The following is a 53,504-nucleotide window of genomic DNA, read 5'->3' on the forward strand; positions in this document are numbered from 1 at the left end:
TGGTAGCTGAAGTCCATTCTCGCGACTGAAGGAATCGGGTTGTGAGTTGAAGGAATCATTGCAGACACTGAAGGAATTCACAACTAAGTTGATAGAAATACAGGTGACGCTATGGCTGCTGATGGAATCATCATGCATTTTGACGCAATCATTTTCATATTGAAGTAATCCACACTCAATATGAAGCAATAAATGCTGAAATGAAGGAATAGCGATCCTGACGCTCGCATCCACAATCTGCTTTACAAACTACTACATAAGAGGTGAACTATGTTTAAAATAGAGCATCCAACTGACCTGGAGCCTTCTATGGTCAGCTCTGGTCTAAAAGGGGATCTAAAAACTGTTTCCAGCCTGATCAATCAAAAAGCGTATCATCATTTATGCACAGCAACTCTCAAACAAACGATTGTTGGGTTTGCACTAAGCTGGGGAAAAGAGTTTCATCCGCATGGAGAAAGGATTTCCATTCTAACTGATCAGCATGTTCTGGAACAGGAGATACTTGTTGAAGCACTTTTGTCAGACCTGAAGGACCACTTCGATACTGAGCGGTATGATCACGCCATGTGGTCGTTTGATGACAATCAACACATATTCAAGAAAATTGCTTTAAACAATGGCTTCGAACTGGTCCGGCAAACGTTTATGCCGACACTTGAAATTGAGACTATGCTGGAAGATTTGAAAGGCATTCAACCAGCAGATAGTCTGCTTACTTTAAAAGAAATCACACAGGATCCCATCCTGAAAAAAAGCTTTTTTCAACTGTTGAAAGCCAACTATACTGCCACTCATCTCATCAGTCCTGTCGCAGAAAAACCGCTCCAAGTATGGGAAAGCCTGCTGCTTGATGACAACCCTGATCTGCAGCACAGCTACGCTACATTCACTGATCAGCTCACAGGCTATATTATGCTACATCCTGTAAATGATGAAGAAGTGGAAGTAGGGTTGGTTGGTACTTCCGCAGGACAGGGTCCAGAAGTACTGAAACCCATTTTAAAAAAGCAGCTGACTGAGCTGAAAGAATTGGGCTTTACTAAAATAACGCCTGAGGTCGATACGACAGATTCCTTTGCAACCGACCTCTTCAGCTGCACCGACCTGAAAAAAGTTCCTGCTCTTAATACATATCAGCTAAAACTGACGCAAAGAGGTACAACGTCATGAAAAAACTGAGTCACTGGAGGGACCCTGGCGTACTGCTTGCTTCAACGGGTATCGCCTCGATCGGAGATTTTATCTACTTGGTTGCAATCAATCTCATTGTCCTGAATATGACCGGTTCTGCAGCAGCGGTTGCCGGGCTGTGGATTGTGGCACCGTTAACAAATATTGTGATGAAGTTCTGGACTGGCAGCTTCATTGATTACAGGAGTAAGAAAAAAGTGATGATCGCAACCTATATTGCGAGAGCAGGGCTGATTGCGCTGATTCCACTTGCGCCGAATGTCTGGGTCATTTATGTCATTCTTGTCCTGCTGAGTATTGCAAAGTCGTTTTTTAATCCATCATCTGTGACGTACATGACGATGCTTATACAACAGTCTATGCGAAAAAGGTTCAATGCCATTCGCTCATTTACATCTTCAGGTGCTTTTATCGTCGGGCCGGCAGTGGCTGGAACGCTGATTTTACTCACATCTATTCATGTGACACTCTGGATTAATGCCTTCTTTTTTATAGTGGCAGCAGGATCAATGCTGTTATTACCTGAAATCGAAAAGATTGAAAAGGCTTCGATTCCTAAGCTCACGATTCAGCAGGTGAAAACTGATTTTACAGTGGTATTTGATTTTGTGAAGCAATCATCTTATGTGGCGATTGTATATATAGGATTTATCGCCATCCTGCTGTTTACATTTGCAATGGATGCGCAGGAGGTTGTGTTTGCGAGAGAAGTTGTAGGTTTGTCAGAGCTTGAATACAGCTTACTGATCAGTATTACGGGGATTGGCTCGATAGCGGGAGCACTTGTTTTATCAGTGCTGTCTGAGAAAATTTCGATCAGAATGATGACAACAACTGGTTTGCTGCTGATGTCTGCGGGTTATGTGATCTATGCTTTTTCATGGTCGTTTGCAAGCATTGCAGCAGGCTTCATTTTACTTGGGTTTTTTAATTCCTTCCTGAATACGGGAATGTCTACTTTTTATCAGAATAATGTACCTGTTGAGATCATGGGACGGGTGACAAGCGTTTTTGAGCTGGGACAAAGTGCGTTTCAGGTATTATTTGTATTGTTACTTGGAACGGCAGCGGACTTGTTTTCACTGAGGGAGGCCATTGTCACGGCTGCACTTTTCATGCTGTTGTTATCATGCGTATTCTGCGTGTTTTTGTGGAAGCCGGGGAAGGAAGAAGCGTTTGCTGAACAATCATAAAAAGCGGGGGACACTGTCTCCCCGCTCACTGATAAACTTCATTTGCCCATTCCACAGCTTTTACATACATGTTATTTAAAAGGTCAGTATCAATATTCAGCTCGCTGGCCCATTTTTCTACGCATGCCAGATCACCTTTTTCAAAGCACATGACTGTGTAATAAATGGGAGCAAGCAGGCTGTCTCCATTTAGCAGTGCCGCTTTAATTTCCGGTGATAATGGAACGGTTGTTAAGACGTTTTCCATATGGTCATCTAAAATGGCATCAATGGTGCTGAATAAGGCCATGACTGCTGCATCGATTTTCCGCTCCTGCAGGTGGCTAGCTTCACACAGCTGCTCCGCAAACTTCGAGCGGACCAGTGAAAGCTTAAGCAGTTCGTCAGGTTTATCCTCAGAAAGGTCCTGCAGCATCAGGATATTAATCCACCTTTCAAAGTTTTTAATCCCCATTTGAACAAGTGCTCGCTTAATTGAATAAGACAGCTGGTTTTGATTTCTGTGACTGATGATTTTCATGAGACGGTAACTGAGTGACGCATCTGTTTCAATAATCTCAGTCAATTTCTGATAAGAGGGCTCCGGTGACTTTAATTCCTGAAGTACACGTAAATATGTATGTTTGTACTGGCGTTTATAAGTCGCTCTCGTGATAATGTTCGGTCTGCTGAAGAAATATCCCTGAAACAGGTGAAAGCCCATTTCCTTAGCCAGTTCAAATTCCTCGAGTGTTTCCACTTTTTCAGCTAACAGCACCTTTTTTCTAATCAGTGCCTCTGCTACCTGGGAACTGATGGTATCAAGTGGTGTTGCGCGGATATCGAACTTAATGATATCTGCATCATCTATTAATTCATATTTCCCCAGATCAGCATCAAAATCATCTAGGGCAATTTTATATCCAATACTTTTTAAATGCTGAACGCGCCTGATCAGCTGATCATCTATCATTGTACCTTCAAGGATTTCAATGACCATTTGCTCAGGAGGAATGACTTCGACCAGGTCACTTAATAACATATCTCTCGTAAAATTAACAAAGACATGTGAATAGTCACTGATCTTCCCAAGTCCTGCTTCTAGTAACCCCTGCAATACAGTGATTGTTGATAGATTGGCGTCTGTTCCGTCATACCCACGTGCGTTTGGGGAGGAACGGAATAACAACTCATATCCAAAGGTGCTTAAATCTTTTTCAAAAATAGGTTGTCTGGCTATATACATACAAGATCTCCCCTAAAAATATACTATGCCTAATGATAGTATATTTTACCTATCTATTAGAAAGCAAGTAGGTGGATTGGTGAAAAAAGACTTTTTAAAGAAGGAATAACAATTTTAAAGAGTGGTTTGACTTATCTAAATTAATTTCACCATAACTGCAACTTTATTCCATGTGTATCCGTTATTTAGGTGGAAGGGGGAAAGGTATTGGAAGTACAAGAGATCTATCAGCGCTATGTCAATGATGTATACCGTTACCTTTTCTCGCTATGCAGAGACCGCTCCCTTGCAGAGGATCTGACGCAGGATACTTTTATTAAAATATTTGGTGCCTTTGATGATCACCCGCCTGTCTCAATCAAAGCCTGGCTGTTCAAGGTTGCTTATCATACATTTATCGACTATTTGAGAAAAAATAAAAATGTACAGCCGGCCTCACCGGAAATTGTGAATCATATGGAATCAGGGGCTTCTGCTGAAGCATTGGTTGTAAAGAAAGATGAAAAAGCGGATCTGTATGAACATCTGGATCTTTTAAAACCGGAGCACAAACAGGCAATTCTATTGTATGACTTGCAGGGATACTCCTTGCAGGAAGCTTCTTTGAAAATGGATGTCAACATCAATACACTAAAATCTTATTTATTTCGCGGAAGAGGGAAGTTAAAGACGCTGATGAGGAAAGGACGTGAGCAGGATGAGTGAAGAGTTCAAAAAAAGGCTGAAAAAATATTATGCCGGTGAGCTGTCTGATAAGGAAGCAGCCAAAGTTGAACTGAAAATTGAACAGGCAGAAGCTTATCAGGATGTAATGAATGAAACATTTCCACAGGATGAATTGCCGCCTGAAAGAGTAGGTGAGATTTTAAAAAGAAGTGCACGCAGCGCAAAGTTGACAGTCATAGGGTACGTTGTGATGATACTCTTACTGATTTTTCCGATTTTGATGCTCGGGAGCTACATTTATTATGGATTCATTGAACGTGCAAATACCCTGATTGATGTAGCGTATCATACTGTGTATGTCACTGAACCGAACGCGAGTGTGGATGAATTTAATATTGAGTATGAAATGGGTCTCTTTACGTTTGATGTATATATGGACTTATATAAACAGGTTGGTGAATCAACGATTAAGCAGGGAGAATGGGTTGTACCTTTTCGCTTTAATCAGGCAGACTTTCCAGATAGAAATTATACAATTGATCAGCCACCGAAAGAGATTCCTCAGCGTGAGGAGCGGCTTCTGTTCCATCCGGATAGTGGTGAAAGTAATAGTCTGAATGAAGGTTGGGATACACTGGAGAACTTACCTGAAGGCACCGTATCGGAAATATATGTGTCACTTGATCGCACAGTCCCGGTTGGTGAGATGGGTGAATTAATAGATGGTACAGATGCGAAATGGCTTTGGTATGCAGTGGATACTGGTCTTGATGCTGCTGCGCAGGGAACTGAGGGCGGTTATCTGCCGCCTATTGGGTATCCTGCACAGACAGGAAATAACTGGTCTCCTTATAACTGGCAGGATCAGAATGATAAGCAGTTCATGGAAAGCCTTAAATTTTTGTCAGGCTATGAAGAGCAGGCTACAGCAATCGCCAGGACAAAATGGCTTGAACTTGATGAGAGAATAGACTATTTAGAACAGAATGGACTAAATGCATACGGAGGCGTAATCACAGGGCCGTCTGAAGAATTATTGAAACTGAGAGAAAATGAAGATGTCAGGGCAATTCGGATGGGAGAGGTGAGATTATGGAATTGGTAAAAAAGAAAAAAGGTGAGTCAAAACTCAGTGTATGGGCTTTTATCATCTCACTAATCTCACTGGCGCACTTAAACATCTTTCTGATGACGCAGGAGAATTTAATTGGATTCAGTTTTTTCTATGTATTCCTCCCTGGAATCAGTTTCATTTTGTTGATCAGCAGCTTTTTTCAAAAGGGATATAGCCGCACGTTTGGCTGGTGGAGTGTGTTTATCTATGTGTTTATTTTTATCTGTATAGGCGTCATTTTTATCAGTGCGTTTTCAATTTATCCAAAACCTTGATTTTTATAGTTGTACCTATATGCAAAAGTGGAAGAACAGAGAGCAGCTCAAGTTCTTCCACTTTTATTTTTTGCTTCATCAGGCCAGGCTGCTTGCTGTTTATTCTCTACTTCCCACGTGATAAGTGTTGTGCTGTCTTTAACACTATGACTTTTTAAGCGCTCTAGCATAAGGTTAACAATGCTCTGATCATCGGCATCAGCAAATGACTCACAAATGTACGAAGGCTTTGCATAAGGTTCTCCAGGACACTCAATTAAACCGTCCGTAGTCATAAAGATACGGTTTTTTCCTGTTCTTAACTCTCTTCTTCCGGTACTGTAACAAAGAACCGTCTGATCAAACGTATTTGCTTTACCAATCCATTCGTAGAATTGCCTCTGATTTAATTGATACTGTCCCAACTGAAGCAATTCTTCATGAAATAAATAAAGCAGACAGTCTCCAACAGAAAACCACCAAATATATTGATTTTTTCTGACAGCAATCAAACAGGCTGTTTCTCCTCGTACCTTTTGACATTCAGAGAGAAATTGTTCAGTTGAAAAAACAGACAAAACCTCTTCCTCCAATTGTATGAAAGTGTAGTTCGTCAGCTTGGAGGACAACAGATCGCTAAAGGTATTTTTATGGGACGAAATTTCTTTTAACACAAGTTCTGCACTTTCAGCCGAATGGTGCGCATCAAGCAACATGACAAACTCCCAGTCTTCTTCAGGGTCAACCCAGACCAGGCAGCCATCCTCATTTTTCGTCTGACCAGCCTCTGAATTTCCCCCATAGCGGCCGATTGTCACGTGATTCAGGCTGATAGAGGAAGGGTGGTCAATAAAGTGCTCGTTACTGCCTATCCAGTTCAATGATTTACGCATACTCATGGGTATCCATATAGGCTTTGAGGCGCTCGCATAGAGATTGTACTTCATCAGCGTTCCCCATTGGTGCATCTTCCCAGTCATAGACGGCGTTTGGACCCCAGTATTTTTCAGGTGTATCTGGATAGCGCGGAACGATATGCATATGTAAATGAGGTACTGCATGACCCGTCACAAACGAATAAATATGCTCAGCATTTTTGACATCCATCAGTGCTTTACTGACTTTTGTAACAGCGACTCCGAAAGCCGAAGCTTCATTCATGTTCATATCACCTAAAGTAGGTGCGTGCCTCTTCAGGTCTATAACAAGATGTCCAAGATACACTGGATTTTCATTGCCATCAATATGTCCGATATAAATATACTCATCTTCGTAAATTGTACTGCCGACTGTTTCGATTTCTCCATCATGCTTTTTACAAATAAAACAGTTTTCCAATCCAGACACCCCGCTTTGTAAAGTTTGATATACGTTTTGGTTCGACACATGTAACTGAATTTCCTTTTATTATCAATTGTTAATAAACAATATATAGAAGGGGACCCACTGGCGGTTGTCGAAATGAATCACAGAGAGGCAAATGATGATCATATTTTTAACTCGAATAGGAGGCATCAAGATGGAAACTTTCGAAGAATTTTTAGAGACAATTGAAAATCCGGACCATCGTGAACAAACAAAAAAGGTGCTTGACTGGGTGAGTGACTCTTATCCTGAGCTTGCAAAGCGGGTTGGCTGGAACCAGCCGATGTTCACGCATCACGGTACATTCATTATTGCGTTTAGCACGTCAAAAAAGCACCTTGCTGTATCACCTGAAAAGGCAGGTATTGATTATTTTGCAGATGAGATCAGACAAGCAGGGCATGACCATAGTAAAATGCTTGTCCGTTTTCCATGGGGGAAGCCAGTGGATTACGAGCTGCTTGGGAAGATGATTGAGTTTAATCTAAAGGATAAAGCAGAGTGTACAACATTCTGGCGGAAGTAAAACACTTTCCTGAATATTGAAAATTGAATCCTTTCTGCAGCGCGTGCTAGCTTAAAAGCAGAATGATTCTATTTTTATCTAAAAGGAGAGGGTCCTGATGGCAGATAAAGTGATGGTGATTATTGGTGCAGGTCCGGGAATTGGACTCAGTGCCGCTAAAAGGTTTGGTAAGGAAGGCTATACGATTGCACTACTTGCAAGAGATGAGGACAGGCTGCTTGAAGCTGTGGATGAGCTTGAGGAGCTGGATATCGAAGCGGAGTCTTTTTATGCGAATGCAGCTTCAAATGAGAGCTTAAAAGCTGCCATTAAATATGTGAATGATCTCTATGGACGAATTGATATTCTCATGTATAATGCCTACACATTCCGTCAGGGAGCACCAACTGAGACGGATCCTGCTGATTTACTGAATGACCTTCAGGTAGATGCGGTAGGAGCACTGGCAAGCGTTCAGGCTGCGCTTCCTTATATGGATAAGGGCGGCACAATTCTGATGACAGGTGGCGTACTTGGCGTGAAGCCGATGAAGAATTTTGCTTCTGTATCTGTCGGGAAGGCTGCGATACGTATCCTTGCTATGACACTTCATCAGGAATTGAAATCAAAGGATATTTACGTTGGTACTCTGACGATTAACGGATTTGTTAAGCCGGATACGCATTTCTCGCCTGATAACATTTCTGAGAAAATGTACGAAATGGCGATGGCGCGCGATGGGGTGGAGTGGACGTTTGATCGGAAATAAGACTGAAGGCCTGTCTGATTATTTGATAATCAGGCAGGCCTTTTCGTGTAAACTGAATGAGAAGGGGGTGAATCGTATGAGTAAAAATGTTTTATATATCGCGATGAGTCTGGATGGCATGATTGCAAAAGAAGACCATTCCCTGGACTGGCTGCTGAAAGCTGAAGGGGAGGAGGACAATGGTTACAGCGATTTCTATAGTGGGATTTCGTCAGTGTTGATGGGGAATCGCACCTATCAGGAAGTTCTGAAAATGACAGATGAAAAGCCGTATCAGGATCGGCCGGTGTATGTGCTTTCGAGAACTGCGCAGGAGGATGGGTATGCGAATTTCACCTCAGATTCAGTGGATACGCTGCTCCCTGAATTGCAGAACAAACACGGTGGTCCGGTCTGGATTGTCGGTGGCGGAGAAGTCATTAAAGCGTGTATGGCGTCTGACAGTATTGATGAGTTTTATATCGCAGTGATTCCTGTCGTGCTGGGTGAAGGGATTCCGCTTTTTCCGAAGGGGACAAAGTATACAGAATTAAAGCTTGAAGGAACTGAGGTTTATAATCAGATTGTGATGCTGCATTATGTGAAAAAATAAAGCGGAATGACCATAATGGTTATTCCGCTTTATTCTTCTTATAAACAAAAATATCTTCATCAAACTCAGGATCAATGAGTCCGGTATCCTTAAATCCGGCTTTTTGATAAAAGCGTTTTGCATTATAATTCTCCGGTTTAATGCTGATCACTATTTCCTTCACGTCATAATGAGTAAAGATATAATCAATCGCAAGCTGAATTAAGACTTTTCCGAGACCACTGCCCTGGAAGTGCTGATCAATCATAAACCGGTCAAGCCAGAGGTACTGTTCTTTCTTGTTCTCTGCGCCGATCATCATGAATCCGACTGGCTGCTCAAGCTGATAGAGACCGATGCAGGTCCAGTTGTGCTTTGTGTCGTAAAAGGACTCAAGCATAGAGATTTCATTTGGTTCTATGAAATGCTTTTGGTTTTCAGCTACTTTAAGACTGGTGAATGTCCGCCAATTATCGGCTTGTATTTTCTGTATCGTTAATCCGTTCATTTTAATTCTCTTTCATGAACTAATTCCTGAACCAAATGTGTCCTGAAAGATTCATCTTTTAAAACCGCCTTCTGAAAATCATTCATCGACTTCGACAGTCTCATCTGATCAAGCAGGACAAGTCCATCAGCAAAAAATGAGATTTCAGTCCGGTTGTCTTCAAGGTCAGTTGCATACAGTGAAAAAGTCAGCACATGCGGGGTGGAACCGCCTTTTTGACCGGCATGTTTCAGCCATTCGCGATTTTCCTTTTTCTCCATAAGCGGTTCAAGCAGTGGATCCAGGTGACTGTGCACCTCTTTTGAAAAGAATGTTTTACTGTTCAGTTTTTCCATGAAATCAGTATACGTTTTTGCATTTGAACGGGTTAGGTGATCAGACCAGTTTTTCTGGGCAGGCGCAGTCAGGCATTTCAGAATCTGCTGCTTTTCCTGATCCGTGCATGGCTGCTTGAGCCAGCGTTCCATGATCATGATCGTCATATTTCTGTATTCCTCTTTCGACATGTCGCGGACTTCCGCATTAGCGCCCTCAAGCGTCAGGTTCTGCTCTGTCGTCAGCGTATAAGGAACTGCAAGTGCTGCGACAAATGGGAAGATCGGCTCGTGATCAGTCAGGCTGGTTTCTGCAAGTGTCTGATTAATACGGTCCAGTCCGAGCCTGTGCATGAGATAGTCTGAGTTGGCATTAGAGCTGTAATGCATCATACCTTCAGCCACCTGTGCGAGTGTGACCGGATCCTGGCTGTTCTCTTTCAACCAGGCTTCATGCGCGCCGCCATCCGTCCTTTTAAAATAAAACGTCTCGAGTGCTGAGAGCGGGATCTGCTCATCAGGATCAAGCATGCCTGATGCAGCCTGTTTTGCATACTCGACTGCAATCACCAATTTTGCCGTGCTTGCAAGCGGGAGCATCAGATCTTCCTGACGGGCAACGAGTACTTCGCCATTACGCTGAACCTTTAGCGAGACGGTCTCAGGATGAGACTTAATAAATTGTGTGAAAGCGCGGGGGTTCATTTTTCTTGTTTTGAATTTAATGAAAAATGAGCTGCCTGCAATCAATAGGGCGATCAATAGGGAAACAATAAAAAGCCAGTTCAATACCTTCACTCCTGTTTTAATATTTACCTGTTTTCAATACAATGCTGATAGCGATCCCAGACCTCTTCCTGCTGGTGGAGCACCAGACCGCGTTCTTTCTGAAGGTTGCCGACAGCACGTGTAACTTTTGATTTGGTATCTTCTACTTTACTGATCGAGTCATTGATCCGGCTGTGAATCGTCCATTCTGAAAAAATATCATCAAGGAAGTAGTCTGCAAAAGTAATAAAGGACCCTCTTTCCACATCCATCGCTTCAGTCGTTTCGTCTTTTACATCCTTCAATTCAGCTTCGAACTTACGCAGGCTTCTCTGAGCACGGTGCAGGGCATCCTGTGATTGATCAAGATCATTGTGCTTCATGGCAGTTACAATGATCCCACCACCAAGAAATGTATCCCATGTAGACATGCCGTGAGCGGACTTAAGGTTTTTAAGTGCAGCTTCAAGAGCAGACTCTGCGCTGCGTCCGGCATAAATGGCTTCATCGATTTCAACTAAAAGCGCATCAAGGTCTGAGTAGTGATTCAGGTGGAGATCGATTTCACGTGCTGTCTCACTGTCATGTTGTTTAATCCAGCGTTCTTTTTCTGAGAGGAATGCTTCCCAGTCACTTTCAGCAGATGAGTAAGTTGAGAGATTTTGTTCCAGCTCAGCTTCATCACTCTTCAGGTCCTCGACCATTTGTTCATGCTCATTCAGCTTCAGCTCAGCCTTTGCTGCTTCATCATACTCTTTTTCGCGCAGTTCTTCATGTGTGCCTTTCCACTTACGCACAACATTTACTAAAGAAAAGCGGTCCATTTTATGCAGATCCAGTTGTTCTTTTGACAGACTCTGCTCAAGCTCCTGCTTTTTCTTTTCATGCTCAGTCAGCTGTGAACGTACATTTAACATACGTTTCTCAAGCTTTCGTTTCTCATCCAGTTTTTTTCTCAGGTCCAGCTGTTTTCTCTCAAGTGTCTTTTCCATGTAGATCCCTCCGGAGGTTTGTTAATTAAGATACGGATAAAGCGGCTGGAAGTTCCGGGGAATTTTTTGCATTACCATTTTTAAAAGACAGGATGTATGATAGATATTGTCTGAAGGGAGGGAAAATGATGAATAGAGAACTGATCAGGACCATATTGCTCATTTTACTGGCCGCGGTAATGGTTACAGGTGTTGTAATTTATTTCACAGATAGACATGAATACAATCTGCTTGTTGCGTTGGTGGCTTTGACCCTAAGTGTGGCTGCCTTGATATTTACTTTTACCGAGAAAAAAAGAAAAAGGTCTTGAATCCTGTGTTGGATTCTAAGACCTTTTGTTTTATAGGGTCATTTAGCCACAATCACAAAACTATCAAGGGACTCATTCTTTCCATCCACACCTAACATATCCGCATAATTTTGAATAAGCGTCTGAATTCTGACAGGTGCAGCTGCAAATTCTTTACTAACTTCCTTGGCGTAATCAATTTCCCACTGGCCATCCTGAAGAAAATGAGCATCAACACGCAGTTCCTGATCTAACTTCATCCCGGCATCTTCTATCATTTTTCCAATCTCACTTTTCCCAAACAGATTTTGAATGTTTCCATCGTTTGCAGTGAACTGGGAATACAGCGCTAAAATAGATGCAGCACAAAAATGTCCCCGCTGCGTAATTTTCCCAAACTGCATATCCCACTCTGCAAAGCACAGCGTGTTACTGATTGAACGAATCCTTTTAAAATAGGCAAGCAGTTGAGCTGGATCGTGAAAATACCATGAGCAATGGGAGAGAACAACAGCATCATATTGCTTATCCGAATTCATCTCGAGAAAATCTGTTTCCAAATGAAAATCAATTCTTGCACCAAGCTTTGACTGATTAATCCGCTCATGTGCCTCTCCAAGTGTAAAGGGTGCTCCATAGTCAGGAGGCGCGATATCAATAGCCGTCACATGGCCGCTTTCACCAACTGTATCTGCCAGTACAACAGTCGTATCACCCTGTCCGCAACCGATTTCGAGTACCTTCATGCCCTCTTTAATTCCAAAAGCTTCGACCAGCGCATAGCGATGCTGAAGCTGGGTTTGCTGGATTTGATCGTTTTCAAAAAGCTTATATTGTTTGATGAATTGTTGAACGCTGGTTTGTGACATGTATCTATACTCCTTTAGTGTAGCCGTTTCAGTTAATTTAACATGAATGAAGGGAATATGGGATTTTTTGTAGAAGTGGTAGGAGACTTCACAATAGAAAGGAATGCTTACTATGACACCACAAGACACACTCCAAACATACATAGAAGCGACAAATACACACGATTTTGAAAATGTGAGACAGGTGCTGCACAAGGACGCATTATTCTGGTTCACGAGTCAGACCTGCAGAACGCATGAGGAGATACAGGCTTATTTTGAAAGTACGTGGGCGGTGATTAAAGAAGAGGTCTATTCGGCGGTTGATATCAGATGGCTGCACACAGATGAATCTTCTGCTACCTGCGTATACGTTTATCAGTACGAAGGTGTTTATGAAGGAAAGCGGATCTCAGGAAGCGGACGGGCGACCAATGTTTTTGCGAAAACGGCTGACGGCTGGAAGCTGATTCATGAGCATTTGAGTAAACTCACGTAACATTTAATCCGTTGAACCGTACGTATATAAAGAGGTGAGTAGGATGTTTCTGAAAAAAGTAGCGTTGAAACGGAACGAAATTAAGCATTCACACCAATACCCATTTCATATTCCTGCGATCAGCACGTTTAGTGAGATGGAGTTGAATAAGAACGTTACGTTTTTTGTAGGCGAAAATGGCTCAGGGAAGTCAACACTTTTAGAAGCGATTGCGGACCAGTGCGGCTTCAATCCGGCGGGTGGTGGAAGGAACAATACATACGATCTTCATGCCTCAGATTCAGCGCTCGGCCCTTATCTCAGACTGTCATGGATGCCAAAGGTGACCAATGGATTTTTTCTTCGTGCTGAATCATTCTACCAGTTCGCGACACATCTTGATGAAATGGCGCAGGATGATGGGCGAACCTATGCTTCTTATGGCGGGAAGTCGCTGCACGAGCAGTCCCACGGTGAATCCTTTCTGTCTCTTTTTGCGAACCGTTTTCAGCAAAAAGCGATCTATCTGCTGGATGAGCCTGAGGCTGCACTTTCTCCTCAGCGTCAGCTGGCACTGCTCAAAATTATGCATGATCTTGAGAAACAGGGAAGCTGTCAATTCATTATCGCGACGCACTCACCGATTCTGCTTGGTTATCCGGATGCTGAGATATTAAGCTTTGATGATGGTGAGATCAGACCGATTGAGTATGAAATGACGGATCATTATCAGATTACGCGGTACTTTCTGCAGCACAGGGAGCGGATGCTTGAGCAGTTGTTTTCGGAGGAGGGTGAGGAATGAAAAAATGGATGCTGTTAATCACACTTTTCGTACTTGCAGGATGCGGTGATGTAAGCAAAACGCCTGACGTCTTCGTATATACAGGGGAGTCGGAAAACTGGCGTGTGAATTATATTTCTTCTCAATTTGGTGACAATGAGCAGGAAACGGAATTTCGTATCTATCATATTGGAGAAGAAAATCCTGATGAGGTCGCATATAAAATCGATTTGGGAGCAGGGGCATCGTCGACTGGAACTGCTAATTTAAGTCAAACCGATGTGATTAGAGCTGGCGGAAGCTGCGGCGGGTGTGCGACATTAAATGAAGATGATGTTTTGCAATTCGAAGTAGAGTGGAACGGACAAAAGGAATCCTTTGATGTTACTTATGATGAAACCGCTAGAGGCGTAATAGAATAGAGGAGAAATGTATGGATCAAAAAGTTGTCATCAGACCTGCAAAAGAGCAGGATGCAGAAGGTCTCAGAGATCACGTGAAGCAGGTTCTGGCTGAAAATGCTGATAAGATGGGTACCTCACCAGCTGAGTTCAGTGTGACAGTCGAAGAAGAAAAGGAATGGATTCGTTCTCATGAAGAGCGAGGGGTGGTGCTGGTTGCTGTGATTGATGAACAAGTTATCGGCATGTTGAATTTCCGCTTATCCTCAATGGAAAAGTTCAGTCATCAGGGAATGTTTGGGATGAGTGTGCAGGAGGCTTATACGAATCAGGGGATTGGACGGAGGCTGCTTGAATCTTTATTTAACTGGGCCAGACAGGATGGCAGAGTGGAGAAGATTTCACTTGAAGTGTTTGCGGATAATGAGCGTGCAATTCATTTGTATAAAAATATGGAATTTGAAGAAGAAGGGCGTAAGCGGAAGCATGTGAAGTTTGGTCCGGATCATTATGTGGACGAGCTTATTATGGGAAAGTTTATATGAGTAGATGTAAAAACCAGGAAGGGTATCGGCTTCCTGGTTTTTACGTTTTACCAATAAAAAACGATAATCGCAACAAGCGCGGTCACATAATACCCGGCGTTTGCGTAGAGCTTCATCTTTTTAGATAACGTGTCCTGTTCGAGCTTTTTAATATAGAGGATGACAGCGAGCATCAGTATCATGAGAGCGAAATCAGCTGCACCGTATCCATCCTGCGATCTGAGAATCAGCGAAATGAAGACAATTGCAGCGGCAATGTTGGCGCCGATTATGATGAGTGGGGAAGCTTTTTCGTTCATTGGAATCACTCCATAGTGTCAGACTTGTTATGTATAGTTTAGTGGAAGGGTGAGTGGAAGTAAAAAAGCGGGGTTGATGGAGGTGCTGTAGAGGGCGATTGATGATGGAAAAGTGTTTTGACTTGAAGGGAATATGTACAGCTTTGCAGCAAATGTTAAATGAATTGAAACAATTCTACTGCCTCTAAAGCCCACTGAAGGAAACGGCTTCAATATTGAGGGATAAAAATCAATATTGAAGGAATAAAAAACCAAATTGAATCAAAACATCCCCACTTGATGGAATTAGCATCAACACCGCTATTCCATCATCCAAGTATATGACTGTTACGCTATTTCAAAAAAGATAAATTTGTGACAATGTGCCAAAGCTGCTTTTCTGCAAAGTTTCTGCACATTCTTTGGGTAGATTAAGAATGAATTAAAATAACAGGAGGTATCTTCAAATGAAAAACAAATTAGTAATGGGCACGATGGCGCTTACCCTAAGTGCGATGCTTGCAGCCTGTGGCGGCGATGATGACATGGGATCAGGCGACATGAGTGATAATATGGACGAAAACATGGAAGAGAACATGGATGAAAATATGGATGACATGGACCACATGGAAGATGAAGATTCAATGGAAGGTATGGATCACTCAGGCATGGACATGTCCGGCTCAGGCGAGGTGCCTGAAGGATTAGAAGAGGCCGAAAACCCGACATTTGAAGAAGGGGACACTGCAATCATCACTGAAGCACACATGGAAGGGATGGAAGGTGCTGAGGCAACGATCGTAGGCGCTTATGATACAGTTGCTTACAGTATCTCGTATGACCCGACTGATGGTGGTGAACGTGTAGAAGACCATAAGTGGATCATTCATGAGGAAATTACAGACGCTGCAGACGAGCCTTATGCAGAAGGTGATGAGGTGCAGGTAGAAGCGGAGCATATGGAAGGCATGGACGGTGCTACTGCAACAATTGATACTGCAGAAGAAACAACAGTTTATATGATTGATTTCACACTGGAGTCAGGTGAAGAAGTAACGAATCATAAATGGGTCACAGAGGATGAATTATCTGCAGAATAACCAAAAAGCTGAGAGGCTAAGGCTCTCAGCTTTTTTAGTAGGACATTATTCTGATGGAATGATTTCCTCAGCTGTCCAGTTGGTTCCGCCATCCTCCGTCACTGCAGCTTCACCCTCTCCTGTAACTGCATAGATTTGTTCTGAATCAGATGGGTTCACTGCCAGATATAAAACAGGCTCTTCAAGTGGTATCTGCCCTAATTCTTCATCCTGAGAAATGAACACTTGATTTTTAACCGTGTAAAATTGGCTTTCTGTATAGAGTGCTGCACTTGTTCCTTCACTGTTCTCCTTCAAAGTGACAGTCTCTCCTGCATCAGTAGATTCATAAAGGCCTCTATTTGTTAAAATTGCAATCTGATCCTGATGATCAGGGTGAGCTGACAGACCAAAAACTGACTCTGCTTCAAGACCTGAAAGCGGCATTGATATCCAGTTGTCGCCTTCATCATCTGTATAATAAAAGCCTGCTTCAAGTTCACTATTCCCATGCATCAGTGCAGTATAAAGACGGCCGGTGTTTTTGCCAGCTGACATATAGTGATAATCAGTTTCCCCTGAAAATACAAGCTGCTCAAGTGTTTCCCCCTGATCGGTACTCTTCACCAGCCCAAGCGGATTTTCAAGGTCGTTTGAAGGTTCGGGGTGACCGCTCGCATAAAATCCTTCATCAAATGCGGTGAATCCCATGTAGTCATGATTGTTGGCAGTTGAATGGAGCCACGTATCATTTTCTTTTTTCAGAAGACCGTAATGTGTAGCAATCATCAGATCCTCACCTACATAGTCCATTCCGTGCACGTGAGCATGGCCCGTGTCTGCATTTACTTCTTCATAAAATGTTTCATCTGCATTTGACGAACATGCTGTCAAAAGCAAGAAAGAGCTTAACAGTCCGGCCTTTATTTTATCCATTTGTAACCCACTCCCCATACTGTCTGTAAATGTTCTTCAACGGGAAAGCCTGTTTTTCTAAGCTTGTCCCGAAGGTTTCTTACGTGTGAATCCACTGTGCGTCCATCTGTCCAGGCTTCATAACCCCAGAGAATCGATAATAGCTGCTCTCTCGAATAAGCGCGTCCAGGGTTTTTCAGCAGTTGGCCAAGTATCGAAAACTCTTTAGGTGTTACCTTGAGCTGTTTTCCATGATAAGACAGCTCGTGTGAAAACTCATCCCAGACTAGCCCTTCATACTCAATTCTTCTGGCAAAGTCATCAGAAGTCCGTCTGAATACAGCGTGGATTCTTGCCACGAGTTCTTCCTCATCAAAAGGCTTTACGATGTAGTCATCTGCACCGTACTGCAACCCTTTTACGATATCTTCTTTTTCATGCAATGCTGTTAATAAAATGATAGGAACATCTGAAAACCTGCGGATCACCCGGCATGTTTCAAACCCGTCCATCACAGGCATCATCACATCAAGAATAATCAAATCCGGCTCTTCATCCTTTACTAGGCCGATTGCATCTTCACCGCTTCGCAGTTTGATACATTCATAACCGAGTGGCTTCAGGTAAAGCTCGAGCAGATCGAGCATTCTTTGTTCATCATCGACGAGTGCGATCTTCTTCATGGGAAACTCCTTTCAGATCAATGGTGACCTTCAAACCAGTTTTAGTATTTTCAGCCGAAACAGTGGCATGGTGTGCCTCAATAATTTCCTTTGCGATGGCAAGTCCAAGACCGGAGCCGCCAGTATTTCTGTTTCTGGAAGTATCCACTCTGTAAAAGCGATCAAATAAATGAGGAAGTGCATCTTCTCTAACACCTGGTCCTTCATCTGTTACTTCGATTTTTTCTTTTTTAACAGAAACGACGACTTTCTTTTGAGCAGGCGTATATTTTAATGCGTTATCTAACAAGATAACGAGCACCTGTTCAAAGCGCTTTTGGTCTATCTCTTTGTAAAAAGGCGGGTCCCCGATAAACTGCAGGCTGATTTTTTCTTTTTCAAAAGCAAGCTTCAGTCTCTCGGTGACAGCTTGTACAAAAGCCACTAAATCCGTTCGTTCAGGTTCTATCGTGAAATTATGTTCTTCCAATCTTGCAAGCTCGAATAAATCCTCTATCAGCTGATGAAGTCTTTCTGCCTCCTCATAAATAATCCCTCCGTAAGGCGAATCCTCTTTTTTCAACAGACCTGCATACCCCTTAATATAGGTGATCGGTGTTCTAAGCTCATGAGCAATAGAAGTTAAAAAAGCTTTACGTGATGTCTGGATCTGGTGCAGGTCACCGGAGATTTTGGTAATTGATCTGGCGAGTTCACCTATTTCATCGTTCCTTTTTGTTTCGGGAACAGTCAGTACGTCTCCCTGACTGAGTTTACCGGCTGCTTTTCGTATGGAAAGCAGGGGTTTTGTAATGAAGTGACTTAGGAAATACAGGCTGAACAGTAGAAATAATCCCGTCAATAAAGCGGAGATCGCGAAATGCTGATTCAATTCCCTGATAAGTGATTGCACCTGTTGTGTGGGTTCAAGCATGATGACGCTGCCGCCGTTATCAAAGGGACTGACCGCAGCTAAAAACGGTTCATTGCGCCAGTCGTCTTCTGCGATTCCTTCAGGAGCAGATAACCAGCTTTCATTTATATATGTTTCAACCTGATTAGATGATCCTGTAATCACACCGTTTGCGTCTGTAACCACCACTTCGGTCAGGGCTTTTTCTTCCATCATGACGACATGACTGATGGTTGCAGGATCAAAGTTTTCCTCAAGCACATCTCTATGACTGTCACCGCGCTGCTGAAGTCTTTCAAGCTCATTTTCAACCTGCTGATCAACGAGTAGATTATGCATAACAAATAACGATACAGTTAGAATAATAGAAATGCCTATTAGATAAAACAGACTGATTTTCATTGAAAGTCTATTCACATTCACACCTCATCTCATCTAACAAGTATACGCAGATTTTGTGCAGAAAATATGCAGAAGTACAGGTTTTTTCGTGAATATGACTAGATTTGTTTACCAATAATTTCATCGGGAAAGCATGTACTAGAACTACATAAAGGAGGAACTACAGATGAATCAGCAATACCAGGATTGTCTTGAAGCGTGTAAGAAGTGTCTGGAAGCCTGCAATCATTGTTTTGATGCCTGCCTGAGTGAAGAGGACGTAAAAATGATGGCGGATTGTATCCGTTCAGATCGTGAATGTGCAGATATCTGCTCACTTGCGATTACTGCGATGCAGACAAACAGTCCGCATGTACGTGAGATTTGCGGATTATGCGCAGAGATTTGTGAAGCTTGTGCAGATGAGTGTGCCAAGCATGATCATGACCATTGCCAGCAGTGTGCAGAAGCTTGCCGCAATTGTGCAGAAGAATGCCGTAAGATGGCGGTATAATAGCATCTAATAAGAAAAGCCGGTACGCATATGTTGCGCACCGGCTTTTTCTATATGACTAAAATTTTTAATCCTGACTAACTGACTTCAGAAAGAACTTTTCTCCGATGAAGGTGACTAACGTAATCACAACAGCCACTACCACAATCAGCCAATCCTGCTGCAGCTTCACCCAGACAAAAGCACTCAGTACAACTGCATCAATGACCAAAGCAGCTGTTACAATTCCGCGGTTAGCCTGCACTTTACCCTTCAGCTTTTTCAGCACACCCCAATGAATAATCATATCCATTACCAGATAAAGAATAACGCCGATTGCTGCAATTCTGCTTAAATCAAATAGAATCGTAAGCGCCATCGCAAACACAATCGTGTAGACAAGCGTATGCTTCTGAATATCACCAGGCATCCCGAAGTGTTTGTGTGGAATCAGCTTCATATCAGTCAGCATGGCAAGCATTCTGGATACTGCAAAGACACTGGCAATGATTCCTGAAACAGTCGCTAGAATTGCAATAATTACCGTGAACCAGACGCCCAATTCTCCAAAAGCAGGTCTCGCTGCTTCAGCCAGCGCGTAGTCTTTTGACTCAATAATCTCAGTGATCGACAGACTTCCTGAAACCGCCCATGCCAGCAGCATATAGACAGAGAGGCTGATTGCGATTGAAATCATAATCGCACGGCCTACATTTTTCTTCGGCTCTTTAATTTCAGAACCGCTGTTTGTGATCGTTGTAAATCCTTTAAACGCTAAAATCGTTAAAGCAACAGCAGCAATATAGCTTGCAGGAGACAGGTCAGGCGGGTTGCCTCCTGGTTCTGCAGCTTCAAAAGAAAAGCCTGCTGCCCATAATCCCGCGATAGCGAAAATGGATAAACCAACGATTTTTAACAATGACATGATAGAAGTGAAGGTCTGAATAAATGAATTACCGGCAATATTAATTAAAAATGCTGTCGTTAACAGACCTACTCCTAAAACCGGTACAAGCCAGCTTCCGGAATCCGTACCGAATAACTGAAGTGTATATGTACCAAACGTTCTGGCGACAAGACTCTGGTTAATCACCATAGATAGCGCCATCAGTAAAGCTGCACCTGCTGTGACAGTGGTTTCACCGTAAGCCTTCACGAGGAACATACCGATTCCACCGGCAGAAGGGTATTCATTACTCATTTTAATATAGGAATAAGCACTGAAAGCAGTTGCGATTCCACCTGCGATGAACATGAGCGGGAACCATGCCCCTGACAGCTCAGCAACCTGACCGAGCAGTGCGAAAATCCCGGCACTGATCATCACGCCGGTGCCAAGACCGACCGCTCCGGTTAAAGTAATACTGTTTTTCTTGTAATCACTCATGCGATCAACTCCTTTGTGGTTGCTTTACCCACAAAGTATGCAGAAATGCTGCAGATCAAATACTATTTCACTTCACCCTGAAATACATAAGGAGCATCACCCTTCAGCAATTGCTTCAAGCCGCCCTTGTAATAAGGCATCAATTCATCCGCCTCATTCAAACTCACCCATTTCACATTTGCGACTGTTTCTGTATCCTGAATCTCAATGTCACCACCCGTTATGCTGGCAGCAAAGGTGATGAAGATTGCATGGTGCTGATCGTTTATCATAAAAGCTTCATTTACTGTCAGAATACGGCCGACTTCAACATTCAATCCGGTTTCTTCCCGGGCTTCCCTCACTGCTGCGTCAGCAAGTGTCTCACCAGGTTCAACAGATCCACCAGGTAAAGACCAATTATCATATTTAATATTATGGACCATCAGTACATTCTCTTCTTTTTCATCAGTGATCAATGAATACACAACATCTACTCTTTTCATCATGCCACTCCCATTCGTTTAATTTGTTTTTAGTACAATTTCAACAATTTCTGGCCGGTTAAATATTCTAAATGGAAACAGGCTATTGCCAAGCCCGCGGCTCACGACCAGGCTGGAGCCATCCACTTCGTGTACACCCGAAGTGTATTCAGGAAAGAGTCCCTGATTTGGTGCGACAAGGCCGCCGACAAATGGAAGTCTGATCTGACCGCCGTGTGCATGTCCTGAGAGGATCAGATCAGGCTGATACTCGCGGTAAAGAGAAAACCATTCAGGTCTATGGGCAAGCAGCACGGTAAATAGATCACTCTCAGCTGCGTTGAAAGCCTGTTGGAGATTAGCGCCAGTAGTGAATGCATCTGAAGGAGAAGGGTCTTCAACCCCTGCTAACTGTATGCTGGCATTATTGTGTGAAATCAGGGTGGTTTCGTTTGTCAGCACAGTAACACCAATTTCACTCAATTTTGATTTCAATCCATCATATTTTCCTGATCTCATTTCATGATTACCTGACACATAATAAACAGGAGAGAGCTGTACCATTTCCTCAGCAAGTGTTAAAGCGGGTTCTTCATCATACCGTCTTTCATCAATGATGTCTCCTGTGATCACGATGATATCCGGTTCAGACTCTTTAACTTTATCAACGAGCTTCTGCTGGTTTTGGCCGAAAGACTTATTATGCAGGTCTGAGAGCTGGAGAATCTTATAATCTTCAAAGTCTGCTGGCAGCTTGTCTGAAGTGATGGTGTAGGTACTCTTTGTTAAATGATTGTTTTGGTCATACAGAAAGAAAACCAGTATGAATAGTGCAAGTATAAGAAGAAGCCATTTTTTTCGTTTCATGTAATCCTCCAGGTGAAAAGGTATAAGAGTTAGTTAAAATTAAGTTTCCTCACTTAAACTTTTCTGATGAATAAAATAGAGTATATATCTAAATTGCAGGAAATGAAAAAACGTATTACAATGTATGACAAAGGAAGGTGTTAATGATGAGTATGATTTCACTTCGATTAGATGATGAGGATGAAAAGTTAATTAAAGAATACGCTCAGGCAAATAATATCTCTTTGTCGGCACTTTTCAGAGATGCGGTACTTGAAAAAATTGAAGACGAATTGGACCTTGGACTTTACAAAAAAGCGATGGCAGAACATAAACAATCACCTGAAGCGATCTCATTTGATGAAATGATGGAAGAGCTAAATTCAGATGAAGAAGTATAAAGTTGAATTTGAGCGCAATGCTCGTAAAACACTTAAAAAAATGGATCCACACCAGGCAAGAATCATTATGGCGTGGATTAAAAAGAACCTTGTAGATACCGAAAATCCCAGGCTGCACGGAAAAGGGTTGGTAGCAAATCATTCAGGAGAGTGGCGCTACAGAATCGGAAATTATCGGCTGATTGCGGACATTAATGATCAAACCATTACAATTTTAATACTTGAAATTGGTCACAGGAAAGATATTTATAAATAAAAAAGCTGCCGGGTATTTGATATGCTCCCTTCGAAGTAGACAGAGAAATAATAAAAATTCTCTACTACTTTGAAGGGGGCATTTTTGTGTCTAAAAGGACGACTGGTCATACATTAGATGAAAAATTAAAAGCAGTGTTATCTATCTTAGAGGAGAAGAAGTCGGTGGGTGTGGTCTCAAGAGATTATCAGATCACTGAAAAGACCTTCAGAGATTGGATTCGTAAATATCAATCAGATGGCATCGACGGATTGAAGGAATCGAAGACCTGGAAAGCGTACTCCCAAGAATTGAAACGACAGGCAGTGGACTATTATCTGGCGGGTCAAGGGAGCCTCAGTGAGACCTGTGCTCGTTTCAACATCTCAACCTCCTCTGTCTTACGAAGGTGGATAAAGCGTTACACTAGTGGGAGAGACTTGAAATCCACTAGTGAGGGGAATAAAAAGATGAGTACAGGACGTAAGACAACACTACAGGAACGGATAGAGATCGTCCAATTCGCAATCGCCCACGACCTTGACTATCACAGGGCTGCAGAGAAATATCAGGTCTCGTATCAACAGGTCTATGGATGGGTACGGAAATATCAGGCTGACGGAGAGACGGCACTTCACGATCGCCGCGGGAAATCCCTGGAGTCTAAGCCGGACCTGACAGAAGTAGAGAAACTGAAGCTCCGCATCAAAGAACTGGACCATCGTAATCAATATCTTGAAACGGAAAACGGCCTCTTAAAAAGCTGAAGGAGATCGAAAGGAGGGACAGAATGCGCGAATAGGCAGTCATCTACATCGGTTCCAGGCGATCCATGAGTACCATGAGGAAACGAAGGCGCCGATCCAACTACTCTGCCAACTGGTCGGTGTCTCGCGATCCGGTTACTACAAATGGCTGAACCATACGCCGACTGACCAAGAGGAAGAAAATGAATGGCTACTCGGAGAAATCAAAAAGATATTCAACAAGCATCAGGGGATTCTGGGCTACCGGCGGATCACAATGTTCATCAACCGCCAGTTCAAAAAGCAGTACAATCGCAAACGGATCCGTCGCCTGATGATCAAGCTCAGACTGAAGTCTTTCATTCGCCAGTCAAACGGCTACTGTACGAAGACCAGCTATGTCAATATCGAAGATAACATCTTGAATCGCGCGTTCACAGCGAGTCAGCCCAACCAGAAATGGGTGACGGACATCACGCACCTCCATTATGGTCTTGGGAATAAGGCTTATTTGAGTGTGATCAAGGACCTGTACGACGGGTCCGTCGTAGCCTATCAGATCGGTCACTTCAACAACAACGCCTTGGTAATGGACACCCTGAAGGCAGCCATCGAAGCGAACCCAGACGCGACTCCCCTACTCCATAGCGACCGTGGGTCACAGTATACCTCGAAGGAATACCGCTACATCACGACAGAAGCAGGGATCACGCGCAGTATGTCTCGCGTTGGGAAGTGCATCGACAACGCGCCGATAGAGAGCTTCTTCGGGCACTTCAAATGTGAAAGGTATGAATTGAAACAGTACAAGAGTTATGAAGAATTGGTCAACGACATTGATCAATATATGCGGTTTTACAACGAGGGACGTTATCAAGAGAAATTAAACAACCTGGCACCAATGGAGTATCGGTACCAGGCCGCAGCGTAGTGCTAACCTTTTTCTTTTTTACTGTCTACTTGACAGGGCGCAGTTCAATTTCCAGGCAGCTTTTCTCGATTAAGCAGCTTTCTTCTTTTCTTCAGTCTTGTTGATAACATTCGATCCAACCAGATCGCCTGTCACATTCAGCATTGTTGCGCCCATTCCGACAAGCACATCTATGGCTGCAAGCAGTGCGACAGCTTCCATTGGCAGATCAAGCTGTGCAAAGACAGTTGCGATCATGACAATACCAGCGCCTGGCACACCAGCTGTCCCGATTGAAGCAAGGGTTCCGACAAGTACGACCATGAGCATTTCAGTCAAGCTAAGCGGCTGACCTACGACATTGGCAGCAAAAACAGCTGATACAGCAATCCGGATCGCTGCACCATCCATATTAATCGTTGCACCAAGTGGCAGACTGAAGCCGTATAAGCTTTTTGATAGCCCAAGGTTCTTGGCTGCATTCAGTGTAAGTGGTAGTGTACCAGAGCTGCTTTGCGTAGCAAAAGCTGTCAGCATTGGTGTTCTGGCTTCTTTAAAGAAGGCAACAGGATTTATTTTAAATAAAACCATCACTAAAATGTAGAGTGAAATCTGTACGGCAATTCCTACATACAGCACCATCACAACATTCCAGAGCTCAAGCAGAATACCTGTACCCTGCGTTCCGACGGTATTTGCAACGATCGCAAATACACCGATCGGTACGTATTGAAGGACGCCTTTTACAATAAACATCGTCGCTTCATTCATTCCGTTTGCGACACTGTACACCTGTTCACCAAGTGCCTGCGTTTCTTCTTTTGAGCGAAGGTAAGAAATTGCAATCCCGAACACAATCGCTGTAAAAATAATACCCAGCAGGTTGAATTCAGAGAATGCCGCTACGATATTTGAAGGCACGATACTCAGTAGCACGCTCACAATGCCCGGGTTCTCCGGTGCTTCAAATGTCTCACTTGTATCAAGTGTCATACCTGTTCCCGGTGAAAACAGTGAAGCGACTGTCAGTCCGACCATAATCGCAAGTGCAGACGTCGCAGCATAGTATAGAAATACTTTTCCACCCATTCGACCGAGTGAATTCAGCTTAGTCTGATTCACACCAACAATCAGCGTGAATAAGATCAGCGGCAGAATTAAGAAATTCAGCAGATTCATCAGCAGGTCGCCAAGCGGAGTCAAAACAGACGCCTGCTCACCGAAAATAAAGCCGACTGCTGCACCAATCACAAGGGCAATCGTCACTTTCAGAATCAGCGAAGCGTCAAGATAGCCCTTCCAAATCTTTTTCAATTCAATCCCTCCTAAAATCGTTTGATCTATTACATATTTTAAAAGTCATATTAATCAGGTCGGGATTAAAGGTAATACAGATCGAAGGGTAAAGTCAAAGGAGTTGCTTACAAAAAATTTATTTGCTGACTGTGTCCTCAAGGGCTTCATTTTTTACCTCGAGTATATACTCACTCAGTACATGGTCTCTGCCGCCATGCAACTCATACCACTCTTTAATTCTTGCAACATGTTCACAATCATTCATAATGCGGGCCTCAATCGCAACATAATCCTCATAGCGATCATATTCCCAAATCGCAAATAATTCAGTTGTGCCATCCTTTTGATCGCGCATCCAGCGGCCGACCAGGCGCGTGCCGTGCTTCAGCTGATTTGGCAGATTTGTATTGTTGAAATGGTCGTTGAATGTTTCGGTGAAATTGCTTTTGATGATGTAATGCTTTCTTCTGTAGAACATTGTGTATCCCTCATTTCTAAAAATAGTACGCTCGTAGTTATTTCTGTTAAAAAAAGGAGATTCCTGCGTACATATAGAAATAAAGGTTTGGAGCAGGAGGGGATGCACTTTTATCAGTACTATAACTGACTTGTGATCAGAGAAGGAACACAAAAGCGAGAGAAGAGGGACACCGTTGACAAGGGGATTGAAGTTTAACATTAATAAAGAATTGCTGAGCAACATTGAAAAATCAACTGGCCGAATTCATCACATTGATCTGCTGGGTGATCAGGGATGGACGTCGACTGTACATAAAGTTTCATCAGAAAATGGTTTGTTTATTTTGAAAAGCTCGTCTACAGAAAAATACCGTGAATGGCTGAAGACGGAAGCTGAAGTATTAGAAAAACTTAAGGATCAGAAGGAGATTCCAGTACCCGGTTTTATCAATTACATAGAAGAAAAGGATCACAATCATCTTGTAATGACGTATGAAAAAGGCATTACGCTGACAAAAGCATTGAGAGATGCAGGGAGTCATGATGAAAAGAAGCAGCTGATGAAGAGTTTCGGAGGTCTGCTGAAGAGGCTTCATGAAACGAAGTCAACCTATTTTAATTGGAATGTGAATTGGATTGAAGGTGAATTACAAAGGGCAGAACGGTATCTTGAAACTGGGGAATGCGATGGAGACAGAGCATTGTTTGAAAAACTGAAGGCAAATCCGCTTACTGAAATCAGTGAGACGGTGATTCATGGAGACTGCACAACAGATAATGTGATGGTTGCAGAGGGGAAAGTCTCATTATTTATAGACATAGCTGGCATAACTGTTGGGGATCCGAGGTATGATGTGGCGCTTGCGGTTCGAAAAGTGATGGCTGACAGTGAGTTGACTGAGGCTTTTTACGAAGGGTATGGGAGATTTCGTTTGAGTTCTAAGGAATTTAATTACTTTGAGAATGGGTTGTATGAGTTTTTTTGATCGAAAGGGGTAAAGTAATGGGTATTTTTATTGTTGTCGTAGGGTTTGCAATCATGGTGTTAGGGTCGATTACACCGGTCAGTAATTATATCACGATCCCGTTATTTATCGTCGTATCAGGATTTGGGCTGTGGCTGACTTACTTTGAAAAGAAGAGGTAGTTTGCAGAAATGAAGGAAGAATTAAAAAAGCAGAACTCATGGCTGGCATAGCATGAGTTCTGCTTTTTATTGTTTATATAGGTGTATGAGCTGTTCAATTCCGGTACTACTAATCAGAACAAAAGCTCCTAAACTAACATAGCCAATTACCTTCTTATCTTTTTGAATTTCTTCAATTCCCATCACAAGCATCATTACACCAAGCGATAGCATCATCCAGCCTATAAAAGAATGGTTGCCTGTGATAGAGGCATGCAACGCCAAGGTAAATGTCACTGCAGCAGCAGTGATTCTGATCATCTTCAATATCATTGTTTCATCCCCGTTCAACCAACCTTTTCTGTACATCTATTATAGCACACAAAAAATTCCATTTTAAGCCCTGTATTTTCGTGAAATGCCTTCTATACTTGTAAAACAGGTAATTTCGCGAATTAATCATACTTCAACTAACGAAGCAAGTTTGTTTAATAGATATTAAGTACACTATCGTTTTTTTATGGAGGGATAATTTTGAAATTAGGATTAAAAAGAAATGAAGTAAGGTTAGTGGATTACACATCTGAATGGCACGATGAATTTATTAGAGTGAAAAAAGAAATAGTGGAATATACAAACCTTGATGAAAATCGCATCCAGCATATTGGTAGTACAGCTATTAAGGATATGTCAGCAAAACCAATCATAGATCTATTAGTTGGTGTTGAAGATTTGAGTATGATTGGCAAACCATTACTTCAAAAATTCAGCGAAATCGGTTTTCTGAGATTAAAAGTAGATAGACCAGGAGAAATTGTATTAGCAAAGTTTACTGATGATACATACGAAGAAAAGACTCATTTTATTCACATGGTTGAATATCAGAAGGAGCTATGGGGAAATCTAGTATTCTTTAGAGATTATCTGAATTCAAATGAAATTGCTAGAAATGAGTATTTAGAGCTAAAAATGGATTATCTAAAAAATTCATCAAAAGGAATAAATGAATACACGGATTTTAAGGAAGAGTTTGTTAAAAGTATTTTTGAAAAAAGAAAAAGCTGGAAGTAAACGAAACCTTTTTACTGTAATTTAGTCTAACTTTAAAAGATCACCTGAGATGAGGGGGATAAAAACATGTACTGGGAAACGATGCCTGGATGGTTTTGGGTTATTTATTATGGCTTTTTAGCAGTTACATTTTTGACAGCCGTTATCAGAATTACGCAAAAGAGAAAGTTTCTAATTGAGATACCTTTGTTGATTTTGGTGGTTACAATTCCTGTTGTTGGCCTGTTAAATAGTGCAGATTCTATCAGGTTGGTAGAACAGAATGAAGTTGGATTCTTTTTATCACAATTGAATCAGGGAGCTGCTTGGACGATTTTTTCAGTCGTGGGTTATTGTGTGATATTGGTGTGGTGGATTGGACTGTTTGTGGAAAAAAGAAAGGTGTCTGTGAAATTTACGGCATCAAAAAGGTGATCAATTGTTAAAAATAAAAGGGTTCGTTTTTATACTGTTTATTTTAACTGCAGTTGTTCTATCAGCATGCAATGAGAATAAAGATTATGAAATAGTGAAGTCTGAAACCAAAGTCACTGAATACGAAAATGAACTGCAATTAGAACTTGAGTATACAGTCGTTAATCATTCAGATGAAGACTACGCATTTACTTTTGTATTTCCTTCATACGTACAAGATGACCTGTTAACAGAAGTAGGAACTGTAGATTTACCTGCGAATGGCCGTGCCAAAGGACTTGCTGTCATTGCAATCAGTAAGGATGGAGGAGAAATGTCCGAGCAAACGATAGAAGCAATCCTTGATGGGGAAATTCCAATTACAGAAGAAATACTAATCGGTAAAAAAGTAAGCCTTAATTAGATGGATCTACTTTCTAAAAGCCATATGATTTATGGTTTTTTATATGTTAACAGTAAATATTTATTGTTATTCAATAAATTAGGTGTTAATATTTTCTTAATGAATGATGATCTAATGTACGAAGTGAGAGGTGTCTGATATGAGTAAAAGTTCAACAATGTTTTTGAAATTTGTGTTAGTAGTGCTTGCTTTGGCCGTTTTGGCACTGTGTATCTTTGCGCTGCCGGCTCTTTGGAGTGGTGTGGCAGACGATGAGGTGTTCGGTGGATGGGTACGTGGTATTATAATTGGGATGTATGTATCGGGTATTCCTTTTTATTATGCGTTGTATCAGTCATACAAACTGTTAAGCTTAATTGACAGGAATGATGCTTTTTCAGATCAGGCTGTAAAAGCTTTACGAATGATTAAGTTTTCTGCACTGGGAGTCAGCGTCATCTACACAGCAACAATGCCGTTCTTTTTCCTGATTGGAGAATATGACGATGCGCCAGGTGTGATCCTGATTGGAGCAGTAGTCATATTTGCATCCTTCGTGGTAGCTGTATTTGCATACGTTCTTCAAAAGTTATTAAGAAACGCAATCGATATTAAAATAGAAAATGATTTAACAGTCTGAGGTGAACATACATGGCAATTGTCATTCATATAGACGTCATGCTGGCGAAACGGAAAATGAGCGTAACAGAGCTGACTGAAAAAGTCGGGATCACAATGGCCAACCTGTCGATCCTGAAAAACGGGAAAGCGAAGGCAATCCGATTTTCAACGCTGGAAGCAATCTGCAAAGCGCTGGACTGTCAGCCAGGAGATATTATTGAATATGTGCCGGGTGAGGACACGGGGGCAAGAAGCTGAAACTGCGATTGTGGTTTCGGTTTTTTTATTTGGCGAATAAAGTGTAGTCGAGCAGTAAAATTATTTATACCTCTCTCCACTTTAAAAAAGAATTGTGCTACAATTACGACAACTAATCTGATCGGAGGTGAAAGGGAATGAATCAATCTGCTGGAATGGCATGTGAAAAGCGAATCAGTTGTCTGTATTTTTCACGTGCGCTAATTTTCGATTTCGCCAAATGCGGGAGAAGTCTGTCCATTTTTAGCAAAATACGAAAATACACCAGCTGATGAACCATTCTTTTTCGCTATGCGCGTAAAGACTGTCTGTTGATCAGGCAGTCTTTTTTGTCTAGCTTCAGGCGCCAGCTCCTCGGGTCATAAGCCACGGATCGGCAAACGGGAAACTGCACCCATTTTCCAATCCGCGTCTTATGCCTGTCGGAGCTGAACGAGCGCCTTCCGCTTTTCTGCTATGCGTTCAAAAAGACGTATCCTCAGCTGACAATCTGGAGGAACGGAACATGTTATTAAAAGCCGAAAGTATCGCCAAAATGATGGGCGGTAATATGATATTTGAAAATATGACGATTGAAGTGAAAGATTCAGAAGTACTTGGACTTGTCGGACCGAACGGGTGCGGGAAGACGACATTGCTCAAGCTGTTGACGGAAAAGGAACCGGTGGACTCAGGCAGGATCATTAAAAAGAAGGGTCTGACACTTGGCTATCTTCATCAGATTCCATCTTATCCGGAAAGCTGGACTGGAAGTGATGTCCTGCTGACTGCTTTTGAAAAGGTGACAGCGGTTGAAAAACAGATGAAGGTTCTGGAGCAGGAGATGACAGAGGCTTCACCGGAGGAACTGGAGCGCCTGCTGAGTCAGTATGGTGATCTGCAGGAGCAGTTCACACTTCTTGAAGGTTATGAGCGAGATGCGAAGATCCAGGCTGTGATCAATGGGCTTCAGCTCAACAAACTTGTGGAAATGCCTTTTACCCATTTAAGCGGTGGTGAGCAGACAAAGGTCATGCTTGGCACGATTCTTCTGACAAACCCTGACTTACTGGTACTGGATGAACCGACAAACCACCTTGATATGGATGCAATTGAATGGCTTGAAGGATTTATTAAATCACATAAAGGGGCCGTCCTGATGGTGTCTCATGACCGTCATTTTCTCAATCAGACAGCGACCCGGATTGTGGAAATTGAAGACGGGGAGCCTTACAACTATAAAGGGAACTATGATGCGTATGTCAAAGCGAAAGAAGAGCGGATCATGCAGGAGTTTCATCATTACGAGGAGCAGCAGAAAAAGATAAAAAAGATGAAAGAGGCAATCCGCAGGCTGAGGCAGTGGGCAAATGAAGCGAATCCGCCTAATGAAAAGTTATTTAAAAAGGCAAAAAGTATGGAGAAGGCGCTTGAGCGGATGGAGCGGGTGAAAAAGCCTGTCACTGTTAAGAAAATGTCGCTCACGCTTGATGCAGCTGACCGGAGCGGGAAGGATGCCATTACCTTTGAGACGGTTGGGAAGCGATATGATCACTGGCTATTCAGAGATGTAAACCTATCTGTTAAATGGCAGGATCACATTGGCATAGTTGGTGGCAATGGTACTGGGAAATCAACATTGATTAAAATGATTACGGGTGATGTCCAGCCTGACGAAGGCCTGTGCCGCATCGGCAGTAATGTGAAAGTCGGGTATTTGTCTCAGCTCTTTTCATACCGCGATCCTTCCATGCGTGTCATTGATGTATTCAGGGAGCATATCTCCATGACAGAAGGAGACGCACGCCACGTGCTTGCGCGGTTTTTATTCTACGGTTATGACGTCTTTAAAAAGGTGGAGAATCTGAGTGGAGGAGAGCGCATGCGTTTAAGGCTGGCGCAGCTTATGCATGATGAGATTAATTTACTTGTGCTGGATGAACCGACAAACCATCTGGATATTGAATCACGGGAAGTGCTTGAAGAAACGCTTCAGCAGTTTGCAGGGACGATTATTGCCGTTTCCCATGACCGATACTTCCTGAATGCGATTTTTGACAGGACAGCATGGATTGAAAACGGAGAACTGACAGTTTATGAAGGGTCTTATGACTGGGCGAGAGAGAAGCGGCCGCTGCCTGTGCAGGAAGAGAAAAAAGAAAAAACGATTGCTGCTGCGAAACCTGTTACTCAGCGGGAGAAACCCGACACAGAAGAGCAGATTGCAGAACTTGAAAAACAAATTGAGAGGATAGAGCTCGAAATTGAGTCAGTCGGGGATGACTGGGAAGCTTATGAACAATTTGCGAATGAAAGGCTGAAGCTTCAGGATGAACTCGAGCAGCTGTATGAGGAATGGATGATGCAGCAGTCATAATATAATATAGCATCTGAACGCACTGTCATTTACAATTAATAGAAATGACAGTGCATTTTTCATTTCTTTAAAAGGGGGAAATCAGATGGACCATTCAAGAGATATGATTCTATTTCACGAAAAAGAGCTGCTGGATAACGCAAAGCGATTGTCGTTTGACGACCTGGACCGTCTGATTCATGAAGAGTTCCTTGAGTTTGGGAAATCAGGTGGCACGTTTAGAAAGGCTGATCTGATGACAGAAGGTGGAGCAGGCACGATTGAGGTGGAGGTGCTTGGATTCGATGTCCGGCCGCTATCAGAAGATACTGTTCAGGCGATCTATCAGTCGCGTAATCAAGTGACTGGCGAGGTGGCTAACCGGTGCTCGATCTGGAAGAAAGAAAAGGCAGGATGGCAAATGATCTTTCATCAGGGGACGAAAGCGATCGTTATGGAGGCTGAAGAATGAATGGATGGGTAGATAAGGGGTTTCTATTGCTTCAGTTTTTGGCAATCTTTATGCTTTACTATTTAATTTTTCAATACATAGTAAATCGTTTTCTGCCTTTTGGGGGAATAGCTGGTTTAGGGCTCGCTATAATCGTGATTATTTTAATTCTACTCCTTACACAGCTGACCACAGCAAAAATAAAAGACATCAACCGCTCAACCACATAAGGAGGCTCATCTGCATATGACTAAAGTGATTTCAATTGCAGCCGTATCAGGCGGAGGAAAGACGACACTCACGAAACAGCTGCTGCAGGCTCTGCCAGATGCAGTTGCATTATACTTTGACGAGATAGAATTCCAAAAAGCGCCTGAAGATTTAACAAAGTTGGTGGATGATGGAGGCGATCTGAGAGAATGGGGAATGGAGCCGCTGCTCAACGAAATTGAAAAGATCATCAATCAGGCAGATGCGCCATCTTATTTAATTCTTGATTATCCTTTCAGTTATTTGCAAAGCGATGTCGCAGCGTATATTCATCATTCTGTTTATCTTGATACCCCGCTTGATATTGCAATGGCGAGAAGGGTGTTAAGGGATCAGAACACCCGTGATATGTTGAGTATCATGAATGAGCTGAAACTTTATCTGACTGACAGCCGCCGTGCATATTTACATATGAAGAGCACCATAAAGCCCGATGCTGACCTAATATTAGATGGGACGAGAGATCCTGGTATGCTTGTTACTAATGTTCTTAGTCACGTAAAATAAAACCTGCCTTCCTTTAAACTGGTCTATGTAAATAGGGAATGCTTTCAGTGTGAGCAATACGCAGGAGATTATACATATCTATTATGTTCTTACTCATTCTTCCGCCGTCATTCAACCATAGAAAAATCCTTCCATATATAGTTGCATGGAAGGATAGCAGATTGATGAGAACATACCAGTAATTTTAATTTGATAAATATGGTCCATATTTTTAATCTGTTAATGTCGCATTGTGAAAGAGAATAACGCCTGTTGGCAATGCTTCGATATTTTTAAGATTTTGATTAATGCCAAGTAAGTTAGTTTGGTAGTACAGAAAATCGAAAGGAGCTTCGTCAACGATGAGTTCTTGTGCTGTTTTGTAGATAGCTGCTCTGTCTTCGTCGTTTTGTTCTTCGATTGCTGCATCTAACAATTGGTCTAGTTCGGGATTCGCGTATGAATACCTTAGTTGATTATTTTCTGGTTTATTTGAATGCAGGATTGTAAAAAATCCATTATGGGCATCGCCAGTCGCATTGGATCTGCCGAGCAAAAAGAGTTCATGTGATCCAGCACCTGTATAATCAACAAATGATCCAAATTCCATGACTTCGATTGAAACGGATATGCCTATTTCTTCTAATTCAGCTTGAATGTATGTCGCTATATCAATCCGTGTTCGGTCATCATTCACAGAAAGTTCCACATCAAAACCATCACCATATCCAGCCTCTTCCAACAATTCTTTTGCTTCCTGTGGATCATAGGATAGATCTTCTACGTCAGCATAGCCAAAATCAGATGGTGCGAGTGGACTGACAGCTGGTGTTCCATATCCATCTAAAAGAAAATCTACAATTTCATGTTTGTCGATTGCTTTTACGATGGCTTGTCGGACTTTGACGTTATTAAACGGTTCTTTGTTATGGTTGAACCCAAGGAAGTTTGTGTACACACTATCTGTTTCAATCACATCAGTTCCTTCAGCTTGAGACACACGATTTACATCATTGGGACTAAGCGGATCAATGACATGAACTCCACCAGTTTCCAGTTCAGCAATACGCGTTGCATCCTCAGGAATCACTCTGAATGTTAAAGACTCAATCTCAGGTGCTCCTGACCAGTGATCCTCGAAACGCGCTAGTGTAGTTTCTTCGCCCGGGATGGATTCCACGAGTGAAAATGGTCCAGTACCATAGGGTTTCTGTTGAATAACAGCACCTAAAGCCTCTCCATTTTCTACAGCTTCCTGATCCTCCGCAATGACTGCCGGACTAATGATGGAACCGCCGAAATGAGCTAAATGTGAAGGCAGTGAAGCAAATGGATAATCAAGATGAAAACGTACTGTGTGATCTGATACAACTTCAATCTCATTGACCATTTCGTATAAATAACTTGTAGGAGAACCAGTTTCAGGATCTAAATTCCGGTCAAAATTAATCTTCACAGCCTCCGCGTTAAAAGGAGTTCCATCATGAAAAACTACATCTTCTTCTAACTGAAATTCCCACGTCACATCATCGATCAGTGTCCACTCTTTTGCTAAACTCGGAATAATCTCCAACTCAGCATTTTGCGCAACCAGACGGTCATAAACATTAAATCCAACCTTCCAAGTCGGCACATCATTTGACGCATGTGGATCAAGCGTCGAAATATCACTCCCTGTAGCAACAATAATATCACCAGCGGGCAAATAATCCCCGGCCTCCTGAGGAGTATTTTCTGAGGAAGTTTCCTCATTACCCGAAGCACAAGCAGCAAGCAAAACTGAAGTAAAAAAAATAGCCATAAATGCTTTCTTCATTTTCTGATCCTCCCTAACCAATTACTTCTATCAATTAAAACAATCTAATTCCGACTAGTCAAGTATGTTTTAGTGGTGTGACGTAATAAAATATTTAATCAGAAGAGAATGTTCCCGGTATTTTGACTTAGTGTTTGAGCAGGAGATACTTTCGGATTCGCCTGACATGCTCTCACCGACAGCCGCCATGCATATGTACAATATAAAAAGCACCTTAAAGCCTGAAATGCTTATTGATAACGTTTTGAAACATATAAAAAAAGCCGGCTTCAATTGAATTGAAACCAGCTTAATAAATAGGGGATATGATTAGTTTGTCCACAAATTAGATTTCTATACATCACTCACTGAGCTTTTAATCGATCTCCAGCAGTATCCATTTTCTTTCCGACAGGCTGTACACCAATCGCTTTAGATAGCCCAAAAGCCGGCATCTTGTTATAAACTGTTTCATAGGTCCCAGGTGCAATCGTATAGGTCTCGTGAAAGATTCCAACAGCCTCCGACTTAGCTGCCTTCTGGTAAAAGTCTTTCCAGGCCTTCATATGCTGCTGGCCTTTTGCATACGCGTAGAGCTGATCCTTAGAGTCCCAATATTGAACCAGTGTGACCATTCTCCAGCCAAAGAATGTTTCAGTGGATAAAAAGCCGAGCTCTTTATGCATATAAAGTTCCCGGAGCATCGGTCCCATTGCCATGAATACTGGAAACCACTTATGAATTGCCCAAAGCTTATTGATTCTCATGCCAATGATAAAAACCGTTTTTTCCTGACCATGTGTCGCCATAAACCTTCCTTGCTCAAGCTTTTTACCCATCTATTATTCCTCCCCGTTCTGAAGTTCTGCCGTGACTTCGCGGCACCATTCGATTGCGGCAGTCGTCGTTTTAAAACCGTGGCGGAGTGTGAATAACCAGAACCTTTCATCCTCTGAACGAATCTCAGCGTTTTGGATATTCTGTTCAATTTGTCTGTAGACTGCGAGTTTCTCTTCTAGTTGTCTTTCGTACTGTCTAATTTTTTCAATAGCAGAAGATGCCGGTTCATGCCTGCTGAAAAATAACTTGAGCAACCATTCATTTTTTTGAACAGGCAGGCCACTTTCAATCGGAGAGGTCAGCCAGTTCTCAAGCGCTTCTTTCCCGGCAGACGTCATCTCATACGTGATTTTATCCGGCTTATCTTTTTGAGGTTCCTTCTTAGCAACCGCAAGCCCTTCATCCGTCAGCTTTTTCAAGGAAGGGTAGATTTGTCCGTAACTAATTTTCCAAAAGTGGCTCAGACTGTTGTCGATCATCTGTTTCATCGAATAACCCGTATTGCATCCGGTTGTCATCATGCCGAGTAATACATAGGGCGTATCGTTTTCCTTTGGCACGAACTCACCACCTATATCTTTTAGTTATATATCTTAATGATATAATAATCTGATTTGTTGGAAAAGTAAAGATTTTATTGTGAAATGAAACTTAGATGGTCTGGACTTTGTCCAACTATTTAGAAAGGAGGCGCTGACTTGAAAAGTGATCGCTTTAAGTGTTTCTGATGGAGCAAACGATACAGTCATGTTATAACAATTGGATCTTTCTTCATCAACACGTAAGTGCAAGGGCGCTTTTACATGAAATGTATCCGATATTTCATGAATCATCATTCAAAACTTCTAAATCAACGATCTTCCCGTCTGCATCTGTCCACACTCGATATGTAATCATATCCTGTTCAACAACAAGCACATATTCCTGAAACCACTCACCCCAGCCACCAATCTGGTGAATGGATTTTATCTGTATCTCTTCATACTGTAGCGATACAGCCGTTTTGATATCGTAGTATTTGATCTGAACTGTCATAAAGATCCCGGCTGCAATGACTATGCCGATCATGATTAACGCTTTAATTTGTTTCACGATGATCCACCTCAATCCTTCCGATAATCATAACGCTCACCTGGAACATCCAGCTCAACACCATTAATCACTACCGTATCCTCATCCAGCCACTCAATTTCAGCTTCTTCTTCACGATACTGCCAATAAATATTTTTAGCCTTTCCACTGTCATTGGTCACAAGCTCACCCCTCACTGCATATGCAACGGTGGCACCGCCATTGGCGAGATAGGCTTTTAGTGTATAAGTTCCACCTGGAGACGTTTCTTCAGTCATGAATTGGCCTTCAGGCAGTCTGTCCATATTGTTAAAGAAGCAATATATAACCAGCGCAATAACCCCGACCATGAAAATAAATCCTGCCAATACACCTATAAGTACTTTTTTGAAAACAGTCATATAAATTTAAGTGCACCTCTGCTTATCAATCAATTTTATTTATAATTCAATAATAATTTATTGATAATCAATAAACAATTGGTTATAATGAATTTATTGGAAATATTAATTATTTCTATATGAGGGGAGGTGAGGTTGTGGGGTTTTATTATTTCATTATTTTTTTCATCGGTATTTTCTGTATTTTTCGTGCGATGTACCTGGGCTATAGAGAAAAATCTTTACTACAGAGAAAAGTAATTATTACTGGTATGACAGGTGTTCTTCTTGTGGGGTTGGCAATGTATTTGTTTACGCCAGGCAGCTCAGAAATGATCGCTGAATTGTTGAATCTCAACTAAGGTGAAAGGTTCTCGTCTATTTTAAGATTCTATTCTTATTCAAAAATGAGGTGCAGGATGAAAAAGATGATGCTGACTTTATTTGCTGTGCTGTTGATCACAGGCTGCGAATGCACTGACGGGGTGGCAGAAGGTAACAACATCACGATTCACATCAAAAATAGCTCCGACTTAACATTCTATGGGATGGAAATCAGTATGCCGAATTCTTCACACACAGTATTGAATGCAAACGGTACAGAGATTAAAAAGGGTGAAGATATGGTCATGCAGATTTTAAGGGATGATCTGATGAAAGCTGAAAACAAAGCCTTTGAAGTTTTTGCACTCACTGATAAAAGTGGTCGAAATCGAAATGTTGTTGAAAATCCTTACCAAATAGATTTCAGATCAGCACAAAGCTGGTATTTTGAATTGAACGGTGAAGGGGCAAAGTCATTAGCGCTGAAGAAAGTAAAATGAATGATGCGTCTGAATGCTATCTTCAAACATATACTTAAATTGGGAATACATCTTTGTTTATGGTAAAATAATGGAAATGTAAAGTTGGGGTGAACGAAGTGGAAAAACTGGTAACCGGTTTGATCATCGGCATCATTGTTTCGATTATCGTGATCGACCACAAAGGCATTGCTTATCAGTTCGCCGGAATAGGGGAAACAAAGCCGACAAGTCTTGCTCAGTTGGATGTTACTTATGCGCTCAGCGCCATTATCATCACAGCTGTTTGCACGGTTGTTGTGTATTTTTTCAGTCATTACATAACGAGAAAAAGAATCGAAGCAAAATAAAAAGACGCGCTGTTGGCGTCTTTTTGTGCTTTCTACCACTCGTCTTCACGTCTTTTATCCGTTTTCTTTTTTGCCACGTAAAAAGCCAGGGCAACAAGCGGAATAAAAATGAAAATCGGAATTTGGATATGGCTCTGCGTAATGAAAGCAAGCCCCAATAGTACCGCTGCACCAATGATCAGATACAGACATCCTCTGCCAAACGTCTCCACAATCCTCAGCTCCTTTCTTGTGAAGGAGAATTTCCTAATAGTATATCGGCTTCTTTACTGATCCGTTCCACCAGTTCCTCAACTGATTCATTTCTGGCAAGCCTCGGACTCTGACCGGACCATAATGACAGGAACTCACTGTTGTTTTGTTGCCCGGCAGCCTGCCGCATCGGTTTTGTCAGGCTGTTTGTAATAGGGAAATCAGGCATCAGGTATTGCTCCTGCTGCATGGCCAGTGTATATGTGTTCTGCAGTCCGCGTGCCCATTTGCCTGAGAAGGCGCGTGTGAGGATTACTTCATCTTCAACACTCGAGAGAATTTTTTCTTTATGTAACAAATTTGCACCACTTTCTGTCGTTGTAAGAAATGCCGTTCCCATCTGCACGGCCTGCGCGCCAAGCATGAGAGAGGCAGCTATTCCACGGCCATCCATAATACCGCCTGCAGCAATCACAGGGATCTTTACCGCATCAACTGCCTGTGGAATGAGTGACATCAGTCCAATCATGCTCTCCTCCTGATGTTGAAGAAAATTCCCCCGGTGACCACCGGCTTCGCTTCCCTGAACAGTCACCAGATCCATGCCGGCTTTTTCACAGGCAATCGCTTCACTCACAGTTGTTGCCGTTCCGATTAACATTGTGCCATTTTCTTTAAGCCGCCTCACAATATCGTCAGAGGGTAGTCCAAATGTAAAAGAACAGACTGGCACATGTGTTGAAATGATCACTTCAATCTGCTGATCAAACGTTTGTTTAAACGTATCATATGTTTTGATAGAAGGTTCCGATTGCCTGATATGAAGTATTTCAGTGAAAGGGTACAGCCGTTCGCTTGCTTCATTAACTTCAGTCTGATTGATCGCAAAAGGCTGCGGTACAAAAAGGTTCACACCAAATTGTTGTGTTTCTTTTTGAATGTCGATGATTTGATTATGGAGCTGCTCTGCTGATAGATACCCTGCTCCGATCATACCAAGGCATCCGGCTTTTGATGCTTCGGTCACGAGAGATGTTGTGGTTACACCACCGGCCATCGGTGCCTGTACAATCGGATGCCGGATCCCAAGAAGCTTTGTACACTCATTTTGAATCATGTCATCACCTCTGCCATTTTAATTCCAGTATACAGGTAAAGGGAGAGAATGAAAAAAGCCATTCTCTTTTAATGAGAAAATGGCTTTGAGAACTTATGCTGGTGTTCTTTTTGTTAGTACGATGAATAAGGCCGCTGTAATGAGTGAAAAACCAAGATGCGTCACAAGGTTCATCAGCTGAGCACCTGTGAAGATTTCACCTAACATTGTACCCATTCCCATCATCAGAGGCATCACAATGATTGGGCCGATCAGCCAGATCAGCACGCCGTGAGCAACGCCGAGTAATAAATAACGGTTTGAAAAGCGGGTCATCAATCCATAACCTAAACCGAATATCCAGCTGATCATCATATGCATAATCCAGCCGACTGCAAGACTTTCAGAGCCTGCCAACGAAGCGATCATTGCCATCATGCCCATCATCTGCATAAAGAGTCCGAATGCAATTCCTGCGACTGTACTTGATATTAGAGACGCTGTAACAGTTCTCGACACTGGAAATGTGACGGGGGGACGTTTTGCCGTTACCATAAAGCTATCACTCCTTTTTATTTGAGTTTAATCAGATGCCAGCATTAAAAAAGTAAGATAACTAACAATTCTGAAAATTATTTTGTGAGGTAGTTAACAGCTTTATTTTTAAATGATCATTAGAGTATATAAAAGAGGTGAATTGCATGAAAAAATGGGGCGGATGGATTTTGATTGCGGCAATTGTCGCAGGACTTATTATATTGAATCAGACGGTGCTCGATCTATCTCCTGAACGGATCCGTAACTGGATATTATCAGTTGGTGTACTTGCGCCAATTTTGTATGTCATTCTTTATACGTTCAGACCCTTCATTTTGTTCCCGGCATCAGTTTTATCACTGGCCGGAGGATTAGCGTTTGGGCCATTATACGGCACACTGCTGACAATGACAGGTGCGACAGCAGGAGCCATTCTCGCTTTTATGTTTGCTAAGAAACCAGGCGCAAAGAGAGTTGAAGAGAAGCTCGGTCAAAGAGGCGAAAAGCTGCAGCATCAGCTCGAACACAATGGTTTCTTGATCGTATTGTTACTAAGGCTAGTTCCGATATTTAACTTTGATCTGATCAGCTATGCTGCGGGTGCATCCAAGGTGCGATTATTACCTTTCGCAGTTGCCACACTGATCGGGATTGCACCGGGGACTTTTGCATATACGTTTCTCGGATTCAGTACCGGGTCAGACAGCGCAGAGACCATTATCATCGCTGTCACGATTTTCGCTGTCATTTTTATTATCCCGTTACTTTTCAGAAAAAAGATCAAGTCTTATTTACAGGGCAGAGCGCAGGAGAATTAAGCAGAAAAATTCAGGCTGTCGGGAGGAGAATATCCTTTTGACAGCCTGAATTTTATGACTCATATTAAAGTAAATGAGATTCATGTTAAGTGGATAAACCCACCCGCGCTTTTTTGTTCAGAAAAAGAATGTAATAGGCGGATCAGTTCATTCCCTGAGTAAAACTCATCTTGATAAAACAGGATGGGGAATCCATCTTTTCGGACTTCATAAGGAATTGTCAGTGCTTTTTGACGGTTTTCAAACACCTGAATAGTTGAAAAGGGTATACCGTGATCATGCAATAAGCTGATCGCTTTTTGACAGTCGGAACAGCCGGGTATCGTAAATAATTGTGTATGTGAATCATAAAAGAAAGAGGGGAATCTCATGGACAAACTGACGCTCCTTTCCCATATTAACCTTTTTGATGAATTACCAATGGATGAATTAAAGAAAATTGATCAAAGCAGTACGATGACCCCTGTTAAAAAAGGTACGCAGCTTTTAATACCGGGACAATCACTCGATATCCTTTTTATATTGAAAAAAGGGCAGGTCAGGCTGTACCGGATGACGCCAAATGGAAAGCAATTCACGACCGATATATTGTTGGATGGCAATGTCTTTGGTGAAACAGATTCTTTTACATTAACTGACCAGGACACATATGCAGAAGCGATGACTGATTCATATATTTGTACGATGAATAAAGAGAAGTTTGAACAGTTTATCCGCTCATCACCGGATGTCTCGCTGAAGCTGATTCAAATTCTCTCTAATCGTCTAAAAGAAACATATGATCTCAGTGAAAAAATTGCCTTGGCAGATATCCGCTTCCGCACGTTGTTTTTGCTGCTCAAAATGAGTGAGAAGAGTGGAAAGCGGGAAAAAGACTGGCAGTCCATTCAGATGAAACTGACCCATGAAGATGTTGCTACGATGGTAGGTTCATCAAGAGAATCCATTTCACTTCTCATGAGCCGTCTTAAAAAAGAAGGTCTCGTTAAAAAAACGCTTCGCGGGTATGCGATTAAAGCGGATGAAATTAAGCAGTTGATTGAAAAGGGTTAAATAGCAGAAATGCCGGAAAGTCACTTCAGGATAGAAGTGATCTTCCGACACATTCATCAGGCTTATGCTTTAACCCACTCAGCTTCAATTGGAATGCCAGCTGCCTCAAAAGTAGTGTATACAGGGCATCTTGCATCCGTTTTTTCTTTCAGTTCATCAATGCGCTCCTGTGATTCATCTGTATGCACAGTTGCACGAACCTTAACCAGTTCAAAATAAGGTTTTACTTCAGGGTCACCCATTAAGCCGCGGGGATCAAGTTCAGCTTCTACATTAAACTCGATTTTATCGAGAGAAAATTCCATTTCTTTTGCCACCATATTGGCAATGACGTTTTCACAGCCAGCCAGAGATGCAAGCAGGTTCGTCAATGGATCCGAACCCTCGTCCTGCCCACCCATGTTTGGCGGCTCATCAATAATCATCAGGTGCTGACCACTTGTCAGCTCTGTCTTCATATTTTCAGTTGATCCTTTTACTTCAAATGACATTTTATTCGCCATACATAACAGCTCCTTTTCTTTGGTACATCTCTATTCTCTCAGGGTATTAAAGTTTAAAAAGTTAGCTGGCTAACAATGAACAGGCTATTATTTACTATGTAGTCTCAGTGTGAGTCAATTCGTGTTATAAGATGAAGGTTTTGTGATATAAGAGAAGGGGTGAAGAAACATCTAAACGAAGTGAAAGTATGTATACAAAATTCAATCAGGGAGTCGTTATGAAGAAAATTTTAATCATTTTAAGTGTAGCAGCTGTTGTTGTCATCGGAGGAGTTGTGACGTATAACATTATGACGGAGGAACCTGATCCACAGGTCATTCTGGATCATACTGATAACACGTATGTGTTGCCGGAATGCTTTGAACAGGATGAACCGTCGAACTATATCGAGCAGTCAACGATGAAGCGGGCAACGGAGTTAAATTATCAGCCCGGCGGTTCCTGTACAGAAGCTGCAGTGGCAGGAGAATAATCCTGAAAATTACCACAATCATACACTCATAACATCAGTCATTTTACAAAAGCTAACATCAATATTCCTTATGGGATATGATGCTTAAATCTTTCCAAAGAGGTGGTAAGCAATGAGTTATAAAGATCGATTGGATCAGCATTCTCAGCTTTTTCACCACAACTGGACAAGGCCAAAGCGGACACATTCTCAGGTAAATGGTCAGACTGAAATGTCTCAGAGTACGTACATTCTTAAAAGGGATGTAAAAGCTCGGCAATCGTGATGATGTTTCAGACTGACTAAAAAAGAAGGCTCATTTTTGAGCCTTCTTTGCCTATCAGAATGAATTCAGTAGATGAAAGTGACAATCTTTTTAGTTAAAATCATAATTCTTTTTTCTTCTTCAAGCCGGATCGCCATAGTGTAATCTCCAAAATGGCAATACAAGTCACAAGCCACGTCAGCCCCAGTGATAATCCCCCAATTACATCTGTGAAATAATGAACACCAAGCGGAAGACGACTAAAGGCAATCAGCAGGATCAGAATGCCGAGTGCAATATTAATGATCCATTTCCCCATCTTATTCAAGCGGCTTCTGATGATCAGATAAATGATAAAGCCATAAAATACGATGGGTCCGGTAGAGTGACCGCTTGGAAAGCTGTATCCGGTCCCGTCATATTGCTCAATCAGATTGGGACGATCTCTTCCAAACGCAGCTTTAAGCCCTGTGATCAGGATTGAAATACCACCCATTGCAATCACAAAATAAATAATTCTCCACTTTTTGCGATTATAAAAATAAGCGAGAACGGCAATCATCAGGATGGAACCGGTTGTCAGTGCCCAGACGGACCCGAGCTCGGTAATATAAGCGAAAAAGGTGGTGACACCAGGGGTTGCAATGCTGTCTGCGAATTCAGCAGCCTGCTGGTCAATCGCAAATTTTTCATTTTCAAGTACATCCTCACCCAGCTCTGTGAAAATATAAAATCCTGCGCCAATGATGACCAGTGCAGTTACGATTAATATGTAAGTCCTCGCAGGGATTGCTTTGAGGGTTTCGAGCATACTGCTACACGTCCTTTAGGTTTTACCCTATGCATTCCCGAGTTTCTATGTGAAGAAACTTACAAGGGCGTATTTACTGAATTAATTTACGCCCTGTAATCGAATGAAAGCAATGATAGCCGCTCACTGATACGCCAATCGTGCCACCGCCCGGGAATACTGAATCCCCGCACAGCCAGAAGTTCTTGAGGGAGGTACGGTGCGACAGGCTAAGGAACAGAGAGTGCGTTCTTGTCTGCGCAAAACCGCCCACAACGCCTCCCGGACGATGCGGATAACGCTCCCAGGCTTTCGGAGCACCTGGATAGACGTCCACAATCGCATCATCAATTGAGGGGTAGTAATAACGGATGGTCTGCAGCATCTTTTCAGTAAAAAGTGTTTTATTCAAATCATACTGTGACTTCGCTTTCCAGCTCGTAAGATTTATATGCGTGCTGACTGTGAGCGTCCGGAAGCCAGCGGGTGCACGCTTGCGATCACTTTGATCCGACACTGAAAGAAATAGATGGTTGCCTTCATCATGACTTTTCCCCTCAGGACTCATCAGCTGCTGGAATAATGGGAAATCCTCTGGCAGATGGGTCTCATCAAGCGAAATATAAAGCGTCATCGTTCCCCACGTATCCTGTTTTGAACGCTTTTTTAATCCGGGTGAAAGCTGGTTGTATAAATCCGGGTTCATGATGTTTGGCAGCGCCTGAATCGGAGCGTTGCAAATCACGTGATCAGCAGTTCTGATGTTACCGCGATGATCCACGACTTCATAACGGTCTCTCACCTTTCTGACCTCAGTCACGCGTCTGCCCAGAATTGTTTTTGCTCCGTTACGTTTTGCGGCATCGGCAAGATCATAAGCGAACTGATACAGGCCGCCCTGCACATAATAAGCCCCCTCATGATAAATATCGAGCGCCAGCACGCCCATCAGCATCGCGCAGTCTTTAGTCGTTGTCTGCATGCTGTCGATCAGCTGACCGTCGAGAAAATGGATGAAGTCTTTGCATTCAAGAAGCCTATGTTTTTTTAGCAGGGACTGAACCGTTTTGAAAAAATCCGGTGTCAGCGTCACATGCGTCGGCTTCAGAGAGGTCAATAATTCAAGCGCTTCTCTACCTGTTTTGATCGGCAAAATCGGAAGTTTTTTCATTAACAAACGGATCTTAGCGGCTTTCTGATACACTTCCTTATAAAAAGCGGCAATTTCATTTGCGTAAGAAGGAAAGACCTCCTGCATCGCCATCACGTGCTTTTGACGGTCAGCATAAAAAGTCAGCGTGCGCTTACCACGCTTAACCTTCATCACATCTTCAAGCCTGAAGGCATCAGCTTTAATACCAAGATGACGGAAGACCCTGTCATGAATACCACCCTTTTCAAGCCCCATCCCAAGCGTGGCACCGGATGCATACAAAAACTTATGGCGCTGAAATTTGCCTGCACAGCCGCCCCATTCCCTTGATGCCTCTAAAATTGTGACGCTTTTACCAGCCTGAGCGAGCAGGGCACCGGCAGTCAATCCGCCGATTCCGCCCCCGATAACAATGATTTCTTCACGTGCCATTTCGTCCAACTCCTTTAATTAAAAGCTTAATAACTGAAGAAGAGGGGTTCAATTTTGAATACGCTCAGATGCTTTGGGATGAACCATTTTGTTGCCAAGCCACCAGGTAATGATGAAAACAATCAGTGCAGTGATTTCAAGCCCAACGATATAAAGTACGCCATCTCCGAAAATAGATAATGCCGTATCAGATGCAGGTGGTCCATTTAAAAAGAAATAGTTGCCACCGGTCATTGTGTTCGCTCCCCAGATTCCAAGCGCGCATATGTTGAGCAGCGCAAGCGCATAGAGGATTGAGATCTTCGGAAGTGTGTAATGGTCACGCCTCAGCAGGAAAATTGCTGACAGCGGGATTGCCATGTGCTGGATGAAAAACTTCCAGTAAAAATAGTGCGGAAATGCATACGCCAGATCCGGTGTTAAAAGAGCGAAAATAGGCGGGAAGATGGCGATATAAAAATAGAAATAAAAGATTGGTTTGTTTGGTTTAAATAATAGGAATAGGCCAAAAAAAGTGCTGAATGAACAGAGCTGGAGCGGCAGGTAATTTGCTGACTTCCAGATGCCGACTGACAATGCCCAGATCTGATAGCTGAGTTCAGAAATGACGAATATGCCTGCAAAGAGGAGTGTCCACCGGGAAGTGTGTTTGATAAAATCCTGCCTGAGAAACAGCCTCAATCCTGCGATTGTGATCAGAATGAAGAGGGCGAGCATGATGATGTGTTCGGTTGAAAAGAGTATGAATCGTTCCTGGACTTCACCTGAAAACATGTGTTCACCTCAATAGAAATTTATATGTCTATGATAAATGAATACCCGGACCGCTTTCTGATCTAACATCAAAGCGGTCCGGGTATGAGTCACCATTCTTTTGGTTCGTAATCCAATTCTTTAAATAGCTGCGTACGTTCTTTTTTCGTCAGGTCGCGCCACTGACCAACAGGCATATTGTTCAGTTGAATATTCATGATGCGTGTACGCTGCAGGCGATACACTTCATAGCCGAGTACTTCACACATGCGGCGGATCTGGCGGTTCATCCCCTGCGTTAATGTGATCTGGAAATCGAACTTGGATAGTTCCACGACTTTGGCAGGCTTTGTTTTTGTGCCAAGAATTTTAACGCCTTCAGACATCTGCTTAATGAAATCAGGCGTAATTGGTTTATCAACTGAGACGATATATTCTTTTTCGTGTTCATTCTCAGGACGGAGAATCTCATTGATAATGTCTCCATCATTTGTCAGTAGAATCAGTCCTTCAGATTCTTTGTCAAGACGACCGACATGCGAAATGCGGAGTGGATGATTCACAAGATCAATGATATTTCCTTTCACGCCTTTTTCGGATGTACATGTAATGCCGACTGGCTTGTTCAGTGCGATATATACGTTGTTTTTTGCAAGACGGATGGTTTGTCCATTGACAAGGACCTCATCACCAGGCTCGATCTGCATACCGACTTTCGCTTTTTTGCCGTTCACCTTTACTTTGCCTTCTTCGATCAGGCGGTCAGCACCGCGGCGTGAGGCTTTGCCGGAGTCACTGATAAATTTATTTAAACGCATAATGTCACTTCCTATATAAGATTCGTTTATTTAGTATAACAGGTTTGGGGTAGGGGGAGGAAGGGTGGCGGTTTGTGTATGGAGTGAGCGGGTTCGACGTTCGTGGTGTGATGTTCGGCGGGAAATCATGTGTGTTCGACGGGAAATATTCCAGGTTCGCGTTTTAATTGTGAGTGTTCGACGCTAAACCCATCATCTTCAACGCTTCGGGTATATTTACCCAATATACAACCAAACAAAAAAACCGGAAAGCGCACAATGCGCCTTCCGGATCTCAGATAATTCTTATTTCAAGTCAAAACGGTCAGCGTTCATCACCTTCACCCATGCTGCAGCGAAGTCACGTACGAATTTCTCTTTGTTGTCTTCTTGTGCATAAACTTCTGCATATGCGCGAAGGATTGAGTTAGAACCGAATACAAGATCGAAGCGTGTCGCTGTGCGTAACACGTTGCCAGTCTTGCGGTCGCGGCCTTCAAACAGGTTGAAGCCAACTTCTTTCCACTCCACGTTCATATCAAGCAGGTTCACGAAGAAGTCGTTTGATAATACGCCTTCACGGTCTGTGAATACACCGTGCTTTGTATCGCCGTGATTTGCACCAAGTACGCGCAGACCACCGATCAGTGCAGTCATTTCAGGACCAGTCAGACCAAGAAGCTGTGCTTTGTCTACAAGCATTTCTTCAGGGCTTAGTGTATATTCCTTCTGCTGATAGTTACGGAAGCCGTCTGATTCAGGCTCAAGAACGTCAAAGCTTTCAGCGTCAGTTTGTTCAGCTGTTGCATCTCCACGTCCAGGTGAGAACAGTACATCTGTGTGTACGCCTGCATCTTTAGCGGCTTTTTCAACTGCTGCTGTACCACCAAGTACGATCAGGTCAGCAAGGCTGACTTTCTTATCAAGTCCGCTCTGGATACCTTCATATACTGATAGTACTTTCTGAAGCTGTTCAGGCTCGTTTGCTTCCCAGTTCTTCTGTGGCTCAAGACGGATACGTGCTCCGTTTGCACCGCCGCGGAAGTCAGATCCACGATACGTGCTTGCTGAAGCCCATGCTGTTTTCACAAGCTCACTTACAGTCAGGCCTGAATCCAGGATTTTAGCTTTCAGATCAGCAACTTCACTGTCAGACAGTTCATAATCCACTGTTGGTACCGGATCCTGCCAGATCAGTTCTTCCTGTGGTACTTCAGGTCCAAGGTAACGTTCTTTTGGTCCCATATCACGGTGAAGAAGCTTGAACCATGCACGTGCGAATGCATCAGCGAACTCGTCCGGGTTCTGGTGATAGCGGCGTGAAATTTTTTCGTAATCAGGATCCATACGAAGTGCCATATCAGCTGTTGTCATCATTGTTTCAACTTTAATTGAAGCATCCTCAGCATCAGGTGCAAGGTCTTCATCCTTCGGGTTTACAGGCTTCCACTGATTAGCACCTGAGCGGCTCTTTGTCAGTTCCCACTCGTATCCAAACAGCAGGTCATAGTATCCGTTATCCCATTGAGTCGGGTTAGATGTCCATGCTCCGTCAACACCACTAGTGATTGTGTCGCGGCCTTTTCCGCTGCCATGAGAGCTCTTCCAGCCTAGACCCTGCTCTTCAAGACCTGTTGCTTCCGGTGCTGGTCCGACTTTTTCAGGATCTCCGGCACCGTGTGATTTACCGAATGTGTGTCCACCGGCAACAAGTGCTACAGTTTCTTCATCATTCATACCCATACGGCCGAATGTTTCACGGATATCGCGTGCACTTGCAAGCGGATCCGGGTTGCCGTTAGGACCTTCAGGGTTTACATAGATCAGACCCATTTGAACGGCAGCAAGCGGATTTTCAAGCTCGCGGTCGCCTGAATAACGGTTATCTTCTAACCATTCTTTTTCATGACCCCAATACGTATCTTCTTCAGGGTGCCATACGTCTGCGCGTCCACCTGCGAAGCCGAACGTTTTCAGACCCATAGATTCAAGTGCTACGTTACCTGTCAGTACAAGTAAGTCAGCCCAGGAGATCTTGTTACCGTATTTCTGCTTGATTGGCCATAGAAGACGGCGCGCTTTATCAAGATTTGCGTTATCCGGCCAGCTGTTCAGTGGTGCAAAACGCTGCTGCCCGGTTGAGCTTCCTCCGCGTCCGTCGCCAGTACGATACGTACCAGCTGCGTGCCATGACATACGGATAAATAGGGGACCATAGTGTCCGTAGTCAGCCGGCCACCAGTCCTGGCTGTCAGTCATTAATGTATGAAGGTCTTTTTTCAATGCAGCATAATCAAGCTTTTTGAATTCTTCTGTATAGTTGAAGTCTTCACCTAGCGGGTTTGTCTTTTTGTCATGCTGATGAAGAATATTTACGTTTAGTTGATTTGGCCACCAGTCTTTGTTCGTGGTACCAACTTTTGCAGTCGTGATTGCACTTTCCTCACTTGATTTCTGACCAGTGAACGGGCACTGTTCAGCACCTGCTTTACTGTGGTTCATTTCGTTGTTATCCATTAATGTTATTCCCCTTTCTTTTATGAAAAATAAGTAGTAAATAACGAATTTGGTACATCATAAAACAGAGAATGATTTTGTAACCATTCTCAGATTATAATTATAATAAATTACTGACAAAAGTGAAAGCTAAAACACTTGGAAACTTTTAAAAGGAAATTATTTCAATTTAACTCACTCGTATGCTACAATTGTATAGTAAATTCAGATAATAATCACGAGATAACTAGAGAGGAGAGTGAAATGAGTAAAAAGCAGAGGTACCTCATTAGTATTGTACTCGGACTGATTACTGGCATATTTATTGTGCCAATTGTGCTTGAATGGCTGGGCTTTTCACTGGCTGAGTTTTTTAATCAGACCTTTGGGGAACCGGGCATGATTAGCTGGGTGATAGGAGCAGTTGTATTAGTTGTTCTGACGTATTTTGTTGGAAGGTCATTTATCAGAAATTACAGATCAATTGAAGAATAATATAAAAAAGCTGCAGAGAAAAATCTCTGCAGCTTTCACATGTTCTTATTGTTTCGCAGTCAACTCTTCTTCAAGTACTGCAAGACGCTTTTCAACTTCTTCGCCAGTCAGACCCATGCGGATGCTGTAACGGTTGCGAATATTCTTCGCGCACTCAATAGAGCAGCCGCCAAGATATTTCTCTTCGTTCTCTTCATGTGCAAGGATCTGTTTGTTGCAATCAGGGTTTGAGCAATTGATGTAACGCTCACATGGTGTGCCGTCGAAGTGATCGCGACCGACAACTGTGTGCTCAACCTGGTTGATCGGAACAGTCAGGCGCTCGTCAAATACATACATTTGACCGTCCCAAAGCTGACCCTTTACTTCAGGATCTTTACCGTATGTTGCAATCCCGCCATGAAGCTGTGCAGCATTCTCAAAGCCTTCTTTTACTAACCAGCCGGAGAACTTCTCGCAGCGGATTCCGCCTGTACAATACGTAAGCACGCGCTTACCTTCAAGCATGTGACGGTTTTCTCTTACCCAGTTTGGCAGGTCACGGAATGTTTCAACATCCGGTCGGATTGCGCCGCGGAAGTGACCCACATCATACTCATATGTGTTACGCGCATCAAGAACAATTGTGTCCTCACGCTGCATTTCTTCATAAAATTCCTTTGGTGACAGATAACGGCCTGTTAATTCGTTTGGATTAATGTCATCCTCAAGACTCAAATTCACAAGCTCAGGACGAGGGCGCACATGCATTTTTTTAAATGTGTGATCTTCTACCTCATCAATTTTAAATACAATTCCTTCGAATAAAGGATCATTTTTCATTGCTTCCATATAAGCATCTGTCTGCTCGATTGTACCTGAGCAAGTTCCATTGATGCCTTCATGTGCGACAAGAATACGGCCCTTCAGACCAAGTTCCTTACAGAAATCTAAGTGCTCTGCAGCAACTGCTTCAGGGTCTTCGATCTTTGTATAGTGATAATAAAGTAATACTCTATAGTCCATTTTTTCTTCCACCTATCATATTATTTTGCAGGAATAACCTGATGGCGCAGAGTTGTTCAAAACTCTCCATCAGATATTATAACAGAGGTATGTACCTTTAAGGAAGAGGGAATCAATGTTTCTCATGTGCATGTTGGGGACGGAGGTTGGAGGACCATAGAATATGCACATGATGGATAGATTTGAATGAACTGACAAGATTCCATACCCTTTTTCTAAAGGTGCCACGGATCGTATATGAAATCATCAAAATTTTTATGCAGCCTCAGCGTTTAAAGGAGACTTCAGGGGGGGTGTCATTACCACTTACAAGTATGGGAATTGTAAAATTAATTCATAATAGAAATAAGGTGAAAAAAGATGGAAATTAATATAGAGGAGGGTTCCTCATGCTCACAGATGACTGGTATACAGTCCAGAGAATTGACGCATGCACTTATGCAATCAGCGAATACGGTCATTGGGAAAGGGTTCATTCGTTTCTGCTGATTGGTGAAAAGAAGGCTGTTTTGATTGATACAGGACTGGGCATTGATGACATTAAGAGAGTTACAGATCAGCTTACGGAATTGCCTATTTATGTCGTGACCACTCATGTGCATATTGATCATATCGGCTGTCACGGTGCATTTGAACATATATACGTTCATAAAGCGGATCAGAGATGGCTGGCTAAAGGAATTGATGGACTTTCAATTGAGCAGGTAAGGAAAGGAATCAGAAAAGAAATTACCAGACCGGTACCGCCATCTTTTGACCCTGAAACGTATGAGCCTTTTACCGGTGAGCCGACTGGTCTGCTTGAGGATGGAGATGTCATGGATCTGGGGAACAGAAAGCTGCAGATCATTCATACACCAGGGCATTCGCCGGGACATATTTCCGTTTTGGATGAAACGAACGGCTATTTATTTACAGGTGATATTTTATATGATGAGACACCTGTGTATGCTTTTTATCCATCCACTGATCCTGAAGCGCTTATTGAATCGTGGGAAAAGATTGCCGCGCTAAAAGGAATAAAGAAGGTGTTTGGCTCCCATAATTCTGTCGGGTTGGAGCCGGAAATTCTGATCGAAGCGAAAAACGCCGCAGTATTCCTGCGGGAGCATGACCTCGCAAGGTTTGGAACGGGGATTCATACTTTCAATGGATTTAGTGTGAAGTTTTGAGTTTTAGGGATGCTGCTCTGGGAGAGAGGATTGGATCAGCTTTAGCGATATATCCTGCACCTTTTTGAATATATCTTACACCTTTTCGTTTATTCGAACGAGGCCCGTTCATACAGTAGAGATTCCCTCACGTTTACGTATGATTCGATCAGCTTCATGGTTTATTCCGTCACCTTTCTTTTTATTCTCAGCTTCCGTCCCGTCCACCTCTATAGAAACAGAGAAAAAGCCCGGAGCATATCATGATACGCTCCAAGCTTTCATCGACCTTATTACTCTATAATCTCTACATCCTTCAGCTGATACAACCCGCTCGCATTCATCCAGAATCCTTCCACTTCATCCAGATGTCCTGCCAGGTAAGTCTGGTGCTGCAGGTAAATGGCAGGGGACAGCTCGATCAGACGGTCTTGTGCATCTGCATAAAGCTGTTCCTGTACTGCTTCATCTGTTGTCTGGCGAGCATTATCGAGATAGCTGTCCAGCTGTTCATCCTGAATCATAAAGCGGTTGCCGGCAGCGCCAATCTGTGATGAATGGAACAGTGGGTATAAGCCAGTATCGGCATTGGCATTTTGATTTGACCAGCCGAG

The 53,504-nt window shown here is 42.7% G+C and carries 73 protein-coding genes (1 of these 73 cut by a window edge); 39 read left to right on the forward strand and 34 right to left on the reverse strand.

Translation table 11 applies throughout. The annotated features are described in order from the left end of the window. Positions 1-270: 270 nt before the first annotated feature. Entirely contained in the window at positions 271-1,173 is a 903-nt protein-coding gene (locus tag DH10bf12_RS05690) for a hypothetical protein (RefSeq protein ID WP_471737552.1), read from the forward strand. After that, positions 1,170-2,387, forward strand: a complete 1,218-nt coding sequence (locus tag DH10bf12_RS05695; RefSeq protein ID WP_471737553.1) for an MFS transporter — start codon at positions 1,170-1,172, stop codon at positions 2,385-2,387. The genes DH10bf12_RS05690 and DH10bf12_RS05695 overlap by 4 nt, the downstream gene beginning before the upstream one ends. A gap of 25 nt (positions 2,388-2,412) precedes the next feature. Here the strand turns inward: DH10bf12_RS05695 and DH10bf12_RS05700 are convergent, their stop codons facing one another. Beyond that, positions 2,413-3,612, reverse strand: coding sequence for an EAL and HDOD domain-containing protein (locus tag DH10bf12_RS05700; RefSeq protein WP_471737554.1), 1,200 nt, complete (start codon positions 3,610-3,612; stop codon positions 2,413-2,415). 207 nt (positions 3,613-3,819) lie between these two features. Between DH10bf12_RS05700 and DH10bf12_RS05705 the strand changes: the two genes are divergently transcribed. From DH10bf12_RS05705 to DH10bf12_RS05715, 3 genes are read left to right on the forward strand one after another with little or no spacing between them, the layout of a single operon-like run. Continuing rightward, entirely contained in the window at positions 3,820-4,317 is a 498-nt protein-coding gene (locus tag DH10bf12_RS05705; protein ID WP_471737555.1) for a sigma-70 family RNA polymerase sigma factor, read from the forward strand. Next, the gene (locus DH10bf12_RS05710; RefSeq protein ID WP_471737556.1) at positions 4,310-5,383 is read left to right on the forward strand and encodes an anti-sigma factor; all 1,074 of its coding nucleotides are present in this window, start codon (positions 4,310-4,312) and stop codon (positions 5,381-5,383) included. Before DH10bf12_RS05705 ends, DH10bf12_RS05710 begins: the two co-directional genes overlap by 8 nt. Beyond that, positions 5,371-5,667 carry a hypothetical protein gene (locus DH10bf12_RS05715; RefSeq protein WP_471737557.1) on the forward strand — a complete coding sequence of 99 codons (297 nt, stop codon included), beginning with the start codon at positions 5,371-5,373 and terminating at the stop codon, positions 5,665-5,667. Before DH10bf12_RS05710 ends, DH10bf12_RS05715 begins: the two co-directional genes overlap by 13 nt. Before the next feature lie 47 nt (positions 5,668-5,714). Here the strand turns inward: DH10bf12_RS05715 and DH10bf12_RS05720 are convergent, their stop codons facing one another. Next, positions 5,715-6,539, reverse strand: a complete 825-nt coding sequence (locus DH10bf12_RS05720; RefSeq protein ID WP_471737558.1) for a PP2C family serine/threonine-protein phosphatase — start codon at positions 6,537-6,539, stop codon at positions 5,715-5,717. Continuing rightward, the gene (locus DH10bf12_RS05725) at positions 6,532-6,984 is read right to left on the reverse strand and encodes an HIT family protein (RefSeq protein WP_471737559.1); all 453 of its coding nucleotides are present in this window, start codon (positions 6,982-6,984) and stop codon (positions 6,532-6,534) included. The genes DH10bf12_RS05720 and DH10bf12_RS05725 overlap by 8 nt, the downstream gene beginning before the upstream one ends. Before the next feature lie 181 nt (positions 6,985-7,165). Between DH10bf12_RS05725 and DH10bf12_RS05730 the strand changes: the two genes are divergently transcribed. From DH10bf12_RS05730 to DH10bf12_RS05740, 3 genes are all read left to right on the forward strand, one after another. Beyond that, positions 7,166-7,537 carry an iron chaperone gene (locus DH10bf12_RS05730; protein ID WP_471737560.1) on the forward strand — a complete coding sequence of 124 codons (372 nt, stop codon included), beginning with the start codon at positions 7,166-7,168 and terminating at the stop codon, positions 7,535-7,537. A gap of 97 nt (positions 7,538-7,634) precedes the next feature. Then, positions 7,635-8,285, forward strand: a complete 651-nt coding sequence (locus tag DH10bf12_RS05735; RefSeq protein ID WP_471737561.1) for an SDR family NAD(P)-dependent oxidoreductase — start codon at positions 7,635-7,637, stop codon at positions 8,283-8,285. Between the two features lie 76 nt (positions 8,286-8,361). After that, entirely contained in the window at positions 8,362-8,877 is a 516-nt protein-coding gene (locus DH10bf12_RS05740) for a dihydrofolate reductase family protein (protein ID WP_471737562.1), read from the forward strand. Positions 8,878-8,896: 19 nt separating this feature from the next. On the opposite strand, the gene DH10bf12_RS05745 is transcribed toward DH10bf12_RS05740, so the two are convergent. The 3 genes from DH10bf12_RS05745 to DH10bf12_RS05755 are packed head-to-tail and all read right to left on the reverse strand — an operon-like array spanning position 8,897 to position 11,438. Then, entirely contained in the window at positions 8,897-9,364 is a 468-nt protein-coding gene (locus DH10bf12_RS05745; RefSeq protein ID WP_471737563.1) for a GNAT family N-acetyltransferase, read from the reverse strand. Next, positions 9,361-10,467 carry a serine hydrolase gene (locus tag DH10bf12_RS05750; protein WP_471737564.1) on the reverse strand — a complete coding sequence of 369 codons (1,107 nt, stop codon included), beginning with the start codon at positions 10,465-10,467 and terminating at the stop codon, positions 9,361-9,363. The genes DH10bf12_RS05745 and DH10bf12_RS05750 overlap by 4 nt, the downstream gene beginning before the upstream one ends. 23 nt (positions 10,468-10,490) lie before the next feature. Continuing rightward, on the reverse strand, positions 10,491-11,438 hold the full coding sequence (locus DH10bf12_RS05755; protein WP_471737565.1) for a hypothetical protein: 948 nt from the start codon (positions 11,436-11,438) through the stop codon (positions 10,491-10,493). 128 nt (positions 11,439-11,566) lie between these two features. Between DH10bf12_RS05755 and DH10bf12_RS05760 the strand changes: the two genes are divergently transcribed. Further along, positions 11,567-11,749: a hypothetical protein gene (locus tag DH10bf12_RS05760; RefSeq protein ID WP_471737566.1), complete on the forward strand. Its 183-nt coding sequence runs from the start codon at positions 11,567-11,569 to the stop codon at positions 11,747-11,749. A gap of 38 nt (positions 11,750-11,787) precedes the next feature. Here the strand turns inward: DH10bf12_RS05760 and DH10bf12_RS05765 are convergent, their stop codons facing one another. Next, positions 11,788-12,597 (reverse strand): SAM-dependent methyltransferase, encoded by an 810-nt coding sequence (locus tag DH10bf12_RS05765; RefSeq protein WP_471737567.1) that lies wholly within the window; start codon positions 12,595-12,597, stop codon positions 11,788-11,790. 112 nt (positions 12,598-12,709) lie between these two features. On the opposite strand from DH10bf12_RS05765, the gene DH10bf12_RS05770 reads away from it, so the two are divergent. From DH10bf12_RS05770 to DH10bf12_RS05785, 4 genes are read left to right on the forward strand one after another with little or no spacing between them, the layout of a single operon-like run. Beyond that, positions 12,710-13,075, forward strand: coding sequence for a YybH family protein (locus tag DH10bf12_RS05770; protein WP_471737568.1), 366 nt, complete (start codon positions 12,710-12,712; stop codon positions 13,073-13,075). A 43-nt stretch (positions 13,076-13,118) separates the two neighbouring features. Further along, entirely contained in the window at positions 13,119-13,859 is a 741-nt protein-coding gene (locus DH10bf12_RS05775) for an AAA family ATPase (protein WP_471737569.1), read from the forward strand. Then, positions 13,856-14,260, forward strand: a complete 405-nt coding sequence (locus DH10bf12_RS05780; protein WP_471737570.1) for a hypothetical protein — start codon at positions 13,856-13,858, stop codon at positions 14,258-14,260. The genes DH10bf12_RS05775 and DH10bf12_RS05780 overlap by 4 nt, the downstream gene beginning before the upstream one ends. Before the next feature lie 11 nt (positions 14,261-14,271). Next, positions 14,272-14,784, forward strand: a complete 513-nt coding sequence (locus DH10bf12_RS05785; RefSeq protein WP_471737571.1) for a GNAT family N-acetyltransferase — start codon at positions 14,272-14,274, stop codon at positions 14,782-14,784. 47 nt (positions 14,785-14,831) lie between these two features. Here the strand turns inward: DH10bf12_RS05785 and DH10bf12_RS05790 are convergent, their stop codons facing one another. Beyond that, positions 14,832-15,083 (reverse strand): hypothetical protein, encoded by a 252-nt coding sequence (locus tag DH10bf12_RS05790; RefSeq protein ID WP_471737572.1) that lies wholly within the window; start codon positions 15,081-15,083, stop codon positions 14,832-14,834. Between the two features lie 446 nt (positions 15,084-15,529). Between DH10bf12_RS05790 and DH10bf12_RS05795 the strand changes: the two genes are divergently transcribed. Continuing rightward, positions 15,530-16,162: a YdhK family protein gene (locus tag DH10bf12_RS05795; protein WP_471737573.1), complete on the forward strand. Its 633-nt coding sequence runs from the start codon at positions 15,530-15,532 to the stop codon at positions 16,160-16,162. Between the two features lie 45 nt (positions 16,163-16,207). On the opposite strand, the gene DH10bf12_RS05800 is transcribed toward DH10bf12_RS05795, so the two are convergent. Genes DH10bf12_RS05800 through DH10bf12_RS05810 form a run of 3 tightly spaced genes read right to left on the reverse strand, consistent with a single transcriptional unit; the run spans position 16,208 to position 19,048 of the window. Next, positions 16,208-17,077: a F510_1955 family glycosylhydrolase gene (locus DH10bf12_RS05800; protein ID WP_471737574.1), complete on the reverse strand. Its 870-nt coding sequence runs from the start codon at positions 17,075-17,077 to the stop codon at positions 16,208-16,210. Next, positions 17,065-17,739: a response regulator transcription factor gene (locus DH10bf12_RS05805; protein ID WP_471737575.1), complete on the reverse strand. Its 675-nt coding sequence runs from the start codon at positions 17,737-17,739 to the stop codon at positions 17,065-17,067. Before DH10bf12_RS05805 ends, DH10bf12_RS05800 begins: the two co-directional genes overlap by 13 nt. Then, entirely contained in the window at positions 17,714-19,048 is a 1,335-nt protein-coding gene (locus tag DH10bf12_RS05810) for a sensor histidine kinase (RefSeq protein WP_471737576.1), read from the reverse strand. The genes DH10bf12_RS05805 and DH10bf12_RS05810 overlap by 26 nt, the downstream gene beginning before the upstream one ends. Before the next feature lie 151 nt (positions 19,049-19,199). Between DH10bf12_RS05810 and DH10bf12_RS05815 the strand changes: the two genes are divergently transcribed. Then, positions 19,200-19,526, forward strand: a complete 327-nt coding sequence (locus tag DH10bf12_RS05815; RefSeq protein WP_471737577.1) for a four-helix bundle copper-binding protein — start codon at positions 19,200-19,202, stop codon at positions 19,524-19,526. A 67-nt stretch (positions 19,527-19,593) separates the two neighbouring features. Here the strand turns inward: DH10bf12_RS05815 and DH10bf12_RS05820 are convergent, their stop codons facing one another. The 3 genes from DH10bf12_RS05820 to DH10bf12_RS05830 all read right to left on the reverse strand — a co-directional run bounded on the left by DH10bf12_RS05820 (position 19,594) and on the right by DH10bf12_RS05830 (position 22,223). After that, the gene (locus DH10bf12_RS05820) at positions 19,594-20,892 is read right to left on the reverse strand and encodes an APC family permease (RefSeq protein ID WP_471737578.1); all 1,299 of its coding nucleotides are present in this window, start codon (positions 20,890-20,892) and stop codon (positions 19,594-19,596) included. Positions 20,893-20,954: 62 nt separating this feature from the next. Continuing rightward, on the reverse strand, positions 20,955-21,377 hold the full coding sequence (locus tag DH10bf12_RS05825; RefSeq protein WP_471737579.1) for an NUDIX hydrolase: 423 nt from the start codon (positions 21,375-21,377) through the stop codon (positions 20,955-20,957). 18 nt (positions 21,378-21,395) lie between these two features. Next, a complete protein-coding gene (locus DH10bf12_RS05830; RefSeq protein ID WP_471737580.1) occupies positions 21,396-22,223 on the reverse strand; it encodes a metallophosphoesterase in 828 nt (275 codons plus the stop codon). 143 nt (positions 22,224-22,366) lie between these two features. Here DH10bf12_RS05830 and relB point away from each other — a divergent pair, with 143 nt between their 5' ends. The 3 genes from relB (at position 22,367) to DH10bf12_RS05845 (ending at position 24,515) form a co-directional block, all read left to right on the forward strand. Further along, a complete protein-coding gene (gene relB, locus DH10bf12_RS05835; RefSeq protein WP_471737581.1) occupies positions 22,367-22,603 on the forward strand; it encodes a type II toxin-antitoxin system RelB family antitoxin in 237 nt (78 codons plus the stop codon). Next, the gene (locus DH10bf12_RS05840) at positions 22,590-22,859 is read left to right on the forward strand and encodes a type II toxin-antitoxin system RelE family toxin (protein WP_471737582.1); all 270 of its coding nucleotides are present in this window, start codon (positions 22,590-22,592) and stop codon (positions 22,857-22,859) included. The genes relB and DH10bf12_RS05840 overlap by 14 nt, the downstream gene beginning before the upstream one ends. Positions 22,860-22,945: 86 nt before the next feature. Continuing rightward, a protein-coding gene (locus DH10bf12_RS05845; RefSeq protein WP_471737583.1) for an IS3 family transposase occupies positions 22,946-24,515 on the forward strand; the annotation gives its coding sequence in 2 pieces (ribosomal slippage) (positions 22,946-23,598 and positions 23,597-24,515; 1,572 coding nt in all). Between the two features lie 69 nt (positions 24,516-24,584). Here DH10bf12_RS05845 and DH10bf12_RS05850 read toward each other — a convergent pair. Both DH10bf12_RS05850 and DH10bf12_RS05855 read right to left on the reverse strand, forming a co-directional pair. Beyond that, entirely contained in the window at positions 24,585-25,808 is a 1,224-nt protein-coding gene (locus tag DH10bf12_RS05850; protein WP_471737584.1) for a dicarboxylate/amino acid:cation symporter, read from the reverse strand. A 118-nt stretch (positions 25,809-25,926) separates the two neighbouring features. After that, on the reverse strand, positions 25,927-26,268 hold the full coding sequence (locus DH10bf12_RS05855) for an NIPSNAP family protein (RefSeq protein WP_471737585.1): 342 nt from the start codon (positions 26,266-26,268) through the stop codon (positions 25,927-25,929). A gap of 175 nt (positions 26,269-26,443) precedes the next feature. Here DH10bf12_RS05855 and DH10bf12_RS05860 point away from each other — a divergent pair, with 175 nt between their 5' ends. Both DH10bf12_RS05860 and DH10bf12_RS05865 read left to right on the forward strand, forming a co-directional pair. Next, complete coding sequence (locus DH10bf12_RS05860) at positions 26,444-27,235, forward strand: phosphotransferase (RefSeq protein WP_471737586.1); 792 nt, start codon at positions 26,444-26,446, stop codon at positions 27,233-27,235. Between the two features lie 17 nt (positions 27,236-27,252). Next, positions 27,253-27,396, forward strand: a complete 144-nt coding sequence (locus tag DH10bf12_RS05865; RefSeq protein ID WP_471737587.1) for a hypothetical protein — start codon at positions 27,253-27,255, stop codon at positions 27,394-27,396. A 66-nt stretch (positions 27,397-27,462) separates the two neighbouring features. On the opposite strand, the gene DH10bf12_RS05870 is transcribed toward DH10bf12_RS05865, so the two are convergent. After that, positions 27,463-27,708, reverse strand: coding sequence for a DUF3953 domain-containing protein (locus tag DH10bf12_RS05870; protein WP_471737588.1), 246 nt, complete (start codon positions 27,706-27,708; stop codon positions 27,463-27,465). A gap of 201 nt (positions 27,709-27,909) precedes the next feature. Here DH10bf12_RS05870 and DH10bf12_RS05875 point away from each other — a divergent pair, with 201 nt between their 5' ends. The 10 genes from DH10bf12_RS05875 (at position 27,910) to DH10bf12_RS05920 (ending at position 33,684) form a co-directional block, all read left to right on the forward strand. Then, positions 27,910-28,446 (forward strand): GrpB family protein, encoded by a 537-nt coding sequence (locus DH10bf12_RS05875; protein ID WP_471737589.1) that lies wholly within the window; start codon positions 27,910-27,912, stop codon positions 28,444-28,446. Positions 28,447-28,512: 66 nt separating this feature from the next. Next, complete coding sequence (locus DH10bf12_RS05880) at positions 28,513-28,860, forward strand: hypothetical protein (protein WP_471737590.1); 348 nt, start codon at positions 28,513-28,515, stop codon at positions 28,858-28,860. Between the two features lie 4 nt (positions 28,861-28,864). Continuing rightward, positions 28,865-29,263, forward strand: coding sequence for a hypothetical protein (locus DH10bf12_RS05885; RefSeq protein ID WP_471737591.1), 399 nt, complete (start codon positions 28,865-28,867; stop codon positions 29,261-29,263). Between the two features lie 139 nt (positions 29,264-29,402). Continuing rightward, positions 29,403-29,882, forward strand: a complete 480-nt coding sequence (locus DH10bf12_RS05890) for a DUF2975 domain-containing protein (RefSeq protein WP_471737592.1) — start codon at positions 29,403-29,405, stop codon at positions 29,880-29,882. An 11-nt stretch (positions 29,883-29,893) separates the two neighbouring features. Further along, positions 29,894-30,121: a helix-turn-helix domain-containing protein gene (locus DH10bf12_RS05895; protein ID WP_471737593.1), complete on the forward strand. Its 228-nt coding sequence runs from the start codon at positions 29,894-29,896 to the stop codon at positions 30,119-30,121. Between the two features lie 155 nt (positions 30,122-30,276). Further along, positions 30,277-30,393: an RAxF-45 family protein gene (locus DH10bf12_RS05900; protein WP_471738197.1), complete on the forward strand. Its 117-nt coding sequence runs from the start codon at positions 30,277-30,279 to the stop codon at positions 30,391-30,393. A 233-nt stretch (positions 30,394-30,626) separates the two neighbouring features. Beyond that, entirely contained in the window at positions 30,627-32,477 is a 1,851-nt protein-coding gene (gene abc-f, locus DH10bf12_RS05905) for a ribosomal protection-like ABC-F family protein (protein WP_471737594.1), read from the forward strand. Positions 32,478-32,562: 85 nt separating this feature from the next. Continuing rightward, complete coding sequence (locus tag DH10bf12_RS05910; RefSeq protein WP_471737595.1) at positions 32,563-32,928, forward strand: nuclear transport factor 2 family protein; 366 nt, start codon at positions 32,563-32,565, stop codon at positions 32,926-32,928. Next, positions 32,925-33,137 carry a hypothetical protein gene (locus DH10bf12_RS05915; RefSeq protein ID WP_471737596.1) on the forward strand — a complete coding sequence of 71 codons (213 nt, stop codon included), beginning with the start codon at positions 32,925-32,927 and terminating at the stop codon, positions 33,135-33,137. The genes DH10bf12_RS05910 and DH10bf12_RS05915 overlap by 4 nt, the downstream gene beginning before the upstream one ends. 16 nt (positions 33,138-33,153) lie before the next feature. After that, complete coding sequence (locus DH10bf12_RS05920) at positions 33,154-33,684, forward strand: nucleoside/nucleotide kinase family protein (RefSeq protein WP_471737597.1); 531 nt, start codon at positions 33,154-33,156, stop codon at positions 33,682-33,684. Positions 33,685-33,895: 211 nt separating this feature from the next. Here DH10bf12_RS05920 and DH10bf12_RS05925 read toward each other — a convergent pair whose 3' ends face one another. From DH10bf12_RS05925 to DH10bf12_RS05945, 5 genes are all read right to left on the reverse strand, one after another. Further along, on the reverse strand, positions 33,896-35,479 hold the full coding sequence (locus DH10bf12_RS05925; RefSeq protein ID WP_471737598.1) for a glutathione ABC transporter substrate-binding protein: 1,584 nt from the start codon (positions 35,477-35,479) through the stop codon (positions 33,896-33,898). A gap of 344 nt (positions 35,480-35,823) precedes the next feature. Next, a complete protein-coding gene (locus tag DH10bf12_RS05930) occupies positions 35,824-36,297 on the reverse strand; it encodes a DUF4188 domain-containing protein (RefSeq protein ID WP_471737599.1) in 474 nt (157 codons plus the stop codon). A gap of 3 nt (positions 36,298-36,300) precedes the next feature. After that, positions 36,301-36,858, reverse strand: coding sequence for a PadR family transcriptional regulator (locus tag DH10bf12_RS05935; RefSeq protein ID WP_471737600.1), 558 nt, complete (start codon positions 36,856-36,858; stop codon positions 36,301-36,303). Positions 36,859-37,120: 262 nt separating this feature from the next. After that, positions 37,121-37,390: a hypothetical protein gene (locus tag DH10bf12_RS05940; RefSeq protein WP_471737601.1), complete on the reverse strand. Its 270-nt coding sequence runs from the start codon at positions 37,388-37,390 to the stop codon at positions 37,121-37,123. 11 nt (positions 37,391-37,401) lie between these two features. Next, on the reverse strand, positions 37,402-37,770 hold the full coding sequence (locus DH10bf12_RS05945; RefSeq protein WP_471737602.1) for a DUF5412 domain-containing protein: 369 nt from the start codon (positions 37,768-37,770) through the stop codon (positions 37,402-37,404). A gap of 137 nt (positions 37,771-37,907) precedes the next feature. Here DH10bf12_RS05945 and DH10bf12_RS05950 point away from each other — a divergent pair, with 137 nt between their 5' ends. The 3 genes from DH10bf12_RS05950 (at position 37,908) to DH10bf12_RS05960 (ending at position 38,902) form a co-directional block, all read left to right on the forward strand. Then, complete coding sequence (locus DH10bf12_RS05950; RefSeq protein WP_471737603.1) at positions 37,908-38,111, forward strand: hypothetical protein; 204 nt, start codon at positions 37,908-37,910, stop codon at positions 38,109-38,111. Positions 38,112-38,168: 57 nt separating this feature from the next. Next, positions 38,169-38,573 (forward strand): hypothetical protein, encoded by a 405-nt coding sequence (locus DH10bf12_RS05955; protein ID WP_471737604.1) that lies wholly within the window; start codon positions 38,169-38,171, stop codon positions 38,571-38,573. 98 nt (positions 38,574-38,671) lie between these two features. Next, positions 38,672-38,902: a hypothetical protein gene (locus DH10bf12_RS05960; RefSeq protein ID WP_471737605.1), complete on the forward strand. Its 231-nt coding sequence runs from the start codon at positions 38,672-38,674 to the stop codon at positions 38,900-38,902. 32 nt (positions 38,903-38,934) lie between these two features. Here the strand turns inward: DH10bf12_RS05960 and DH10bf12_RS05965 are convergent, their stop codons facing one another. The 3 genes from DH10bf12_RS05965 to DH10bf12_RS05975 form a co-directional block, all read right to left on the reverse strand. Beyond that, positions 38,935-39,114: a hypothetical protein gene (locus DH10bf12_RS05965; protein ID WP_471737606.1), complete on the reverse strand. Its 180-nt coding sequence runs from the start codon at positions 39,112-39,114 to the stop codon at positions 38,935-38,937. Positions 39,115-39,119: 5 nt separating this feature from the next. Then, positions 39,120-40,211: an NAD(P)H-dependent flavin oxidoreductase gene (locus DH10bf12_RS05970; protein WP_471737607.1), complete on the reverse strand. Its 1,092-nt coding sequence runs from the start codon at positions 40,209-40,211 to the stop codon at positions 39,120-39,122. Positions 40,212-40,304: 93 nt separating this feature from the next. Further along, the gene (locus DH10bf12_RS05975) at positions 40,305-40,745 is read right to left on the reverse strand and encodes a hypothetical protein (protein ID WP_471737608.1); all 441 of its coding nucleotides are present in this window, start codon (positions 40,743-40,745) and stop codon (positions 40,305-40,307) included. A gap of 146 nt (positions 40,746-40,891) precedes the next feature. Here DH10bf12_RS05975 and DH10bf12_RS05980 point away from each other — a divergent pair, with 146 nt between their 5' ends. After that, entirely contained in the window at positions 40,892-41,545 is a 654-nt protein-coding gene (locus DH10bf12_RS05980) for a TVP38/TMEM64 family protein (protein ID WP_471737609.1), read from the forward strand. An 80-nt stretch (positions 41,546-41,625) separates the two neighbouring features. On the opposite strand, the gene DH10bf12_RS05985 is transcribed toward DH10bf12_RS05980, so the two are convergent. Further along, positions 41,626-41,916, reverse strand: coding sequence for a glutaredoxin family protein (locus DH10bf12_RS05985; protein ID WP_471738198.1), 291 nt, complete (start codon positions 41,914-41,916; stop codon positions 41,626-41,628). Here DH10bf12_RS05985 and DH10bf12_RS05990 point away from each other — a divergent pair. Beyond that, positions 41,915-42,598: a Crp/Fnr family transcriptional regulator gene (locus DH10bf12_RS05990; RefSeq protein WP_471737610.1), complete on the forward strand. Its 684-nt coding sequence runs from the start codon at positions 41,915-41,917 to the stop codon at positions 42,596-42,598. The genes DH10bf12_RS05985 and DH10bf12_RS05990 overlap by 2 nt on opposite strands. Positions 42,599-42,660: 62 nt before the next feature. On the opposite strand, the gene DH10bf12_RS05995 is transcribed toward DH10bf12_RS05990, so the two are convergent. Continuing rightward, positions 42,661-43,101, reverse strand: coding sequence for an OsmC family protein (locus DH10bf12_RS05995; RefSeq protein ID WP_471737611.1), 441 nt, complete (start codon positions 43,099-43,101; stop codon positions 42,661-42,663). A gap of 218 nt (positions 43,102-43,319) precedes the next feature. Between DH10bf12_RS05995 and DH10bf12_RS06000 the strand changes: the two genes are divergently transcribed. Together DH10bf12_RS06000 and DH10bf12_RS06005 are read left to right on the forward strand one after the other, a co-directional pair. After that, the gene (locus DH10bf12_RS06000; RefSeq protein ID WP_471737612.1) at positions 43,320-43,574 is read left to right on the forward strand and encodes a hypothetical protein; all 255 of its coding nucleotides are present in this window, start codon (positions 43,320-43,322) and stop codon (positions 43,572-43,574) included. Positions 43,575-43,686: 112 nt separating this feature from the next. Further along, entirely contained in the window at positions 43,687-43,839 is a 153-nt protein-coding gene (locus DH10bf12_RS06005) for a YpzG family protein (RefSeq protein WP_471737613.1), read from the forward strand. Positions 43,840-43,939: 100 nt separating this feature from the next. Here DH10bf12_RS06005 and DH10bf12_RS06010 read toward each other — a convergent pair whose 3' ends face one another. The 5 genes from DH10bf12_RS06010 to katG form a co-directional block, all read right to left on the reverse strand. Continuing rightward, entirely contained in the window at positions 43,940-44,629 is a 690-nt protein-coding gene (locus DH10bf12_RS06010) for a phosphatase PAP2 family protein (RefSeq protein ID WP_471737614.1), read from the reverse strand. A 73-nt stretch (positions 44,630-44,702) separates the two neighbouring features. Then, positions 44,703-46,193: a phytoene desaturase family protein gene (locus DH10bf12_RS06015; RefSeq protein WP_471737615.1), complete on the reverse strand. Its 1,491-nt coding sequence runs from the start codon at positions 46,191-46,193 to the stop codon at positions 44,703-44,705. 48 nt (positions 46,194-46,241) lie between these two features. Continuing rightward, positions 46,242-46,967, reverse strand: a complete 726-nt coding sequence (locus DH10bf12_RS06020; RefSeq protein ID WP_471737616.1) for a YwaF family protein — start codon at positions 46,965-46,967, stop codon at positions 46,242-46,244. A gap of 89 nt (positions 46,968-47,056) precedes the next feature. Then, positions 47,057-47,764: a 23S rRNA pseudouridine(2604) synthase RluF gene (gene rluF, locus DH10bf12_RS06025; protein ID WP_471737617.1), complete on the reverse strand. Its 708-nt coding sequence runs from the start codon at positions 47,762-47,764 to the stop codon at positions 47,057-47,059. Between the two features lie 285 nt (positions 47,765-48,049). Next, on the reverse strand, positions 48,050-50,260 hold the full coding sequence (gene katG / locus DH10bf12_RS06030) for a catalase/peroxidase HPI (protein ID WP_471737618.1): 2,211 nt from the start codon (positions 50,258-50,260) through the stop codon (positions 48,050-48,052). Between the two features lie 243 nt (positions 50,261-50,503). On the opposite strand from katG, the gene DH10bf12_RS06035 reads away from it, so the two are divergent. Then, the gene (locus DH10bf12_RS06035; RefSeq protein ID WP_471737619.1) at positions 50,504-50,734 is read left to right on the forward strand and encodes a hypothetical protein; all 231 of its coding nucleotides are present in this window, start codon (positions 50,504-50,506) and stop codon (positions 50,732-50,734) included. A gap of 45 nt (positions 50,735-50,779) precedes the next feature. Here DH10bf12_RS06035 and trhO read toward each other — a convergent pair whose 3' ends face one another. Next, positions 50,780-51,739, reverse strand: a complete 960-nt coding sequence (gene trhO, locus DH10bf12_RS06040; protein ID WP_471737620.1) for an oxygen-dependent tRNA uridine(34) hydroxylase TrhO — start codon at positions 51,737-51,739, stop codon at positions 50,780-50,782. A 389-nt stretch (positions 51,740-52,128) separates the two neighbouring features. Here trhO and DH10bf12_RS06045 point away from each other — a divergent pair, with 389 nt between their 5' ends. Next, a complete protein-coding gene (locus DH10bf12_RS06045; RefSeq protein WP_471737621.1) occupies positions 52,129-52,911 on the forward strand; it encodes an MBL fold metallo-hydrolase in 783 nt (260 codons plus the stop codon). Between the two features lie 272 nt (positions 52,912-53,183). Here DH10bf12_RS06045 and DH10bf12_RS06050 read toward each other — a convergent pair whose 3' ends face one another. Then, positions 53,184-53,504: the end of a glutathione ABC transporter substrate-binding protein gene (locus tag DH10bf12_RS06050; protein ID WP_471737622.1), read on the reverse strand. The gene runs 1,260 nt beyond the window's last position; only the last 321 of its 1,581 coding nucleotides appear in the window; its start codon lies beyond the right edge, outside the window — the gene reads right to left on this strand; the stop codon is at positions 53,184-53,186.

It is taken from the genome of Jeotgalibacillus sp. 10bf12 (assembly GCF_055597105.1).

Bases quoted from the DNA above. Each gene is read 5' to 3' on its own strand.
- DH10bf12_RS05690 (WP_471737552.1), top strand. From the start codon at position 271: ATGTTTAAAATAGAGCATCCAACTGACCTGGAGCCTTCTATGGTCAGC.
- DH10bf12_RS05695 (WP_471737553.1), top strand. From the start codon at position 1,170: ATGAAAAAACTGAGTCACTGGAGGGACCCTGGCGTACTGCTTGCTTCA.
- DH10bf12_RS05700 (WP_471737554.1), bottom strand. From the start codon at position 3,612: ATGTATATAGCCAGACAACCTATTTTTGAAAAAGATTTAAGCACCTTT.
- DH10bf12_RS05710 (WP_471737556.1), top strand. From the start codon at position 4,310: ATGAGTGAAGAGTTCAAAAAAAGGCTGAAAAAATATTATGCCGGTGAG.
- DH10bf12_RS05715 (WP_471737557.1), top strand. From the start codon at position 5,371: ATGGAATTGGTAAAAAAGAAAAAAGGTGAGTCAAAACTCAGTGTATGG.
- DH10bf12_RS05720 (WP_471737558.1), bottom strand. From the start codon at position 6,539: ATGCGTAAATCATTGAACTGGATAGGCAGTAACGAGCACTTTATTGAC.
- DH10bf12_RS05730 (WP_471737560.1), top strand. From the start codon at position 7,166: ATGGAAACTTTCGAAGAATTTTTAGAGACAATTGAAAATCCGGACCAT.
- DH10bf12_RS05735 (WP_471737561.1), top strand. From the start codon at position 7,635: ATGGCAGATAAAGTGATGGTGATTATTGGTGCAGGTCCGGGAATTGGA.
- DH10bf12_RS05740 (WP_471737562.1), top strand. From the start codon at position 8,362: ATGAGTAAAAATGTTTTATATATCGCGATGAGTCTGGATGGCATGATT.
- DH10bf12_RS05745 (WP_471737563.1), bottom strand. From the start codon at position 9,364: ATGAACGGATTAACGATACAGAAAATACAAGCCGATAATTGGCGGACA.
- DH10bf12_RS05755 (WP_471737565.1), bottom strand. From the start codon at position 11,438: ATGGAAAAGACACTTGAGAGAAAACAGCTGGACCTGAGAAAAAAACTG.
- DH10bf12_RS05760 (WP_471737566.1), top strand. From the start codon at position 11,567: ATGAATAGAGAACTGATCAGGACCATATTGCTCATTTTACTGGCCGCG.
- DH10bf12_RS05765 (WP_471737567.1), bottom strand. From the start codon at position 12,597: ATGTCACAAACCAGCGTTCAACAATTCATCAAACAATATAAGCTTTTT.
- DH10bf12_RS05770 (WP_471737568.1), top strand. From the start codon at position 12,710: ATGACACCACAAGACACACTCCAAACATACATAGAAGCGACAAATACA.
- DH10bf12_RS05775 (WP_471737569.1), top strand. From the start codon at position 13,119: ATGTTTCTGAAAAAAGTAGCGTTGAAACGGAACGAAATTAAGCATTCA.
- DH10bf12_RS05780 (WP_471737570.1), top strand. From the start codon at position 13,856: ATGAAAAAATGGATGCTGTTAATCACACTTTTCGTACTTGCAGGATGC.
- DH10bf12_RS05785 (WP_471737571.1), top strand. From the start codon at position 14,272: ATGGATCAAAAAGTTGTCATCAGACCTGCAAAAGAGCAGGATGCAGAA.
- DH10bf12_RS05790 (WP_471737572.1), bottom strand. From the start codon at position 15,083: ATGAACGAAAAAGCTTCCCCACTCATCATAATCGGCGCCAACATTGCC.
- DH10bf12_RS05795 (WP_471737573.1), top strand. From the start codon at position 15,530: ATGAAAAACAAATTAGTAATGGGCACGATGGCGCTTACCCTAAGTGCG.
- DH10bf12_RS05800 (WP_471737574.1), bottom strand. From the start codon at position 17,077: ATGGATAAAATAAAGGCCGGACTGTTAAGCTCTTTCTTGCTTTTGACA.
- DH10bf12_RS05805 (WP_471737575.1), bottom strand. From the start codon at position 17,739: ATGAAGAAGATCGCACTCGTCGATGATGAACAAAGAATGCTCGATCTG.
- DH10bf12_RS05815 (WP_471737577.1), top strand. From the start codon at position 19,200: ATGAATCAGCAATACCAGGATTGTCTTGAAGCGTGTAAGAAGTGTCTG.
- DH10bf12_RS05820 (WP_471737578.1), bottom strand. From the start codon at position 20,892: ATGAGTGATTACAAGAAAAACAGTATTACTTTAACCGGAGCGGTCGGT.
- DH10bf12_RS05825 (WP_471737579.1), bottom strand. From the start codon at position 21,377: ATGAAAAGAGTAGATGTTGTGTATTCATTGATCACTGATGAAAAAGAA.
- DH10bf12_RS05830 (WP_471737580.1), bottom strand. From the start codon at position 22,223: ATGAAACGAAAAAAATGGCTTCTTCTTATACTTGCACTATTCATACTG.
- relB (WP_471737581.1), top strand. From the start codon at position 22,367: ATGATGAGTATGATTTCACTTCGATTAGATGATGAGGATGAAAAGTTA.
- DH10bf12_RS05840 (WP_471737582.1), top strand. From the start codon at position 22,590: ATGAAGAAGTATAAAGTTGAATTTGAGCGCAATGCTCGTAAAACACTT.
- DH10bf12_RS05855 (WP_471737585.1), bottom strand. From the start codon at position 26,268: ATGTTCTACAGAAGAAAGCATTACATCATCAAAAGCAATTTCACCGAA.
- DH10bf12_RS05865 (WP_471737587.1), top strand. From the start codon at position 27,253: ATGGGTATTTTTATTGTTGTCGTAGGGTTTGCAATCATGGTGTTAGGG.
- DH10bf12_RS05870 (WP_471737588.1), bottom strand. From the start codon at position 27,708: ATGATATTGAAGATGATCAGAATCACTGCTGCTGCAGTGACATTTACC.
- DH10bf12_RS05880 (WP_471737590.1), top strand. From the start codon at position 28,513: ATGTACTGGGAAACGATGCCTGGATGGTTTTGGGTTATTTATTATGGC.
- DH10bf12_RS05890 (WP_471737592.1), top strand. From the start codon at position 29,403: ATGAGTAAAAGTTCAACAATGTTTTTGAAATTTGTGTTAGTAGTGCTT.
- DH10bf12_RS05895 (WP_471737593.1), top strand. From the start codon at position 29,894: ATGGCAATTGTCATTCATATAGACGTCATGCTGGCGAAACGGAAAATG.
- DH10bf12_RS05900 (WP_471738197.1), top strand. From the start codon at position 30,277: ATGGCATGTGAAAAGCGAATCAGTTGTCTGTATTTTTCACGTGCGCTA.
- abc-f (WP_471737594.1), top strand. From the start codon at position 30,627: ATGTTATTAAAAGCCGAAAGTATCGCCAAAATGATGGGCGGTAATATG.
- DH10bf12_RS05910 (WP_471737595.1), top strand. From the start codon at position 32,563: ATGGACCATTCAAGAGATATGATTCTATTTCACGAAAAAGAGCTGCTG.
- DH10bf12_RS05915 (WP_471737596.1), top strand. From the start codon at position 32,925: ATGAATGGATGGGTAGATAAGGGGTTTCTATTGCTTCAGTTTTTGGCA.
- DH10bf12_RS05920 (WP_471737597.1), top strand. From the start codon at position 33,154: ATGACTAAAGTGATTTCAATTGCAGCCGTATCAGGCGGAGGAAAGACG.
- DH10bf12_RS05925 (WP_471737598.1), bottom strand. From the start codon at position 35,479: ATGAAGAAAGCATTTATGGCTATTTTTTTTACTTCAGTTTTGCTTGCT.
- DH10bf12_RS05930 (WP_471737599.1), bottom strand. From the start codon at position 36,297: ATGGGTAAAAAGCTTGAGCAAGGAAGGTTTATGGCGACACATGGTCAG.
- DH10bf12_RS05945 (WP_471737602.1), bottom strand. From the start codon at position 37,770: ATGACTGTTTTCAAAAAAGTACTTATAGGTGTATTGGCAGGATTTATT.
- DH10bf12_RS05955 (WP_471737604.1), top strand. From the start codon at position 38,169: ATGAAAAAGATGATGCTGACTTTATTTGCTGTGCTGTTGATCACAGGC.
- DH10bf12_RS05970 (WP_471737607.1), bottom strand. From the start codon at position 40,211: ATGATTCAAAATGAGTGTACAAAGCTTCTTGGGATCCGGCATCCGATT.
- DH10bf12_RS05975 (WP_471737608.1), bottom strand. From the start codon at position 40,745: ATGGTAACGGCAAAACGTCCCCCCGTCACATTTCCAGTGTCGAGAACT.
- DH10bf12_RS05980 (WP_471737609.1), top strand. From the start codon at position 40,892: ATGAAAAAATGGGGCGGATGGATTTTGATTGCGGCAATTGTCGCAGGA.
- DH10bf12_RS05990 (WP_471737610.1), top strand. From the start codon at position 41,915: ATGGACAAACTGACGCTCCTTTCCCATATTAACCTTTTTGATGAATTA.
- DH10bf12_RS05985 (WP_471738198.1), bottom strand. From the start codon at position 41,916: ATGAGATTCCCCTCTTTCTTTTATGATTCACATACACAATTATTTACG.
- DH10bf12_RS05995 (WP_471737611.1), bottom strand. From the start codon at position 43,101: ATGGCGAATAAAATGTCATTTGAAGTAAAAGGATCAACTGAAAATATG.
- DH10bf12_RS06000 (WP_471737612.1), top strand. From the start codon at position 43,320: ATGAAGAAAATTTTAATCATTTTAAGTGTAGCAGCTGTTGTTGTCATC.
- DH10bf12_RS06005 (WP_471737613.1), top strand. From the start codon at position 43,687: ATGAGTTATAAAGATCGATTGGATCAGCATTCTCAGCTTTTTCACCAC.
- DH10bf12_RS06010 (WP_471737614.1), bottom strand. From the start codon at position 44,629: ATGCTCGAAACCCTCAAAGCAATCCCTGCGAGGACTTACATATTAATC.
- DH10bf12_RS06015 (WP_471737615.1), bottom strand. From the start codon at position 46,193: ATGGCACGTGAAGAAATCATTGTTATCGGGGGCGGAATCGGCGGATTG.
- DH10bf12_RS06020 (WP_471737616.1), bottom strand. From the start codon at position 46,967: ATGTTTTCAGGTGAAGTCCAGGAACGATTCATACTCTTTTCAACCGAA.
- rluF (WP_471737617.1), bottom strand. From the start codon at position 47,764: ATGCGTTTAAATAAATTTATCAGTGACTCCGGCAAAGCCTCACGCCGC.
- katG (WP_471737618.1), bottom strand. From the start codon at position 50,260: ATGGATAACAACGAAATGAACCACAGTAAAGCAGGTGCTGAACAGTGC.
- DH10bf12_RS06035 (WP_471737619.1), top strand. From the start codon at position 50,504: ATGAGTAAAAAGCAGAGGTACCTCATTAGTATTGTACTCGGACTGATT.
- trhO (WP_471737620.1), bottom strand. From the start codon at position 51,739: ATGGACTATAGAGTATTACTTTATTATCACTATACAAAGATCGAAGAC.
- DH10bf12_RS06045 (WP_471737621.1), top strand. From the start codon at position 52,129: ATGCTCACAGATGACTGGTATACAGTCCAGAGAATTGACGCATGCACT.